The organism is Elusimicrobium simillimum (assembly GCF_049639735.1).
In the GTDB taxonomy this organism is placed as follows: Bacteria; Elusimicrobiota; Elusimicrobia; order Elusimicrobiales; family Elusimicrobiaceae; genus Elusimicrobium; species Elusimicrobium simillimum.
Genome location: NZ_JBEVVA010000003.1, coordinates 1,035,667 through 1,093,337, shown reverse-complemented (window position 1 = coordinate 1,093,337; position 57,671 = coordinate 1,035,667). Strand labels below are relative to the sequence as shown.

The following is a 57,671-nucleotide window of genomic DNA, read 5'->3' as shown; positions in this document are numbered from 1 at the left end:
TTTTTTAGGAAAGAAATTTCTTTCTTTCTGTAAATTAAGATTCCAACCCTTTACAAAATCCTCATTTTTAAAAAGCGAGGGTGTTTCCATAATATAAAAAACCTGCTCCAGCACCATATCACGCTGTTCTATATATTTGTCAGGCATGGGCAAGTGCTCTCTAACTTCAGCCATAAGCCTGTTGACAGCGTTGTATAGTGTGGGCGCCTTTGTGCGCATACCATGTCTGTCCAGGAGAAAATGATACATTTTTTCTACCAGGCCAAAGATAACAGTGTTTTCAGGCTGCGCGTATAAACCGGGTAGTTTGTATTTTTCTTCTACTTCAGGCAGCCAGTTGTCCAAAAGTTCCACAAACTTAGCTTTGGGCGGGTTAATCCAAAAGTTTTCCTCAGCCTGGGGCATAAGAGTTTTCTTTAACTCTGTAAACCACGGGAGGTTAACTTGCTGCTGTCCGTACGGTTTAATATCTTTAAGACGGTCAAAAACTTCTTTTTGGGTTTGGCGCGCGTCAAGCTCTTTGGGCATTTTTAAGTAAAAAATGTCTTTTTCTCTTTGCGGTGTTTTGCTATTAGTAAAATAATCCCACCATTCACCCTCTGTTTTCGTACCCCTGTAGTTATTGTAAAAGAATAAATTATAAGACTGCATACCAGGGTCGGCCTTAGGCAGCAGCTCGTGCTGCAGTATATGACCGTACTCATGGAAAGCCGCGGCAAAAATTTGCGCGGGTATGTTTTCCCCGGTAAAATTATTGGGGTTAATTAATATCATACGGCGGATAGGGTCCCCGGTGGCTCTGCCATTCATTTTAAAATCATACATGACGGTAACATTTTTGCCGGCGAACATATTAATAAAGGTTTGCATGTAAAGCGTTTGTTCCGGGTATGTAAAAGTGTTAAATTTAGCTATAAATTCTTGCGCGGAAATTGTAAGTTTTTTCGCGTCAAAACTAAAATTATTGGACATTAGCCCCATTTTTATAGGATTAGTTAAAACGTCATACCATTTATCTAAAAACGCTTCCTGTTTAAAATACTGCGGGTTATCAAGCAAATCAAGGTAGGGGGCTGTTTTAGCGTCTTTTAATTCATAATATTTATCGGGCAGAGGCAAGTAGCGCATAGTCTCTCTAAGAGACCTGTAAATACCGTTTAAAAGCAATTCGGAAGGATTGGGCGTTGTCAGCACTTTAAAGAGATACTGGCTGGTTTCCAAAGCCTTTTGAAAAAGATTTTGGTAATGGCGGTTCGTATATAAACTTTCCGCCAAAGAAGTTTCAAGTGACGGCATGCCGGACTCAAGTATTTTAAGTGACGGAAACGGTTTTAACCATACACTGCCACCCGGGGTGTATTGGCCTGTTACATATTTATTTATCTGCGCCAGGGTTATGTTTTCCATACCAAGTATATCAAAAGGATTTTTAAGTTCCGCCCATTGCGGTCTTGGCGTTGGTAACGGCGACTCATAGGGCTGCAGCGCTGAGGAGAGATTATCAAAAGTGCTTGTTTTGGCGCGAAATTTTTCTAAAAATTTATCAGCAAGTTCTTTTGAATATGCTTCAAAGGGATATTCCTCAAATACAACATCCAATTCATAATCTCTAAAATAAGTATCAAAAAACTGTCTTTGCAAAGAAAACGCGTAACCGTAAATAAACTCATGCAAAATTTCTTCAATCCCGGCATTGGGCGGGAATGGCATATTTATATGGCTAAAACCGTGCATGTTTTCAGTCATTTTGCTTTCATGGGGCAGCCTGATATCGTTTATTTGCGGTACCACAAGGGTAACACCCTTTTCCTCAAATTGTTCAAGGTAGGTGTTAGCGGTTTTGTTTATATGGTAAAGCAGAAAGCGTTGTTTGTCGTCTATGCTAAGCTTGGGAAATATTTCCATAAGCCTGCTTAATATTATAAAATCCTCCTCCGGCGCTTTATGGTTATAAGGGCGTGGTTTAATAGAGTGAATGTTATCGGGCAGGCCGTTTTTTCTGGGGTATTTTTTTATTACGGATTTATAAAATTGTTCTAAAAAATCATCCGCAAAAGCATGATACGCCCGCGGCAGCGGTAAAGAGTTAAACATTTCTTTTATTTCCGCTTTCTTGGCGGAAGCCTGTTCTGTTTTACCAGCTACCTCTAGCTGTTCCATATCAAAAAACTTATAGTAGAGCTCTGTAAAAAGCCGCTGCTGCGCCGCGTCCTCATAAAGCACGGGGGCGGGGCCGTAAAGCTTGACGGCGTCCTGCGGCGCAGAGTCGTCCGCCTGCACTGCAGGGGCCGCAGATGTTTGCTGTTCAGGCGTTACGTCAAAAGTGGTTGTTTCTATGGCGGATTTTAGCCATTCGCCGGCTTCTTTAACCATATTGCTGTAACTGGTTCTTCTTTGGATAACCTGGTCAATTTTTTCTGTAATTAAAATTTTAAACGCGATATCGTTAAGCGCTGTGCCGTCGGTAATTTGGGCGGCGCCGGCATCGCCGTAGAGTATAACGTATTCTCTTGCGGCTTCTCTTGAGGCGGCTTTTACCACTGAATTTAAACGCTCACCAAGCTTTTTATCTTCATTTAAAAACCCTTTAACATAATATACTCTTTTGTCGGGATATTGGCTTGCAAAAACTTTTCTGGCTTCCTCGGCCGCGTTTATGGCCTCTTGCGCGGCCGCGTCAAGTTTTTGATTTATAAGCGCATCATCGTATCTTTTTTTTGCCGCCATTTCTTCTGTTACAAACAACATGGGTTTTTGCGGCAAACTGCTTGTCTCCCGGCCGTTTTTAATCACCCTTACTACTTCTTTCATTGTGGTGGGGTCCACATATTCCTCTTCTATAGCTTCTTTTATTTTACCTGATGATTTTTCGGGCTTGAAAGAAAGATAATCAAGAAAACCGGGTATCATAGGTCTTTCTTCTTTGCCTGAGTAATATTCCCATAATCCTGTGGCAAGGTCATAGGCCAGGTTAAGATAAATGCTCATATTATCATTATTAGCGGTAAATCCTCTTACCGCAATTTTATTTTCCCGCGCGTTATAGCCGGCGGCGGCGCCCTTTTCAATAGCGGGCAGCGGTTGGCCTAATTTAAGCTCAGCGGCTTTTATATACCTGTTTAAATAATCGTTTATTTCAAAGCTTGTTTTGCCTTTGCCCCTGAAAGCGTTTATAAGCGGCGCCGCCTCTATACCCAAGCCTGGCTCCGCGCTAAAACCCGTTTTGGTATATTGTAAAACCGCTTCCAGCGCGGCAGCCTGGCCGTGAGCGGTTTGCACGTTGCGGGCTTCTTTAACAAAAGCGGAAAGATACTGGTATATATCGTTATCATATTTATTTCTCCAGTAAGAACGGGGGTTTATATAACGTATTTCCCCCACATTATAATAGCCCGGGGTTTGGGTATAGTAGTTATCAAGCGCTACGGCGTAATCATAAACGGTTTGGAAAATATAGTCGGTAATACCCTCATGGGAAAAATCTTGCAGAGCGGGCAGTAATATTGTGTTGGCCGCGGGGTCAAAACCGGTAGGGTTGCCTGTAAACACGGGGCGCGGAATATTAAGCCCTTTTAATCTTTCGGACGCTTTGTTTCTAAGGTCTGAAAGCAGTTTGTTGCTTCTTGGCAAATCAAGCTCCGCGGGGAATTTGCGCCAATCCGCCAATATAAAATAAAGCGGACTTACCTGGCCTGCCTCGCCATGTTCAAACAAGTCAGCCATTGTATCTAAAATCATATTTTTTTCTTTTAACTGCTTGTCTGATAACGGAGAATTTTTTGCCGCTTCATCTTTAAGCATAAGACGCACATTTTCAAATAATCCTATATAGGGTGAAAGCGAGAAATTGGGCTTTGCCTCGGCTTGTTTAAGTGTTTGTTGCGCTATATTATGATGCGCTAATTTAGATTTAATTTCCTTAAGAACAGAATCAAAAAGGTCATATACAATACTTTTTTTAATAACGGGGTTACTGCGGCCTTTAAACTCAGTAACATGTTTTAAAAGAATATGCAGAAATTGCGGTTTATTAAAAAGGTCCGCTTCGTTTTCTATTATAGGTTCAACCGTTTGTTTATATTCATTTAAAGCGGCGTCGTAGGCGTTTTGCAGCATTTTTTTAGCAGCCGTAAGCTGCACGAAAGTAAGCTTTTTCATGATTTTTGAGGCAAAATCCACAAGCATACCTACCCCTAAAGGGTCTGCGAAAAGCTTGGGGCTGTCTTCTTTTGGCAAATGTTTTTCTATTTCCGCCGCCACGATATCATTAAAAGTTTTTTTATCTAAAGAGTGTTGCACAGGCGGCGTTTGTGCTGAATTTATATCTGAAAGCAACATATTTACCGCAGAAGTTATATTTTGCCCGTCGCCTTTCTTACTCTGCATTACATTTTCAATTTGAACAGTAAAGTGTTTTTGGAAAGAGGGGTCATATAAAGCGGTGCCGTCGGCCACTGCGCGTACAGCAGGCGCGCCGTTATCATAAACATATTCCTGCGCGGCCAGCGGCAAAGCCGTGTAGGCGGCGTCTTTTACTTTGGCGGTTAATACTCCGTTGTCATCGGCAGTTTTGGCAAAGACCTCTAACAATGGCGAAAACGCGCTGTTCTTGAGTGCCTGCGGCGTTTTGTTGGTATTGGCATACCGCAAGACACTGTGTTCAATAAAATCACCTAAAAGCTCTTTAAGCTTTTTATCTTCAAATCTTACGGTTGGCAATATAATTCGCGCTGGCTGGGCATTTAGCGCGGGCATTATATTTTTAACTTCCGGTTGGGCAGCGGCCGCTTTTAAAATAGTGTAGTTAGCCGCTTTAAAATCAGATAAAGCTTTAAGCAAATCTTCCGCAAGGTTGGCGAATAAATCACGGTTAGAGGCTGACAAATCAGGCTCTCTTATTAATAATTTATTTGTTTTGCCGCTATAGCCCGCTTCGGGGTTAAAAGAAACCAAGGGCGCGTTATATCCTGTTTTTAAAGAAGCGGCTTGCACATATCTGTTAAAATATTCCTGCAAATCAATTTTTTGGGTTGTGGGAACACGCAGCAGATAAAGCCACGGCCTGGCGCCGCCGGTAATAGGTTTAAATTCTTTTATAATAAAACCTGTTTTTAATAGTTCTGTAAGCGCTGCCAGAAACTGCCGCTGTTCGTGCGGGGCCTGGGCAAAAATTGTGTTCATTATTTGGTAGACATCAGCGTCAGTACGGTTTTGCCAATAATGCGCGGGTGTTATTTGCGGGTAGTCCGCCACATTATAAATACCGCTTTTTTTAAGGTAAAAATTATCCAGCGCCGCGCTATAGTCTAAGGCCGTTTGGAATATATAATCCGTAATATATTCATGGTGAGTGTAGGCGGGCTTAGCTAATGTAACGGTGTTTGTTTTGGGATCATAACCCGTGGTTGCGTCCGCCAGTACAATGGCGGGCGTTTTAACAAAAGTTACTCTGGCAAGTTCTTTGTTTAAATCCGCCAGTTTTATGTTGGCGCGTTTTATGGTGGTTTTTTCCAGCAAAATACCGGACATTTGCGGTATGTTTTTACCCGCGCCATTTTGCATAAGAGTTATAAAGGTGTCTATAATCCTATCTTTTTCCTGTACATCTCTTTTAGACGGAAGCGCGGCATGCTGGCCGTACTCCTCTAACATTTGGCGCAGATATGAGTAAAGCTCTATATACGGCTGCGTAGTACGCGCGGGTTCAACCGCAGGCGGCGTTAGGCGTGTTTTTATAGGTGTTTGTATTTCAGGCAACGCGCCAAAAGGCGGCTTGCGCAGCACCTGGTCAACCACGTTTTCAACAATTTCAGGTTTTAAAACTACATTTTTTTCTTTTTTAAGCTGTTTCAAAAATCCCGCTAATACAGTAATAAACTTTTTATCATTAAAACGGTTTTCATTTTTAAGTTTTTGGGCGGATTTATAGTATCTTTTTTGGTAAACCGCTTCCGCGTTTTGGTAAGCCTGCGCCAGCATTTTTTTTACAGCAACCGTTTCGGCGGCGCTCATGCTTCTGGTAAGGGGTAGAACTATGTTTAAAAGCTGTTCAAAAGGGTCTTTAGGCTGTTTAGCGTTAAGTCCCCACAAATCATATTCCTCTTTAACATCGTTAGCAGCGGCGGCAGCCGGCATATAAACGTTGATATGGTGTTCGTTTATGTATGAGAGATTATCTTCCGGCACTTTAACCATAACACCGCTTATAACAGCTTCTACTTTTTCTTTAGCTTTGTTAAATTCATTAATAGCTTTGCTGTTTTTGGGTAAGTAATACTCTAAATTAACCGCTTGTATAGAAAGATTGGATTTGTTTTCTATAAGTTCCTTTAAGCTTTTAAGACGTGTTTCTCTGGGCATATTTTCAATGGCGTTTTTGTCCGCTATGAGGTTGTTCATATTGGCGGTTAGATTGGCAAGCTCACTCTGTATAATAGCGGCTTCGCGCTGTGCCGGCGGTATTATAAAAAGTTCTTTAGAGATATTTTTTGTGTTCAATGGGGTTTGCCAGGATTTAAATACTATACCCGCTATAATATTGGCGTCCTTTTCTATAGGCGTATTATGATAGAATAATTCCTTTTCTCTTTGCGGCCGCACGGAAGATTGATAGTATTCTCCCCACCCTTGCTTGCCCGCGCGGTGATAGCTGAAAAAAATGTTATACGCTCTACTAGACGGATCAAGTTTTAGCAGGAAAGAATCCTGCATATAATGTGTAAACTCATGCAGAAATGTTTGCGCGGGGTGTGTGCCGGCTTCTTGAATTCTTTGTTTATTAACTTTTAAAATATTTACGCCGTATTCCCCCTTGCTGTTAAGTTTGGGCTCATAGCGTAGTTTAAAGGGGTGGTCTTTTTTAGAATAAACAGTGTTCAACAGTGTCTCAAAATATAACAGCTGTTCTTTATCGCTGTAAAAATCAAACATTCGTGTAAAATATTCAGGCGCAACATTAAGTTTTTGCGGGTTTATATCACGGTAAAAATTATCTTTAAGCGCTTTTTTAAGCGCGGCGTCCCACCTGGCTTTAAATTCAGGCGAATAAAAATGTCTGGGTTCTTTGGCCAGAAACATAAGTTCCCGTATTACGGGCGAGATGGCAGCATAGTATGTGTCTGGCAACGGCATGCCTTCAATAGTTTCAGCCAGCATGCGGTTTAAAATTTCCCAATGATTTCCAAATTTATTAAACCCAAATACATACAACTTATCAATAAGGTCTTTTATTTGCTCCGCTCTATAAAATTTTGCCCGGTTAACTTCATCCGAATAGAATACTTTAGCCTTGCTGAATTTTACCGGCGCCAACAACGCTTCTAAACGTTGTTGGTAGTTGGATTTAGGCAGCCAGAGAGAGTTGTTTTCTATTTCCGCCGCAGAATTCCATTGCAGGGCGGCGTCAGACTTATTTTCCAAATTAAGACTGCCGTCTCTAAGTTTTTCTAAAAACAGTTCTAATATCTGCTTAGGCTTTTTGCCAAGTAAAAGTATATTCAAGCTTGCAGACACCTTTATATTATGTTCAAGAAAGTTAAGATAATTAGGGTCTTGTAAAGCATTGCCTGAGGTCTGCAGGTTTTCAAACGCTTCCATGCCAAAATAGTCTTGATAATCTATATCAGCGGTTTGTACGGCTGTATTAAGGAATGTTACAACTATACTGGCCTCTCTATCATTTACAAGCCCCTGTCTTTTTATCATATCCATAAAGAGGCCGATACCGGGGAAAAGCTCACTAAGCATTACCCCCCTTTCAGCGTTTATAGCGGCGTTAATCTCAGTAATAACGCTTGCCACCAGCTCCTCTATTTGCGCCTGGCTTATGGCGGGCTGCACAGGATTAATTTGGTGTAGGTCTGTTTTGGGGCGTTTGGCGGTTTCTGTTAATATTTTATCTAACTCTTTTTGCTGCTCTTGCGTTAAACTAAAAAAATTGTTCATTAAGTATTGGCTGATATAACCGTTCTTCGCGTTGTTTAACTCGCGCTCTAATCTGCCGTGGTCCACACGTTCTGTCTCAGGCATTTTTGGTGTTTCTTCGCCGGGGTTTTGCATTATGGCTGATGGATGCGCTGCGCTGTCCGTTGTGTTTGTTATGATTCGTTCAAGCATGTTTACTTGTGCGGGCTGAGGTATTGCCTCCGTTTTCACGGTTTTGGTTTGCGGCTGCGTTATTACTTCTGTTTTATTGTTAAATAGGGTTCCCGCTAAGGTTGTTATATAACTAAAACCTTTTGTTATGTTTGGCGTTTGCGCGGGGAGCTGCGCCGGGGTGCCTGTGATATCGCTTATTACATTGGCGCCTTTGCCTTTGTTTAAAGTTGATAAGGCTTCTTCCGCTTTGACGTAATTTTGCGTCAGTGTTTCTAATATGTTTGTGATGGGCTGAACCTGCGGCTGGGTTATTACCTCAACCTCCGATACCTGCGGTCTGGGTTTATATAAAGTTTTTACCTCGTTGGTAAGCGTGTTTAATATCGGCCCGCTTGTTTGCGGCTGCGGTCTGGGTTTGGTTAATACGTCAACATTACCGCCGCCCACTTGCGGCCTTGCGCCGCCCGGTCTGCCACTGTTAAATACAGGTACTTTAGTGTTTGGCGGCGTATAAATATTTGTGCCCGGTGTTGTGCCCGGGTTCCTGGGCGTTTTGAGCCCAAACGCTTCATTGTACTCTTTTATTAAATCTAATCCTATTTGTTTGTTTACTTCTACTTGCGGTTTTAAATTAGAGCCTATAGCTTCGCTGGGGGCGGCTTTGCCGGCCTGCGCGCCGCGGCTTGCGCTAAAGTAGCGCCCTATCCTGCTGCCTCTGGCCCACTGCGGGATGCTTGCCACGAACTCCATAAAACTTGGTAAACTTACCACCAAGGCTACCATATATACCCCGCCCATTATTTGGTCAAATCCTCTCGCTCCGGACATCGCTTTGCGGTACTCCGTTACCATGCCTATGTGGTTCTCATTGATTGCGCTGCCTCTGCCTAATTCAAGTTCTATTCTGCGTCTGGTGCCTTCAGGCATGTCTGCGTACGCGCTGCCGGCTTTGTACGCGTAATACAGTTTTTGGTTGTAGTCCGAATAAATAGCAGCGCCGATAGTGAACGGTTTGTGTAAATTGGGTTCTTCCGATACCAACTCACTTACTAACTTTTTACCCCTCGCTCCGCCAAATAATATTAACTCTGAACCTATGTCCTCCCATACGTTCCTCGTCGGCATCATCACACAATCACGCGTGCTTGAGAACGGCGTACACTTGCCTGCCGTGCTTGGAAGACCAAACTTTTTTATGTGTTTTACGTCAGGGTATTCAAAGCGTATTGTGACCTCGTTATTGTATACTCCTTTAAAATATTTGTAACCTCTTTCTACATAACTAGTCACCCAGATTAAATCGAAAAACGCGTTTAACGCTATCTTAAAAACGTTGGTGGGGGTCGCTTTTTTTACGCTGTTTTTTATTACTTTTTTTAGCGCTTCGTACGACGCCTCGCTGTCCATTAACATCAGCGCGTTCGCCCCGCCTTTTAACACCGCGTGCGCGTTACGCCCCATGTAATTGTGGTTTAAAAATTCGTATACGTTTTGTTCGCCCTGGCCCAAATATCCCAACGCCAACATGCTTGTCACGGCGTTAGGACACAGACGGTCTTTTTTGTTGCGCGCTATCGCCCAATCTTCGCGGATCTCCATACCGCTTACTTCATCGCAAACCCATTTTAACTCTAAACCTTTTTTAAAATACGCGGCTAAAACGTGGTTCGTGTCATAGTCCACACCGTCCGTCTTTAACATTATTTTGTAAACCTGCTCACTGTAATGCAAGGCTGTCTCGCGGTCCGTTACCTTCTCAAATGACTTCGCGAAAGCTTTTAAAAAACCTTTGTTCAACGCGTTAAATGTTACCGCCATTTTTACACTGCCGTCGGCGTTTTTTACCGTTATGTACATGTCTTTGTGCCCGCGCCCCGGCGCCGTCCATACTTCACGGCCAGTCGCGTCCGCCTTCAAATACTCGTAATCGCGTAATATGTGGTAATATTCGCTGATGATTTTACCGTGCGCGGCAGAGCTGCTTCGCTTAGATTTACCGACGGAAGTAAAGTAACGGTAAGCTTCGGATATTTCGGACGCCTCAAGTTTGCCCGGTGTCACATTGATATTTTTTAAATTGGACATGCGCGTAACTGCGTCTTTGAACTCCAGGTTCTTTATGGCTAGCGCACGCTCAGATGGCACATGACGCGTCGTCTCGGATACGGATATTGTGGAGTTTTTGTATTGACGGTCTAATTCTTCTTTACTGGGAAATTGGTACTGCGGAAAAGGTTTTTTAGAAGAGGGATTGGCACGCTGCCCCATGACATTTATAGGGAGCGCGCTTGTAAGAAGACATACTATTAACAGCAACGAAATAATTTTTCTCATACCAATACCCTTATATAAATAATAGATTTACTTCGGGATATACACCAGGGTCTTAAGGCCTACTAAGACGTAGGTCTTTTGGGTACATTTTCTCTAATATAAATTTGCTAATAACTTCTTATGTTCTGGCTGGCGGCTGTTTTCAACGGCATACAAAAACCCCCGCCCAAATGAGCGGGGGTTTTAAATAAGAAGAACTATTATTTGTTTACGATATCAAGTTCAACTCTGCGGTTTTTAGCGCGGCCTTCTTTGGTTTTGTTGTCCGCGATGGGGTTGGCGGCGCCGTAACCTTTAGCAGAAAGGTTAGCTTCGCTAACGCCTTCAGACTGAAGCTTAGCAACTACGGCTTTGGCTCTTCTTTCTGAAAGGTCAACGTTGTAGGCGGGATCGCCGATAGAATCTGTATAACCTTCAACCGTTGTGTGGGCGTTAGGATATTTCTTAAGAACGCCGGCAAGCTTTTTGATAGGTTCGTTGGATTCCGCTTTTAACTTGTCGCTGTTTGTTTCGAACAAGATAGGTGTGTTGAACACGATTCTCTGTGTGGCGGCGCCTGTTGATCTGACTGAGGCTACTGTACCGAGGTCTTCAGACGCAATCTGTCTGGGAGCCTGTCTTACAGGAGCGGGAGGAACAGGTCTGGCGACCGGTTTTACCACTTTGCGTTCACAGGGAACGTTTTTGAACGGATGACATTTAGGTTTGCAATCCTGGCCTTTTTTTACGTCGCATTTGGCGGATTTGCAAGGTTTTTTGTCACAGGCTTTCTTTGTGCTGACAGCCGCTGTAGAGCAGGCAGCCAAGAAAACTACTACTGATAAAAGAACTAATGTTTTCTTCATTATGATTCTCCTTATTTGTTTTTTAATACGATACTTTATATTAACAATTTTTTACAAAATTTAGCAACTGTATTTTTCTTTAGATTCTCTTTAAGTTTAGAAGCGCGTGTGCCTGAATTGGGAAATATTACCCCCCCGTCCAGCTCGCAAAGCGGTTCTAACACAAACAATCTTTCCTGCGCGCGCGGGTGCGGCACGGTAAGATTTTCACTCTCTAAAACAATATCATCAAATAAAATTATGTCTAAATCTATCTCTCTGGGGCCGTTGCGAAATGTGGGTGTGCGGCCCAGGCGGGTTTCTATTTCTTTTAGCCGCGCCAAAAGCTGTAGCGGCGTAAGAGAAGTTTGCAGTATTAACACAGCGTTTAAAAAGTCCGGTTGTTCCGCATACCCCTCCGGTTTAGTAGTGTAAACTGAAGAAACCGCTTCTACAACGCCAAGTGTTTTAACCTCGCGCACGGCTGCCTGCAGGCGGGTAAAAGCGTCGTCTTTATTACCGCCAAGCGCTATAAAAGCTTTACTCATCTTCCCCTTCATATATTACGCAGTTGTCAGGTGTTTCGTACACTGCAACAGAATGCAGCTTATCAAGAAAAATAACCTTTAATTTATTGTAAATTAACGCGGCCAGATTTTCTGTAGTAGGTTCTTCTTGCATTACGGAATTGAGCGATTTGTAGTTAAAATTTTTATTAATTAAATCATTTAAAGCTTTTTCAACATCTCTAAAATCAACTAAAAACCCCTCGTTATTAGTAACGCCCTTAAGTTTGACTTCATAACGGAACTCATGCGTGTGTTCCACTTCGTCAAGCATACCTTTGTGGTGGTGCGATGCCATAAAAAAGCTTTTTTTGATAATGTAGACTTTATGCGCCATATAAAAACCCTCTAAATATAAATATGTTCTATTTAAGCAAATTTAGAGGGTAATATAAATGGCGCTTAAAAAGCCGCGTTTATACCAATGGTAAAAGGCTGCCGGTTGTATTGTAAAAATTTTAATATTATTATTAACTTGCTATAATTATAGTAATGGAGAGGTGCGTGAGTGGTTGAAACGACAGGTCTCGAAAACCTGCATACCGCAAGGTATCGAGGGTTCAAATCCCTCCCTCTCCGTGTTTTCTTCGGTATTTGGCGGCTTTTTTATCTTTAACTCCGTTCGGATATTCGCCCCACTCCGGGGGCTCTCGATATACCTCACTCCATTAAAAATAAAAAAGCCACTCAAATCCCTGTGAAAACTATTTTTAAAAGTATTAATCTCAAAAGCAAGACCAACCCATCAATGCACTATACCTACATCCTAAAATGTGCCGACGGTACCTTATATACCGGGTGGACAAATAACCTTGACAAACGCCTGGCCGCGCATAACAGCGGCAAAGGCGGCAAATACACCCGCGCACGCTGCCCCGTTGAGCTTGTTTACAATGAAACCTTTTCAACCAAACAAGACGCCCAACGCCGCGAATACGCCATAAAAAGAATGACAAGGCAAGACAAGCTGGCTTTAATTAATAAAGCAAAGTCACTCTAAGCGCGTTTCATACCAGCAAAGGCAAGCCGAGGATCTGAATTATAAACCCTGTAGGGGTGGATCTTGTATCCGCCCGTTGTTCACACCTTCGGGCATGATTGATTTTCTTAAAGCGCTATATCCCCCCTACCAAAAAAACAACCCGCAACAAATTCATACAAAATTTGTAGAATAGTATCATGTGAAGTTTGGGCGCTACCCGTTAGCCTTCGCACAAATATCAAATCTTGGAGAACTGAAATGGAACTTAGCAAACTTGCCGCAGTTGTCGGAGATTCACCTACGTTAAAAATTAACGCCCGCGCAAACGCGCTTAAAAAACAAGGGCTTCCTATAGTGCACTTAGGCGGCGGAGAACCGGAGTTCCCGGCCCCGCAGTCAGCTGTGGACGCTATTATTGCTAAGGCCAACAGCCGCAAAATCAAATATTCCCCCACAACCGGCACCGTGGACCTTAAAAACGCGGTTATCAAATACACCAAAGACCATTACGGCAAAACTTTTGAACAAAGTAACATTATTATAAGCAGCGGCGCAAAACAAGCTATATACAACTTTTTACTCTGCGTGGTTAACTCCGGTGATGAAGTCGTTTTCCCCGCGCCCTATTGGGTCAGCTATCCTGAAATGGTAACCATGGCCGGCGGCATACCAGTGGCGGTAAAGCCGGAACACGGTTTGCAAATAACCCTGCCTGAATTTGAAGAGGCTATTACGGATAAAACCAAGGCCGTAATGCTCAACTCACCAAACAACCCCTCCGGTCTCATATTCGGCACGGAATTTGTAAAAGGCGTGGTAGAAATATGTGAGAAAAAGGGTATTTACCTTTTAATGGACGATATTTACCACCAATTAGTTTTTGACGGCAAAACAACCCCTAACGCCTTAGAATACTCTAAAGACGGCCGCAATTTGGTAATAATTAACGGCGTAAGCAAGCTTTACGGGCTTACGGGTATAAGAATAGGCTGGGCGGTAAGTGAAAATAAAGAACTTATAGCCGCCATGGGCCGTATGCAGGCGCAAACAACGTCTTGCAACTCAGATTTGTCGGAAGCCGCCGCCGCGGCAGCCCTTAACGGCGACCAGAGCGGTGTTAAAGAAATGACAATGCAGCTGGAGGAAAACAGAAACGCCCTCATAGCTGAGCTTAAAAATATTAAAGGCGTAAATGTAACCGTATCAAACGGCACATTTTACACTTTAGCGGATTTCAGTTCCTATAATATGACGTCAATGGAACTGGCGGAGTTTTTGTTGGACAAGGCGCTGGTAGCAGTGGTGCCGGGCGATGCGTTTGGCATGGAAGGTTACGCCCGTATCAGCTTTTGCAGTGCGCGTGAAAACGTGATTGAAGGGGCCAGGCGCATACGCTGGGCACTGGATAAAACCTCACCTGCTGAAATAATGATAGGTGATAATTTAGTAAAAAGGACATGGTAATAATATGAGAAAACCTGACGCATTCAAACCGTCTTTCGGCCTGGACTACCTTGGTTTAAAGACAAACAAGACTGTTTTTTGGAACTTATCAACACCGGCTCTTTACGAAGAAGCTATTTGGAGAAAAGAGGGTAATATCGTTGCCGGCGGCCCCTTATGTGTTGCCACGGGTAAACATACAGGCAGATCTCCTGAAGACAGATTTTTTGTGGAAACAGAAGATGTTAAAGAAACCATTTGGTGGAGCAAAGGTAATAAAGGCATAAGCGAAGCCAGCTTTGACAGCCTTTTTGCCAAAGCGCAAAAATATGTTGAAGACAAAGATATTTTTGTAAGAGACGCTTACGTGGGCGCTAACAAAGAATCCAGAATGAAAGTCCGCTTAATCAGCACAATGGCGTGGCAGAACCTGTTTACCAAAAACATGTTTATTGAACCCGCTTTAGAAGAGCTTGCCTCTTTTACACCGGAATTTACGGTTTTCTGCGTTCCTTTAATGAAGGCGGACCCCGCTACCGATGGCACCCGCTCAGAAACAGCCGTTTTAGTTAACTTTAAAAAGAAAATTGTTCTTATAGCCGGCACAGAATACGGCGGCGAAAACAAAAAATGCGTTTTCACGGCTATGAACTACTTCTTACCGCTTAAAGGCATTTTAACAATGCATTGCAGCGCTAACGTAGGTAAAGACGGCGATTCCGCCCTTTTCTTCGGTCTTTCCGGCACGGGTAAAACCACCCTTTCAGCCGATATCACACGCGGCCTTATCGGCGACGATGAACACGGCTGGGACGATAAAGGTATTTTTAACTTTGAAGGCGGCTGCTACGCTAAAGTTATTAAACTTTCACAGGAAGCTGAACCGCAGATTTTCTCTACAACAGAACGCTTTGGCACAGTGCTTGAAAACGTTGTTTTTGACGCTGAAACAGGCAAACTTGACCTCGATTCAGACGCTCTTACAGAAAACACCCGCGCCTGCTACCCGCTTAACTTTATTGACAACGCGGTAGAAACCAAAAGCGGCCCGCACCCAAAGAATATTATCTTCTTAACGGCAGACGCTTTCGGCGTTATGCCCCCCATCTCCAAGCTTACCCCTGAGCAAGCGGTTTACCACTTTATCTCAGGCTATACAGCCAGAGTAGCGGGCACGGAAAAAGGCGTAAAAGAACCGCAGAGCACATTCTCAACCTGCTTTGGCGGCCCGTTCATGCCTTTACACCCGTCTAAATACGCTGATCTTTTAAGAGAAAAAATTAAAAAGCATAACGTGGACTGCTGGCTGGTTAACACCGGCTGGACAGGCGGCCCTTACGGCGTAGGTTCACGCATCAGCATCAAATATACCCGCGCACTGCTTAACTCTGCTTTAGAAGGTAAGCTTGCTAAGGTTAAATTTAACAAAGACGAAGTTTTTGGTTTTGAGGTTCCTACTGAGTGCGACGGTGTACCCGCGGAAATCCTTACCCCCAGAAACCTTTGGGCAGATAAAGAAGCTTACGACAAGTCTTACAGCGCTTTAGCGGCCTCTTTTGTAGAGAACTTTAAGAAATACGAAAGCGGCGTAGACGCGGAAATACTTGCGGCGGCCCCCAAAGTTAAATAGAATATATATAAGGTTAAAGTGCAGCGGTTTAGTTGCCCCGCTGCACTTAACTTTTAAAGAGTAAAATAAACAAATTTAAAAAGATAAAATAAGGAGACTTACAAATATGGCAAAAGCAAATGATAAATTTATGGCACCTTTAAAACCCAGCGCTGACTTAGCTGCGGTAGTAGGTTCAAACCCCCTTCCCAGAACGGAAGTTGTTAAAAAAATGTGGGATTATATCAAAAAGCACAACCTGCAGGACGCTAAAAACAAACGCATGATCAACGCCGACGACAAACTTAAAGTTATTTTTGGCGGCAAAACACAAATCAGCATGTTTGAAATGAGCAAATACATCAGCAACCATCTTTCAAAATAAGATCATAAAACAAATTACCCCCGGATTGCCGGGGGTTTTTATTTGTAATCTATACTCCCTATTCCCCCCACCCAAAGGACCTATACTCTGCCTAGGTCTTTAGACCCTGGTATACGGCATACATACTTCTTAAAATATATATATGCGCAATATATATACTAAGGGTTTAACTATTTTAATGTGTGTCTCGCTGTTAAGCGGGGCCGTTCCCACATCTATCTTTGCGCAGGATCTTAAAAAGTATACCCTTACTCCCTCTAAAAACCAATATGACGTAAGTTTAGTATCCGAGACGACGCGTCATGTGCCATCTGAGCGTGCGCTAGCCATAAAGAACCTGGAGTTCAAAGACGCAGTTACGCGCATGTCCAATTTAAAAAATATCAATGTGACACCGGGCAAACTTGAGGCGTCCGAAACATCCGAAGCTTACCGTTACTTTACTTCCGTCGGCAAATCTAAGCGAAGCAGCTCTGCCGCGCACGGTAAAATCATCAGCGAATATTACCACATATTACGCGATTACGAGTATTTGAAGGCGGACGCGACGGGCCGTGAAGTATGGACGGCGCCGGGGCGCGGGCACAAAGACATGTACATTACGGTAAAAAACGCCGACGGCAGTGTAAAAATGGCGGTAACATTTAACGCGTTGAACAAAGGTTTTTTAAAAGCTTTCGCGAAGTCATTTGAGAAGGTAACGGACCGCGAGACAGCCTTGCATTACAGTGAGCAGGTTTACAAAATAATGTTAAAGACGGACGGTGTGGACTATGACACGAACCACGTTTTAGCCGCGTATTTTAAAAAAGGTTTAGAGTTAAAATGGGTGTGCGATGAAATAAGCGGTATGGAGATCCGCGAAGATTGGGCGATAGCGCGCAACAAAAAAGACCGTCTGTGTCCTAACGCCGTGACAAGCATGTTGGCGTTGGGATATTTGGGCCAGGGCGAACAAAACGTATACGAATTTTTAAACCACAATTACATGGGGCGTAACGCGCACGCGGTGTTAAAAGGCGGGGCGAACGCGCTGATGTTAATGGACAGCGAGGCGTCGTACGAAGCGCTAAAAAAAGTAATAAAAAACAGCGTAAAAAAAGCGACCCCCACCAACGTTTTTAAGATAGCGTTAAACGCGTTTTTCGATTTAATCTGGGTGACTAGTTATGTAGAAAGAGGTTACAAATATTTTAAAGGAGTATACAATAACGAGGTCACAATACGCTTTGAATACCCTGACGTAAAACACATAAAAAAGTTTGGTCTTCCAAGCACGGCAGGCAAGTGTACGCCGTTCTCAAGCACGCGTGATTGTGTGATGATGCCGACGAGGAACGTATGGGAGGACATAGGTTCAGAGTTAATATTATTTGGCGGAGCGAGGGGTAAAAAGTTAGTAAGTGAGTTGGTATCGGAAGAACCCAATTTACACAAACCGTTCACTATCGGCGCTGCTATTTATTCGGACTACAATCAAAAACTGTATTACGCGTACAAAGCCGGCAGCGCGTACGCAGACATGCCTGAAGGCACCAGACGCAGAATAGAACTTGAATTAGGCAGAGGCAGCGCAATCAATGAGAACCACATAGGCATGGTAACAGAGTACCGCAAAGCGATGTCCGGAGCGAGAGGATTTGACCAAATAATGGGCGGGGTATATATGGTAGCCTTGGTGGTGAGTTTACCTAGTTTTATGGAGTTCGTGGCAAGCATCCCGCAGTGGGCCAGAGGCTCAAGATTAGGCAAATATTTTAAAAAACCAACAGCTGTTACCCATACCGACCCCGGCCTGCACGGAATAGGCGGCAACTTTAGCGCCAATGTAAATAAACATATAGGGCGCAATTTAATAAAAGACGCCAACGCGCAATACACGCACACAACACCAAATAAAATGTCCGGCAATAACACGCCGATATTAAATAACGGCAACAACAAGTTAATACCTCAAACACCTAAAACCACCCCCATATCAAACAGCGCCAGGCCGCAGGTAGGCGCAGCGGGCGAGGTAGAAGTCTTAACACAAAGCAAACCTAAAACGCAACCAAAACCGACAGAAGCGCAAGTTCAGGCCAACGCGAACTTATTCGAAAGTCTTATGCAAGGCTATACTAAAACCGAGGAATTATTACAAGTTGCTAACAAGGGTAAAGGGTCAAGCATAATAGGTAATTTAACGGGTACAGGCAGCACAGCTATTCCGACGCAATTACCTGCCCAAACGCCAAACCTGACAAAAGGTTTTGCTTATGTAACAACCTTAGCCGGTACAATATTTAACAATAAACAAGAACGCTACCAAGACGATTACGCCAGGCTTGAAATAGAGCTTAATAACGCCCGTAACGGTCTTGTAAGTGAATTTCTGCTTGCCAATTTCTACAGGTTAAGCCAAGAACAGCAAAAAGAGCTTAATAAAATATTAGACGAGGTTTCCAAACGCCCTTCACTTTCTGAGTCTATACAAGAAGGTCCCGCGTCGCTTAACGATTTATATAAGAATGCTATTAAAGACTTTAAGTTAAAAATCGAACAGGCAAACAATCTTACAGACACTACTGTCAGAGCTGATATATATGAAGAAATATTAGCTGAGTTCATGCAATTTAGAGCGCTGGTACAAAATGAAGACTACGCGAACGTAGCCGAGCTTACAAGCATACTTTTTGACATATTCTCCAAGAGACAGGAAACTTCTGCGATTATTGAGGAAGAGAACGCTGAAATTGTTTTAACGTCTGCCCCACAGGTTAAAGCGCAGCCTGCCGCGGCCCCGGCACTAACGCCCGCAGGCCCTGCCTCAGGCCATCCAAGCGACGCATACGTTGAAGAAATAAACCAATTAAACAACCAGCTTTTAAAACTGGAAAACATGTCAGATACGCCTGAAAAACTGGGCATATACAACACGCTTTACAGAAAAATGTTAGCCTTGGACAACCGCGCGACATTCGGCCCGCACGCTAACCAAATAGGCACAACTTTCACCAGCAGAATAACCTTGTTTAGAACATGGCTGCATAACAGACAGCAAAGGCTGCAACTGGCGTTAAGCGGTAACTTAACCGAAGATTTTGAACTGGCGCAGATAAGGGAATTCAGCCCCATTCATACCCCTTCTACCGCGCAGTCGCAAACCGCCGCCTCTAACACGCAAACAATTTTAACCCCCGGTGAAAGACCGCAACGCCCCGCTTTCAGCGCGGAAGCGTTAGACAAAAAATATAGAGCCGCCAATAACCGTATTGAACAGGTGGAAAAATACCTTGATGAAAACGGCAAATGGCCTTTTTGGAAAGAAGCATTATATATAGGTGTAAATAAGGTACTAAATGGAAATGTTATAAGCCACCCGGAACATATAGCATGGTTAAACACACTTAAAAATTATTATGACACAAAACAACTGCAATCTGTTTTAGCTGAATATACTCAAAGAGTAGACCAGTATGAAGCCTATGCACGTGAAAACGGGGTATTAGCCGATAGTAGAAGTGAAATTTCTCAAAGTATTCTAACTGTTAAAAAAAGCCCCTTTGTAACACCTGAAATGCTGGGAAGAATAGCTGATATTGAAGAAGAGTTTAACGTAAAATACAAACCCGCCGCGCTTACTGTAAAAGAAGTAGAGCAGCATATAGGGCAGCATGGCGCATGGATGCCTAAAGAGAATCCTCTTTACCAGCGCGCTGCCAAAATTTTAAGAGGTGAAAATATTTCCTCTAAAACGCAACTGGAAAGACTTAAATATCTTAAAGAAACATATCCTTCTCTTATAGAAACTACAGAGGGGTTAATAGCAAGAAAGACGCCGGCGCAGGCCTTATCTGAAATTGAGGCTTATGCCGCGCAAAATTATGACGCGCTTCCCCCGTTTGACAGCTATTTATACAGACAATATTCAAACATGTTATTTGGCGATAAAAAAACAACTCCGCAAGAATTTGCGCGTCTTAAGAATATTCAGGAAAACGCCAAATATGCGCCGTCCTCTAAAAGCATCGCGGAAATTACCGAATATATAAAAGTAAACCGCATGAGGCCGCAAGCGGGCTCGCCAATTTACCAGATTGCGATGAGAATTTTAAATGAAAAAATGTATGTAAAGCCGGAACTGCTGACGGATTTTAGACAACTGTGGGCCAGCACGCCCAACTATAGAAAAGCAGTAGCGGGTACTAATACCGACGCCGCGGCTGAGCATATTAAAAAATTAATTGAATTTGAAGCGCTTAATAAGGATATTCCATCTATTTATATTGAAGCGCAGCGCACGCTTTATTATGGCATGCATAATATATTAACGGATGTAATTAACTCAACCCCGGAGCAAAAAAATATAGTTAAAACGCTTAGGGAAAAATATGGTTTAAAAAACCGCAGAGAAGATATTAAAGACGCGGACAAATTAAGCACATACCAAAGCATTTATGAAAACGCTTTAAAAAGTGAAAGTAAAACAAAAATTCTTAATTCGCTTTTGGAAGACGTGTCGGTATTTATTGAGGAAAACGGCACCGTCGTTACCACTAAAGAACTAAACCGCGCCAAAACCTTGCTTAAGAATATAATATCAGAGCTTAACGGCGGCGCAAAACCCGTAAAATACAGCAGCCAGCCATTATTAAGAAAAGACGCCGGCAGCGATGTTATCAGTATAAGGCTGGACGATTTTAATAAAGTAAAAGAAACCGTTACAAGTAAAATTAAAAACATGCTTGGCATTAAAACAAACGGCAGCGCAAATGGTGCAGCGCAGGCATCAAACGCCGCGCCTAAAGCCGCTCCAACTTCTATACTTAAAGAAGAAAAAACTTTCGCGCCTTTAAACACAACCGTACCCCAAGAAGCGCAGCCCGCTTCCAAAAAGTTATCAAAGCTTGAGGCGGAAGAAAAAAATTCTGTTTATTATCCGCTCTACCAAAAAGCGCTTGAAAACAAAACTTTTACCCCATGGTGGGGCGCGCTGGACACCCCTGTTTTTAGAGAATATTTAGTGGAAACGCTTGATTTGGAAGAAGGTTTTCACTCTTTTATGAGTTTTGGCCGTTACGCTAAAAACGTAATGATGAGAAGGTTAGAGGCAGGCTACCTGGACGGCTTTAATAAAGCTATAAAAGATTTAAAAACACAAAAAGTACAATTGTTACGCCCTGTGGACGGCTCTTTTGAAAACAATTCTATAAACAAACTTAAACAGCAACAGCTTAAACATGTGGAAAAAGTAGACGCTAAAATGTTTTTTATAGAGAAGCCTAACGTAAAATTTGTATTTGCCCCCAGAGTTACCAGTTATGACGCGCTGCCCGGCAGAAAAAATGATTGGGTGCCTACGCTTACTTATAAAGTAGACCAAGGTAATATGAGTTTTAAACGTTTTAATATTTTCGCGGGCAGTTATTTGAGATCGTACCTTCACAAACCAAACGCTAAAGTTATTTATATTGAAACGGAAAATGAACTCGCCGTGGAATATGCTGAAAACAACGAAATACGCCGCGTATCGTTCCTTATGGGCAAGCATGAGCTGGAAAGTAAAAACCTGCATTTTCATATGATTGAGCGCGTATACAACCGTAACGCCAGGTCCGCCATAGCGGGTGATTTTAAATACAACTTAGCTAACAATAAAAACCCCGGCGAGCCCTTCTATATCACAGTGGGCGAAGAGAAAATATTTTACTACGAAATGGACCAGACGGCGGCGGAAAGAATACTTGAAGAAATGTACAGAGATTTACAATACCATTTAAAACAAAAACAAGCCCCCAAAAAAGCTATTAAAAAAAATAACGCCTCCGGTAAGTAACGGAGGCGTTATTTTTAATTAATTGCTAGAATATAACAATGAAGACAATTTTTTTAGGCACGCCTGAAGTGGCGGTCCCCTTTTTAGAAACTTTACATAAATATACAGAAGTCGCCCTTGTTATAACCCAGCCCGACAGGCCAAGAGGCCGCGGCATGGTTATAACGCCTTGCCCAGTAAAACTAAAAGCGCAGGAGCTGGGCCTTAAAGTACTCTCCCCTGAAAAAATTACAGAAATAGAAGCAGAAATTAAAGCCGCCAACGCCGATTACGGCATAGCGGTAGCCTACGGCCAAATTTTAAAACAGCATATTATAGATATCCCCCGCCTGGGCATAATCAACCTGCATTTCTCCATACTGCCCAATTTTAGAGGCGCGGCGCCTGTGCAGCACAGCCTTTTCGCGGGTGTTGAAGAAACAGGAGTAACAGCCTTTTGGATAGACCAAGGCATGGACACAGGCCCCATATTTTTAAACAAAACACTAGAAGTCAGCAAAGATGACAACTGCAAAACGCTTTTTGCCAAGCTTATACCTTTAGGTGATTTAATTTTGCGTGACGTAATAGAAAACATACGTATGGATAACATCATAAAACGCGCGCAAACCTATAAAACACCTGTTAAACCGGCACCCGGCGCCATTACAATCGCTGAACCTGAAATGGAAGAACTGCCAATACCATCTTACGCCCCAATGATTAAAAAAGAAGACACAATACTTGACTTTAACAATATGGCGGCAGAAGTGCTTCACAACCGTGTCCGCGGCCTGGCTTGCGGGCCCAACGCTAAGGCGCTTATAACGGTGGGCGGCGTTAAAGATGTTGTACAAATTTTAGAAACCCTGCTTTCCCCCCTGCCGGACGAGGCCACAACCGCGCCCGGCACGGTTGTTTCTATTGAAAGCGACGGTAAAATATTGGTAAAATGTTATCAAGGTTTTGTATATATAAAAACACTGCGTCCCGCAGGTAAAAAAGATATGCCGGCCGCGGCTTTTGCCAACGGCCACAAAATTAAAGCCGGGGATGTAATTTTTTATTAAATTAAAAGTAAAGAGAGCGTATGTCAAACGAATTTTTTGAAGATGAAAATAGTAAAAGTTCTAAAAAATCTAAAACTAAAAGACCTAACAAAACAGTAGCCTTTGTCCTAGTGACAATAGCTTTATTTGCGGGTCTTATTTATTTTTCTATAGACTGGGCGCTGGACGCGCTTATCCACACCAGGCAAGAAGTGCCTACGCCGGATTTACACTTTAAAACCACCTCAGAAGCGCTTGACATACTTGCCTTAAGCAATTTAGCTATGAAAAAGGCCGGGGAAGAGCATGTTGAAAACGCCCCCGCGGGCGCCGTTACCCGTCAATTACCCGCCGCCGGCACCATTGTGCGCGAAGGCCGCGTTATAAGAGTATGGGTTAGCAAGAGCGAGGACGAAATTTCCACCCCCAACATGGTAGGCATGACACTGCGAAACGCGCAGCTTTTAGTACGCCAAAGCGGCCTTATGACAGGCACTGTAGAAAACGCTTTTTCTAATGATTATGAAAAAGGCGCGGTAATGGAACAAAAACCTAAAGCGGAGGAACCTATTTTCAAAGGCTCCGTGGTATCTTTAGTAGTATCCAACGGCCCGCCGCCCGTTGACGTTATTTTAATGCCTGAATTCAGATTAAAAAGACTTACAGACCTTAGCCGCTGGGCCAGCGCTAACGATATTGAAGTTGAAACAACTGAAGACGTTAACTCTGACTACCCTAACGGTACTATTACAGAACAAAAACCCGCCGCCAACGCTGAGGTTAAAAAGGGCAGCTTTGTTGAAGTAACCGTCAGCCGCCGTAAGGTGGAAGGTGATGAAAAAATATATCACCTGCACTATGAAATGGCACAGGGTAAAAACAGCAGCCGTGTAAGAGTAACATTAATAGATGATAACGGCGAAAAAGACGTTCTTAACGAAACCAAAGCCCCCGGCTCAAAAATAGATTTAGAAATACCTTATGGCGGCGAGGGTAAGATAAGAATTTACATTAATGGTATTTTAGTGCGTGAAAGAGAGGTAAAATAATGTCCAAAATGCCTAAACCTAACGGTAATGTGGCTATAGCCCCCTCACTGCTCTCCACAGACCAGTGGAACATAGGGCACGACGTAGAACTTGCCCAAAAAGGCGGCGCGGACTGGCTGCATTTAGACATTATGGACGGGCACTTTGTGCCTAACTTAAGCTTTGGCCCCGCGACATGCAAAGCGTTAAGTAAAAAAACATCTCTTCCCTTGGACGTCCATTTAATGGTACAATATCCAGGTATGTTTATAGCGCCGTTTCATAAAGCGGGCGCTGATAATATTACTGTGCATATTGAAAGTAAAGAAGACACCTCGGCCTTACTGCGTGAGATTAAAGCGTTAGGCATTAGCGCGGGTATTTCCATTAAGCCGGATACCGACGCCGAGGAAATAAAACCTTACTTAGATTTGATAGATTTAATTTTAGTTATGACGGTGCGCCCCGGCTTTGGCGGACAAAGCTATATGGACGAGGGCGAGCGTAATATAACAAAAGTGCGTGAGATTATAGGCGGCAGACCTATATGGGTAGAAGTAGACGGCGGTATAAATATGGAAACCGCTTCACGCGCGGTTAAAGCAGGGGCAGACGCCCTTGTGGCGGGCAACGCGGTATTTTGCGCCCCGGATATTGCCCAAGCTGTGCGTGATATACGCGCGGCGGCAACAAAATAAATTTAAGCTGTGTTAACACGGCAAAATATATAAATAAACAAAGCTTGCTCCTCTCAGCAAGTGAACTTAGGAGAAATCAAATGGCAGTAGTTCTTAGATTACAAAGAGTTGGTAAAAAACAGCAGCCCCAGTACAGAATCGTCGCTATCGAAAGAAAAAGCGCAGTAGGTTCAGAGGCTAAAGAAGTAGTAGGCACCTATAACCCCTGCAACGCAAAAGAAACCGAACAAGTTAGACTTAACCAGGAAAGGTACGACTATTGGGTAAAAGTAGGCGCAAAACCCTCACCCACTGTTTCCGCTCTTGCAAAAAAAGCTTCCGCTAAATAAACCGGGAGGTTTTTATGAAGGAAATGGCAAAATTTCTGCTTACTTCTCTGGCCCAATCACCGGCTGACATAAATATAGAAGAAAGAGAAGAACAGGAAAAAATTTACTTAAGCACAAAAATTGATCCTGCCGACAAAGGCAAGATTATTGGCAAAGACGGTTGTATTATCAGAGCGGTACGCACTGTACTAAGCGCGGCGGCTTCTAAGCAAAATAAAAAAGTTTTTTTGAAAATTGAGGACTAATGCAAGTTGACGTTATAACAGCATTTGAACAAATGGTGGACGGCCCGCTGAGTCACAGCATAGTAGGCCGCGCCAGAACAAACAAAATACTTAAACTGGGGTTTTGTAACCCCCGTGATTTTGCTACTGATAAACACAAATCTATTGACGACAGGCCTTACGGCGGCGGGGCAGGCATGATAATGCAGGCCGAACCTATTTACCAAGCTGTTAAAAAGCTGAAGAAAAGAGGAAGCTGTGTAATATACACAAGTCCGCGCGGTAAAGTTTTTAATCAAGACTTAGCTAAAAAACTTGCTAAAAAGAAGCACTTAATTTTTGTATGCGGTCATTATGAGGGTGTAGACGCAAGGGTTTACCCTGAATTTGACTTAGAAATTTCTTTAGGGGACTTTATCTTAACAGGCGGCGAGTCTGCCGCGGTAGTTATGATAGACGCCATAACAAGGCTGCTGCCCGGGGTTTTTAAAAAAACGGGAGTAACCGAGAACGAGAGCTTTGAGAATAATCTTCTTGAAGCACCTCAATACACCAGGCCTGAGGTCTGGCGTAAAAAAAGCGTTCCGGCGGTACTTTTAAGCGGCAACCATAAAGAAATAGAAATTTGGAAAAAAGAACAAGCTGTAAAAATAACTAAAAAATTTAGACCTGATTTGCACACCTCTCTTAAGGCAAAAAAGGCAAAGTAAAGTTTCTTGGAGGAAACAAGCTGTATGAACATAAATGATATTAAGCACAACCTTAAAACAAACATTCCGCAGTTTAAAGCTGGGGACACCGTTAAAGTAATGGTAAAAGTTGTTGAAGGCGATAATGAAAGACTGCAGGCTTTTGACGGCGTAGTAATAGCCAGAAAAGGCAGCGGCATTGGCGAAACTTTTACAGTACGCAAAATTTCTTTTGGCGTAGGCGTGGAAAGAATTTTCCCCTTACATTCCCCCAGAGTAGAACGCATTGAAGTAAGCAAAGTGGGCAAAGTAAGAAGAGCTAAACTTAACTTCCTTAAAAATCTTTCCGGTAAAGCCGCAAGACTTAAAGAAGTTACAGTTACCAAATCAACAGCGGCTACAGATAAAGCCGGCGCACAGGCCCAGGCCGCAGCAGCCCCCGCAGCCGTTGAAGAAACAGCTGAAGCTAAATAAGTATTATTACAATATAAAATCCCCGCTCAATACGAGCGGGGATTTTTTTATCTAATTAATACGGCTGTCCAGTTGGGCAGCCTTTTTCCCGCTCAATACGAGCGAGGATTTTTTATCTAATTAATACGGCTGTCCAGTTTGGCAGCCTTTTTCCCGCTCAATACGAGCGAGGATTTTTTATCTAATTAATACGGCTGTCCAGTTTGGCAGCCTTTTTCCCGCTCAATACGAGCGAGGATTTTTTTATCTAATTTTGGTTTTATATTTAATCCTCGTTAGAGAAACCGCGTGTTTTTCTGGGTGTGGCGCCAATAACATCATCCATATTTCTAGGTTTAATTTCTTTAATAGCGCCAGCTTCCACAAGTTCTTTGGTAGATACTGTAAAAGTTTTATTATACCTTGTTGTTATAAGAAATTTAACATTCCCGTCATCTTCATAGGTATATTTAAACTCAAGAACATCTTTGGCAATATACGCCACTTCTATTCCATTAACCGTCATTTTTATTTTGGAAGAATATACATTAGCGCCCTTAAGGTTTTGGGATACATCTTTATCCTCTTCCTTTGCGTCTCTTTCAAAGTGAAATGTAGCAAAGTTAAGTGTAATAAGCTTGTTATCATCATCGTCTAAAAATGCCACGCCGCTAAAAACCTTTGCTGTTTTTATAATATCGCCTTGCCCTATTTCTTTATACTCCTGCGCCGCAGCAAATGAGGCCGCCAACAAAACCGGCACCAGCATTAAAAATATTTTTTTCATATACACTCCTGTTGGGATTGCTTATGATTTAATATTAGTATAACAGTACTACTTTGCCAAGGGCCCAAAGACCTATTTTGATATAGGTCCATAAAAAAGTCCCCACCGTAAGGCAAGGGACTTTTATTTTTAAATTGTTATCTTACCTTGTATAGCACTTAGTCGCACCTTCAATGCTTATACTGCCAACACATTTACTGGCGGAAGTTGATTCCTCTTTATTAAACCCCGCGCCTTTACAATATCCTATTTGTGTAGTATTGCCAACTGTAACCGGGAAACAATATGGCCCGTCGGTAGCTAAAGTATTGGCATTAATATCGGAAGCTATACAATAGCCTTTAGTGTCATGACAACACGCGCCAAAGTGTACAGTCGTTGCCCCCTCTATAGCTTCAGCAAACCAACAAGTATAGTATTTTGAAGAGGGAAGTGTAATATCCAACTCGTCCTCATCAGGCACATGGTCCGCGTCTTCCCCTGCACCGGGGCCCATTCTCCACAAATTATATGCATTGGTGTAACTTCTAACCCATGTAATGGCCTCGGCAGCACGGGATTTTTCTACCGCTTTTGTGTATTGTGGCAGCGCTATAGCCGCCAAAATGCCTATTATTAAAACTACTACTAAAAGTTCTATCAGTGTAAAACCTCTTTTCATGAGTTCTCCTTTGAAATTATATTTACATAATTATAGCAAAAAAGCCCCGTCGAAAACGGGGCTTTTAAATACAGTTGTCTTACTTTTTAAGTATGGCCTTAAGGTCCTCTTCCGGTGTGGTGATAAGTTTTATATTAAACTTTTCTACCAACACGCCCAGTACCGTTGGCGACAAGAACGCCGGCAGTGTGGGGCCTAAGTGTATGTTTTTTATACCCAATGAAAGTAATGTAAGCAGTATGCAGACGGCCTTTTGCTCGTACCAGGACAAAACTAATGTTAAAGGCAGCTCGTTGACACCCACATTGAATGCCTTGGATAACGCTACGGCAACCTCAATTGCGCTGTAAGCGTCGTTACACTGGCCCATGTCCATAATACGGGGTAACGGGCCTATAGAACCAAGGTCCAGGTCATTAAAGCGGTATTTGCCGCAGGCAAGCGTAAGCACGGCGGTGTCTTTAGGCGTATTTTTTACAAACTCCGTATAATAATTTCTACCCGGTTTTGCGCCGTCACATCCCCCACCAGGAAAATATGTTTTAAGGCGCCTGTTTTTACGGCGTCAATTACTTTATCCGCCACGCTCATTACCGTGCCGTGGCCAAAGCCTACCGTCAGCACGTCGCCGCCGTTAATGCCTGTCATTTTGCGCAGTTCTTTATAGCCGCCAAGTTCCAGCGCTTTGTTTATAAGCGGCGTAAAGTCTTTACTGCCGTCTGCTTTAGCCTCAATATGTATCATTTTAGGAAACTGCACTACAGCTGTGGTAAAAATCCTGTCGGCGTAATTATCGCGTACCAGCATTATGCAGTTGGTTGTAAAAAGCACCGGGGCGGGAAGATCAATAAATTCCTTCTGCTGGTTTTGCCAGGCTGTACCAAAATTTCCTTTTAAATGTTTATACGCTTTAAGTTTTGGGTAGGCATGCGCGGGCAGCATTTCGCCGTGGGTATAAATATTAATGCCTTTACCTTCGGTTTGTTTAAGCAGCATTTCAAGGTCATGCAGGTCATGGCCTGTTACTACTATAAAAGGCCCGGCCTCAATATTTGTGCTTACTTTAGTAGGCGCCGGGGTGCCATAGGCGGAGGTATTAGCCTCGTCAAGTAACGCCATACATTTAAGGTTAATTTGGCCAAATTCCATAATTAAGCCAAGCCATTCTTCTACGCTGTGTTCCTTGCTTAAAGCGGAAAGACCTTTATAAAACCACGCCGTAACTTCCGGGTTATTTTTACCTAGAATACGCGCGTGATGGGCGTAAGCGGCCATACCTCTCATGCCAAAGAGCAGCGTTGAACGCAGTGAGCGCATGTCTTCATTACCATGAAACAGCATTTCGCCTTTATAATCTTCTTTCCCGCCCATAGCGGCGTTAAGCGTTTTAGCTTTTTTGGTTAACGCTTCTACCGTAACAGGGTCAAAATTAACGTTGGTTACGGTGGTAAAAAGGCTGTCTACTACCAGCTCATCCGTTTCTTTTGTGGCGCTCTTGGCTAACACTGTATTAGACAAGTTTATTATCGCCGCAGTCAGGTCATCCTGCGCTATTGCCGTAACCTCATTTTTACCGCAAACACCCTGTATTGTACAACCTTTGCCCTGTGCGGTTTGTTCGCACTGAAAACAAAACATTCCCATAATATACTCCTCCTCTATATACTCTTACCGTCTATACCGATGGTAATTATATTTAATCTTATATCTTTACCGCAGTCTTGTAACGCCTTTTGTACCGCGTATGTAAGCCCCCCGCAACAAGGAACTTCCATTCTTATAACAGTAACGCTTTTAATATCGTTACCTTTTAAAATCTCCGTCAGTTTTTCACTATACTCGCCCTCATCCAGTTTGGGGCAGCCTATAAGCGTAACTTTATTTTGTGTAAGCTTATGTATATTACCGCAGGCAAACGCCGTACAGTCTGCCGCTATCACCAAATCCGCCCCGTCAAAAAAACTCGCGTTTATGGGCGCCAGCTTTATTTGCAAAGGCCAGTTGATAAGCGAAAAATCATTGTAACTATTTTCAATTATACTTTCTTTTTTGGCAAAATGTTTACTTTGCATACCGGGGCAGCCGCAAGGCACGTTTTGCCCGCTTGGGCTTTCCTGTTTGGCCGCTTGCGCCGCCTTTACAGCTGCCTCGTCAAAAGCAGGAGCGTCCTTTTCTATAAAAGTTATCGCGCCTGTGGGACATACAGGCAGGCAATCACCTAAACCGTCGCAGTAATCCTCTCTCATAAGTTTAGCTTTACCGTCCACCATGCCTATGGCCCCCTCGTGGCACGCGCTTACGCACAGGCCGCAGCCGTTGCATTTATCTTGGGCGATATTTATAATTTTGCGTTTCATAAATCCTCCGTTCTTTACTCTTAAAGTTTAGTAGAATTTAGCGTATAGATATGTTGCATTTGCAACCAAATTGAGGAATTATGAAAGACTATATTAATGTTTTGTTGGAAAACCCTTTATTTAAAGGTTTGTCCGCCGCAGAGTGCGAATACCTGCTTATGGAGTTAAAGGCCCGCAAAAAGCGTTTTAAGGCTAGAGAGACAGTGTTTTTAGCGGGTGAGCCCGCGCGGGAAATAGGAATAGTGCTTATGGGCGGCGTTACCATAAGCCGCGGGGACGCTTTTGGCAAAAAGAACATAATCGCCATAGTACAGCGCGGCAGTTTATTTGCCGAGGCCTTTGCCTGCGCCGGTGTTAAAGAACTGCCGGTAACCGTAGAGGCGGCCGAAAACAGTATCATACTTCTGCTAAATTTCCGCGAACTGCTGGAAGATTTAAAGGTAAAAGAAAATATACGCCAACGTGTAATTGCCAATATGCTGCGTATAATATCCCGCAAAAACATTGTGCTTAATAATAAACTTGATTTGCTTGCGCGCGGCAGCACACGCGCCAAAATATGGGCGTATCTTACAACGCAAATGCAAGAGAGTAAAAGCAGAAAATTTAATATTAATATGGACAGAAATGATTTGGCGGACTACCTATTGGTTAACCGCAGCGCGCTATCACGAGAGTTAAGCAAAATGCAGACGGAAGGCCTAATAAAATATCATAAAAACACTTTCGAAATTTTAAAAGAAGTTTAACATGCACATATCAGGGGCCCCGAAGATTTGAGATTAGTTTTGATTTTTACCTTAGTGGCATACTGTGTACGAGCGAGCAAAGCGAGTGAGTGTATGTCACTAAGGTAAAAATCAAAAATAACTCAAAGATTTGGGGAATTTAAAAAGCATGTGCGCTATGCACATGCTTTTTAAATTATGGGCGGAAAGGGACTTGAACCCTTAAGACCGTTAGGTCATACGCTTCTGAGACGTACGCGTCTGCCAGTTCCGCCACCCGCCCGTGTAAAATTTGCAGAACTAATTTGTTTATTACAATATCTATTTTACCATATTACGAGTTAAAAATTTTTTAATTTCATTGTCTTTATCTTTCAAAAGAGTTTGGTAAGTTTCCCATGGCGCAAGTTTATCCATAGGCGGCAGGTTAACTTCGTGCTGCCTGTCCAGGTAGTTTCTTACAATTTCTAACATAGCGCCCGAAACTAAAAATAAAGATGTTATAACTTCTTTCAGCCTTTCTCTGTTGGCGGGGTCTTTAACTTCTTCTAAAGAGTCGCCTATTTCTATGGCGTGCTCACGCAAGGTTTTTATATATAAATCTGACGCTATTTTAGATACCAGCAGGTGGTTATCCTGCCCTTCACGCCTTAAAATAGAGTCAAGCTTTAACAGCGCCTCGGTATCATACTCTTTTAAATTTCTTATTTCATACATATGCGGCAACTTTACAAGCTCAACCTCAGATGTGTCGTGCGTTATTAAAGAGTACATATAAACAAAAATTTCAAACGCTGTGGCGTACTGCTTTTGCAAAGAATCTAAAAATCTTTCTTTTTCCTCGGCAAGTCTGCGCCATAAACTTAAACTCCACACCAAAAACGCCGGTATACCCGCGCCAATAAATGTGGACATACCAAACAAAATAAAGTCATTTCTAAGCGCGGGACGCACAAAATCCCAGTGCCCGATAAGCACGCCCAAAAAGAAAATTACCAAAATAAAAATTACTTTATACGCTACACTTATAAAGTTAGCCATAAACTAGTCCTTGTTGGTAAAGGCCAGCCCGTAAAAGCCCGCGATACTTTTTAAAAATGTAGCAAGTATTTGAATAAATATTGAATATGAGAATACAATAAAACTGCGGCCGTCCATAACCACTTGTCTCATAAAATCTTTAGCGGCAACATTAATCAGGCCAATAATAAGAGACGCTATCATAAAGAAAATTAAAAACATTACCACAGCCATTTTGTCGCCGCGCACAGCATGCGCCGCGGCTTCTTTATATGAAACATCCTTTTTAGCGGACACCAAAAATACGGCGATAGCCAGACATTCAACAAACGTAAGTAAAATAGTAACACCATTAAGTAAAGAACCCGGAATAAAAAACAAAACCGCCGCCAGCACCATAACAACCGCTAAAACACCAAGAAAAACTAAATGTTTTTTAAACGCGGCGCGGAAGTCAGCAAAATTATATTTCCCCTCATACACATTTACCACTAAAAGCCAAAAACAATAGGAAAACAAAATCCTCCAAAAGGTATTTACAATAGTTAAAAGCGTGTTCATAACCGCTAAATTTTCTATTTTAATAAGCAGTACATTTGGCGAATGCGCCAGCATAGCCAGCAGCACATAAATTATAGACACCGCAAAAAGCGCGCCAAAGCGCAGCTTAAAATTTTTGCCAAAATCAGTAAAACCTTTTTTAATTAATTCCATTTTCCCCTCCGTTTTTAATAAAAGCCAGTACAAAAATGTATAGTAACGTTGTTAAGAATATTACCACAAATGACATTACATGCATAGCCGCAATATAATAGTTAATAAACTGGTGTATAGGCACGCCGGAATAGCCCAAATACGTCGGCACCAGCCCCATAACCACGCCCGGCAAAGCAAGCGCCGCCGATAAAATAAAAAACGCTATAAACAAAATAATATTATAGCTGTTAACTTTAAGGCTGTTATTTTTATAAAAAAGAAAGAATATAAAAGTTACTAAAGTTTTTAAAATAAACCCAAGCCCCGCGGAAACAGCCATAGCAAAAAAAACAGCAGGCAAGTAAGAGTCCCCTTTCACATATTGCAATATTAAGCGGACACCCACATCAACTATATAAACCAAAACGAATAGCCCCAGCACCCAAATATATTTGAGCGCCCCTTCTTTAAAGTGAACTAATTTACCGTCGTAAACTAATGTAACCGCCATTAAAAACAAATAGCCTAAAATAACCCCGTTAATAAGTTTAGGCAAAGCGGTTGCCCATACTGAGGCATGCAACGCGATATTAAAGCTATTAAACGCGTAAATAATGCCTGTGCTTATAAAAAATGAAAGCAAATATAACGCCACTGAAATACACAGCAGCATTAATATATTATCTTTGACGGAATTTTTAAATACTTGAAATGGTGTAATATTTGAGGTCATTGTTAGAACCTTAAGGTAAAGCTGGCCTCGGCCCCGGGGCCGTAATAAGCCCAGTTACCGGCCAAGCTGAGGTCCAGGTAAAAAGGCAGTTTGAAGTTAAGCCCGGCGGTATAACGCGGTGTTGTAACACGCTCGTTAGTGCCGTTTAGGTCAGCGGGCAAGGTAGAATCCTGTATTTTAACGTTGGTATGGTCAACACCGGCGGAAATATACGGGGTAAAATGTTTCATAGTCATAGAAAGCACCAAGCTGGCGTGATAGTGCGACATAGAAAAAGAGTCCGCCACGCCCGCGTCCGCGCCCAGCACAATCATGGTTTGGAAGGACCATTCATTTTGCACAGGCCTAAATATCCCCCACCTAAAACCGCCGCCCGCCACAGTAAGGCCGTCGTAGCTGGAAGCTCTTATAAAACCGTCTATGCGCCACGGAAAACCAATGTCCGCCTGTATCCACGGCATAACTTTAACGCCAACATCCTCAGGGTCGCCAAGCGCTGTATTTTTTTCGTTGGGCTCAAACCAGGCGCTGGCCCTTGGCCCTACCTGGAATCCGCCCCAGCCAAGCACACGGCCCGTGGTAAACGTATTAGCGCCCATAAGACCGCCCATATCCTTAGCAAAATGCTTAAGATTGTCTTTGGTTACGTAGTCTGAAAAATCCTTATAACTGCCTTTAGCGGCAAATGCCGCTGAGGATAAACAAACTAAAGTTAAAATTAATAAAATTCTCTTCATACTTCTTTTTTGGCTCCCGTGCTCTTGTTTACCTTACGCTTTGAAGTAAACTTTGTGCGGCACTATTTTTAAATTATATAAATTAGTTGAACAAAATTACATCCCCGTTTTTAACATTATGTTTAACGGTGCCCGCGGGCAGTTCCAGCACATTTTTTGCGCCCCAGTACATTTTGCTTACACGCCAGGGCTTAAAATCACGCAGTATTGCCAGTACTTTACCCTCATAGTCCAAAAACACGGCGTCTATGGCAAAACGCATAAAAAACATATGTATGCCATTGCAATTAGTAATAAGCATGCCGTACCCCTCGGGCAGATTTGCGCGGCCAAGCAGGCCTTTCATTCTGCTCCAAAATGTTTTGGCCGTTTCAACGTGCGCGGCAAGCACAAAATCATTAGCTTGGTTTATTGCTTTCATACTCTTTTACTTTTGCCCTTACGGCGTTTTTAAGTTTTGTTTCAAAATCTTTGTCTTTAAATATAAAGTCAGACGGACGGCGCACGATTATATTGCCCTTATAATTTTTGCTTACTATAAAAGTTACCGCCAACTCTCCGTCAAAAGCCGCCGTAGCTAAATATATTTTGCCTACCGGAGCTACTTCCATAACGTTAAACTTAATATTTTTATTGCTGTTCTTTTTTAAAGAGCAGGAATCAAAACACTCGGTTAATTTATCCGCTAAACTTCTTGTTAAAACTGTTATATTTTTATAATCATCCCGCTCCAGCGGCATTAACAGGCGGCCGTCTTCATATTCAACATTTGTTATCTCAAAGGCGCCAAAGTTAAAACGCAAAGTTCCGTCTTCAGGCGTAATACTTTCAACTGTTAAAGCGTGCAACGCGGAAGTTACCGTTACCAGCACAACCCACGCCGCACGCTTTAGGCAAAACATTTTACGCTCTTTCTACGTATGTGCCGTAACGGGTGTCTATAATTACTTTGTCGCCCTCGTTAATAAATAACGGCACTTTTATAATTTTACCCGTTTCAAGTTCCGCTTCTTTAGTTAAGTTAGACACTGTGTCCCCTTTTACGCCGGGCACGGTTGACTTAATGGAAAGCGTTACTTTTATGGGCAGTACAATATTAAAAAGCTGGTCGTTAATATAAAGGCCTATAACTTCCATATTGTCTATTAAAAAATCTTTTTGGTCGGCAAGTTTTTCAAGCGGTACGGCAACCTGTTCAAAAGAATCGTTATTCATAAAATGCGCCATGCCCCCCTCTGTGTAGAGGTAGGCAAACGGGCGTTTTTCCACAGAAACTTCTTTAAACTTATCTTCCGGTCTGTAAGAGGTTTCAATGTATGTGCCGCTGTCTAATTTTCTCACTTTTACTCTTATTACCGCTCTGGCCTGGCTTTTGCGGTGGTGTTGGTAGTCTATAATTTCTACAATTTCACCGTTTTCGTTTTCAAAAATCAAGCCTTCTTTAAAATCACCTGTCGTTATCATTGTTACTCCTTTACGTTCCTAAGAACCTTTATTTTTTTGTTAAAACAGCAACACCCTTACCAGTTAAAGATACAGTGTCTTCAAGTCTTACGCCAAATTTGCCCGGTATATAAATGCCAGGCTCCACGCTAAACACGTGGCCCGCTTTAAGCACTTCATCCTCATTGGCGGGTGAAAGGGCCGGGGCCTCATGTATATCCATACCCACGCCGTGGCCCGTGCTGTGTATAAACGGCCCGTAACCCGCGGCCTCCACTATATCACGGCAAATTTTGTCGGCTTTTCTGGCAAGCATACCTGTTTTAATACCTTTAAGGCCGGCCTTTTTAGCTTTATCTACTATGTTCCAGATTTTCTTATATTCCGCCGGGGCGTTTTTACCATGCCACCATGAGCGGGTAATATCTGAACAATAGCCTTTGTATATACAGCCAAAATCCATTAAAACAGCGTCTTCAGCTTTAAGCTTTGTATCGTCGGCGGCGTGGTGGGCGTTGGCTGAGTTAGCGCCAAAGCAGACTATGTTTCTAAAGGCGTTTTCTCTCGCGCCGGCGCGTTTCATGTAAGATTCTAACATAGAAACTACTTCCAGCTCCGTCATGCCTGTTTTAATAAGCGGTTTAACGTGCTCAAAAGCTTTGTAAGCTATTTGGCAGGATTTACGCATAATTTTAATTTCAGCTTCCGACTTAATTTTTCTTACCTCAGCGGTCACGCCGCTTGCCGCCACAACGCGTACAATAGCAAGCGCACTGCCAAAGGCGTAGGTTTCTTTATTTTTATCAAAAACTAAATGTTTAAGCTTTGCTTTTTTTAAGTAATACACGCAGGATTCTAACGGCGTGGTTTCAGACAAAATTACATTAGCCTGGGGTACAGACTCTTTAATAGCGTGGTAACCCATGGCGCGGGCAAAAATGACAATACCGTCTTTACTTACCAGCATTACATTCCTCTCCGTGGGCTGGCAGGGGTAACCTGTAAAATACTCAATATCAGCCACGTCCGTGGTGACATAGCCCGTATAAGGGGCAATTGATTTGATGAAACTGCTAATCTTATTTTTCATACTATTTATCCGTTAAAATAATGCCGCCGGTTTTGTTTATAACAACACTGTCTTCCAACCTGACGCCGAATTTACCCGGCAAATATACGCCGGGCTCTACTGATATTACATTGTTTTGCACAAATTTACCCGTATTGGTGGATTCAACATTAGGCAGTTCATGCACTTCTATACCGATGCCGTGGCCCGTGCGGTGTATAAAATACTCACCGTAGCCTGCTTTTGTAATTACGCCTCTGGGCACCAGGTCCAAATCTTTACCGGTTATACCGGGGCGCGCGTTTTTTACGCCCGCGGCGCGGGCTTTGTCTACTATATGCCACACTTTTTTATATTCTTCTGTAGGTTTGCTGCCGTACCACCAGCTGCGCGTGATATCAGAGCAATAGTCTTTGTATAAAGCGCCCATGTCTATAAGCACCGGCATTTCTTTTTTAAGTTTAGTATCCCCGGGAAGGTGGTGCGTGTTGTTAGAGTTTACGCCAAAAGCAACTATTGTGCGAAAGCTTACCCTTGTAGCGCCTATTGTTTTTACATATCTTTCCACTTCGGCCGCTACCTGTGACTCGGTTAAGCCGGGTTTAAGATATTTTTTGATGTGTTCGTAGGTTTTATAAATTATGCGGCCGGCCTCGCGCATGTTGGCAAGTTCTGTTTTTGTTTTAACTTCACGCATTTTACCTACGGTAAAGGCGTTGGGTTTAAATTTGGCTTTTTCAAATATTTTGCCGTCCAAATAAAATGTTTTTGCGGCGTTAAAAGCCACTTTTTTTATTTTAAGTTTTTTGGCCTGCGCTGCGGCGGCTTTAGGGAAGTTTAAATCTTTTGGTGAAGAGGTGTGCATGAAAGGGGCGTAATTGCTAAGTTCCAGCACGTAAAGGTCGCGCGTAAAGCAGTAAATTTCTTTTTGTGTGATTAAAAGGGCGGCTTCTTCCGGGGAAAAGTGGAAACCTGTTAAGTAAAGCTGTTCTACATAGTCAGTTATAACGTAACCGTCAAGACCGTTCTTTTTAAGCTGCTTTTGGAATAAATGCAAATTCTCTGTATTCATATACACCTCGCGTAATATATATACAGTTTACTAATTTTGAGACAATTTTACTTGAGGTTTTTACAGGTTTTACAGCCTGTTTGGATAAGGTATAAAAAACAGCGTTTATCAGGGCTTAATTTCTATGGGGGTGCCTACTGCGGTGCGGGCGTAAATCTCGTCAATTTCCTCGTTAGTTACGGCTATGCAGCCAAGCGTCCAGTCAACTTCCGCGTGCGCTTTGCCAATGTAACCGTAGGTTTTGCCTATACCGTGTATTTTAATGTCGCCGCCGGGGCTTTTACCAAGTTTTTTGGCGGCCGCGCGGTCTTTATCATTTGGGTAAGAAACGCCAAGGTTCTTATGGTATAAACTGCCCGGGTTTTTACCGTCAACTTTATACTTACCCTCCGGCGTTTTACCGTCGCCTTTAACTTGCTTGTGCCCCACGGGGTTGGGGCCGAGGGCCACCTTGTAGGTTTTAAGCAGTTTACCGTCAGAATACACATTCATTTTGCGTTCGTTTTTTAATATTTCTATTTTATCAATAACAACATCTTTACCAAGTATAACCTCAGGTTCCGCCGCCGTCTGCGCGAATAAAAAAGACGCGGCCGCCAAAGATATTGAAGCAAATAAAATAAAAGCAAACTTTTTCATGTTATTTATTCCACCGTATGCAGCATTACATTGTCTTCGCCGTCATTTTCTGTTAAATGCACGTGGACAACCTGGTTTTTTGCGGTAGGCAAAATATCGCCTGCGTAATCAGCCGCTACAGGTATTTCGTGGTGCCCGCGGTCAATAACAACTGCAAGCTCTATAGCTCCGGGTTTACCTGTTTTAAGCAGAGCGTTTAAAGCGGTAAGCAAAGTGCGGCCCGTATAAAGAACATCGTCCACCAGTACTATTGTTTTGCCTTCCATATCAAAGTTAATATCGCAGCCGTTAAGCACGGGGTTGTCGGCAACCTGGCTGAGGTCGTCACAGTAAAGCTTTATGTCAAGCTCGCCGTAAAGCGCTTTTTTGCCAAGTATTTTATGTATTTTTTCGTTAAGGCGTTTAGCTATAAAAATGCCGCGGCGTTTAATGCCCACAAGCGCCAGATGCTCATTATGGGCGTGGCGTTCCACAATATGCGCGGCCATTTTATCAAGCATTAGGTCTAAATTTTGCGCGTCCGCTATTAACTGTTCCATAAAATCCCCTGTTTATTGAAATTTGATACTGCTAAATATTCTTCTGGCCACAATGGCGTTTAACTGGCTGTGGTCCGCGTAGGTTTTAATTTGCATTAATTCATCATCCTTCTGGCAGGTGAGAAAGCGCATTACCGTTTCTGTCTTATTATTAAACTCATACTTGCACGGCACACCGTCCACCTCAACCTCTTTGCCTTGTATTTTAGCTAGCGCGCCGGCCTTTTTAGAATACTCATAAACAAGCTTAAAGTTGTTGGCCTGTTCTATATAAACATAGTCCACTACTGTTTTGGATTTTTCGCCGTAGGGCTTAGTAACGGCAAAAGGCGTTTCACAGCTTATTCCCCCCGCGAAAGCCTGCCTGGCCCACTCCGGTTTTACAAGAGAAGTTGTTTTGGTAAAAGTCTCTTTTTTTGTTTCTTTATTAGCGCAGGCGGTTAACAGCAGTACGCCCGCGACGGCAAGTATAAATAATCCCTCCGCCTTTGCTGTGCTACGGCGTGATTTAAAATTTTTCATAAGCACCTCTATTTTTACTTTATACCTAAAACCCTGCTTTTATATATCCAGATTATTATATAAAAATATGAAAAATAAAAAATTATCTAATTTCAAACACTACAACAAGGCGTTTTTGCCGTTAATTTTTGTAAAAAAATGCCGACGCGGATGAGGAAGGTTTAAATTGTGCATAGCAACCTCTTTTTTATCCCATATATCAACGTTCTCATTTTAAGAAAGATACACTATCTTTTATACTACGAAATAATTTCATTAATTTTACCACATTACGCCAAAATATATTATATTGTAAAAACACCTCTAAAAAATTTAGTTGATAATTATAGTGTGATTTACTTGACAATGTTGATGTTTTTTGTATAGACTAATGAATAATCATAGGAGAATATATGAAAAAATTAACCTTGCTCTTTATCGCTTTTTTAACTGTTTCCAGTTTACATGCGGAGATACTTATTGACAGTGGATATATATATTCTGAAAACACATCAAATAGAACTATATATGCACATAGCAGGAATTTTAACTCTTTAGCAGAAAAACTTGGCAGTGAAGCTCATATTGATCCCACCAATATACCCTTAGATGCTCCTACTTACCAAGATACAATGCATTTGATTATTGAGCCATCTCTAGGAATTGATACATGTTATATTCCTATTGAATGGACGATAAAAGCTTTAAAACTGCCCGCAGGTACAGAAACCAGACTAATTCCCGCTTCCATTTCAGCTGGTAGAAGCGCCGCCACCAAAAAAACTAAAAAAACTGCAAAAATTATCCAATGCCCGCATGAGGTGAGTGTGAGTATAAATGCATCTTCAGAATATTCAGTACAAAAACATCTTAATAATTCTCCTAGAATAGACTCGTCTATCAAACTGGCATTTAGATTTTACATACCCGGAAAAGGTGACAAAACCCTAAACTGCGACATTATATTAAATTCCTTTAGCAGTGATGATGCATACTATAAATCTAGCTGCACAAATGGCATTAGCACAATTCCGGAATAAGGTTCTAAAAATTACATAATAATTAAATACATTAATAAACCTGAAGAACGCGCGGTATTATATTCCGCGCGTTTTTTGTATGCCTCTGCCCTCCGCTAGGGGAGTGGTTTTATAAAGGTTATCCCGGTAAATAAAAACAGATTATTTTAAAATAGTGTAATAAAAGATCCTGAGAAAGGTTAGGAGTGCAAAGAGCGTTTATCCAAGCACACTGCATGCGCGGTAATGTTAATTCCCCAGGCGTAGCCGGGGGATTTTTACGCAATAAAAACAGGGGCGGATTTTCATCCGCCCCCTGAGGTTAAAAACTAATAGCTTATCTAAGTATAACTTAAAACGGCCTTAGTTTTTAAGAGTGTTTTAATTTATCTTGCCCGCCCAACGTTGCGCGTAGAACCTTCTGCTCCCGGCCCAACAACGTTTACAAGGCAAATTGCCTTTGAGCAAGCGCTAAGAAACAGCTTTTTCTTTTAAGAAGTCAAATACTTTTCTTTCCGTTAATGTCGCTAACACGTGGTCTTTGCGGTCGGTAAAGAAAGATTTTATTCTTTTTTCTTCTTTTTTATCGTTTTCAGCTAAAGATTTATCAAGCTCGGCCTGCCAATCAGCGTCGGTAGCTTCAAGCGCTTCTTTTTTAGCGATAGCATGCACAATGTAGCCTATTCTGAGGTCTTTTTCAACATTGGGTCTCATTCTTTCGGCTAAATCCTTTTTCTGTTCAGGTGTAATGCCTGAGGCCGCGCCGCCATAGCGCTGTAAGAAAGATTCCACGCTGTTGCCAAGCTGTTCTTCTACCAAACCTTTGGGCAGGTCGATATTATTCTTTTCAACCAGCTGGTTTTCAATCTGGGTAACAACGTCTCTCTCCGCGCCGGCTTTGGCGTCGTGGCTCATGGTTTCTTTTACTTTAGCTTTTAAAGCGTCTATTGTGTCAAAACCCATGTCTTTGGCAAAAGCTTCGTCTAACGCGGGTGCGATTTTCTTTTTTACTTCCTGCACGGTTACTTTAAAGGTAACTTCGTCATCGCCTACTTTATTTTTAAATTCTTTTACATCGCCTTTTTTAGCGCCTTTAATAGCGTCCGCCAAGCCTTCAACCGTCTGCGGAGTGGACATGTCTATAAGTTCGCTGTCGGCGGAAAGTTTAAAATCTTTTTCGCCGTTTTTAATAGCGTCGTAACCTACTACGGCAAAGCTGTCTGCTTTAACCGTGGCGTCAGCGTCATCTTCAAGGCGGGAATTGTGTTCAAGTATTTCCGCTATTCTGGCGTCCACTTCGGCATCTGTTACGGTTTCGGCCTTTTTGGTTATTTTCATGCCGGTGTAGTCTTTAGGTTCAAATTCAGGGGCGATTTCAACTAAGCATTCAAAGGAAAACGGTTTGTTTTCTTCAAGCGTATTAAAATCAGCTTTAGTAAGAGTAGGCACGGTAACCGGGTTCAAGTTTTCAGATTCAAGAGCCTGGGCAACGCTGGCGCGGATAACAAAATCTATAGCTCTTTCCTTAATATGCGAGGGGAAGTTTTGTTTAACAAGAGCCAGCGGCACTTTACCGGCGCGGAAGCCCTGCATCTGGGCGCGGCTTTGCACCTGTACGGTGGCGTCTTCAAAACATTTGTTTACAAGCTTGGCGTCCGCTTCTATGGATAATTTAATCTCGCAGCCTTCTTTGCTTACAATTTTGGCTTTTACTTCTTTAGCGTCAGCCTTTGTGAAAATAGACATTTTTTTGTCTCCTATTAAGGTAAATGGACGGAGAGGGACTTGAACCCTCAAGGATTGCTCCATACGGTCCTAAGCCGTACGCGTATACCAATTCCGCCATCCGTCCTACTCTTTTGTTTTAGATTAATAATCCTACCCGGTTAAAGAAGGTAGGATTTTTTAAATTTAGATATGGGCTATACAGGGTTCGAACCTGTGACCTTACGCTTAAGAGGCGTCTGCTCTACCAGCTGAGCTAATAGCCCGTTTCAGATAATTTATTATAGCAAATCAACACTGCTTTTGTAAAACTTACTAAAATTTGCCATAATCTAAGTATGAAAATATTACCTTTGGGGATTATTATGAAAAAACTATATATTATTATGGCGTTAATGTTATGCGCCGTTTGCGTTCCCGCCCAGACTTTGGATAAAGAAATTAACAGTCTTATGGGCAAGTACGCGTTGTTTGAAGTTACAAATTCTTATTTTACCATGCTGGATTCTCTTTACCCTGAGCAAGCCACAAGAGCGGGGTTGGAAACATCGGGGCTGCAGCTTAATGACCGCACCACCAAAACAGATGAAAAAAGACGCGAGGCCCTTGCCGATATAAAAAATATGATAGGTAAGGTAAAATATAAAAAACTTACCCCGGCCGAAAAAATAGATTATGAAATTATCAGACGTTCCGTTGATTACGAAAACTACCTTTTAAACAAAAACCTTAATTCCACCAGCCCCATGTACTACTTAGAAGCGCAGGACGCCGTGTATGACCTGCTGCTTAAAAAAATTAACTCGCTGCGCCAATTTAAAGACGTGCAGCCCCGCCTTGCCATGCTTCCCGATACCTTTATAGACGGGGTTACCAATATTAAAACGGTTGATAAGCAAGAAGCCGCGCTTGCGGTTAACAAAGCTTACGCCGCTTTTATGTCAATGTCAGACTACCAGAACTTCCTTAGAAAAAACGCGGATGACGCCATAGACCGCGCCCGCTTGGACAGAATAATGGCGGAAGAATCCGCCGCGCTGCGCCAATTTTTTAACTATATTAAAGCGCTTGAAAAAACGGCCAAGCCGACAAAAAAGAACGATGCGGAGTATAGAATATTGCTTAAAAATAAACTTCATATTGACAAGCCGCTCTCGGACCTTAATAAAATGACAGAAGCCGCTTTAGCAAAATCTAAAAATAATTTTGCCATTATGATAAAAGCTTTCACAGGTAAAGACGCCGTTAAAATAAGTGATTTTTATACACTTGCCGCCAAAAACAACACAGCGCCAAAATACGAACGCCTGCTTACCACGATAGGCGATGAAATTGAAAACGCCAACAAAGCCCTTAACGCCGTTTTGCCGGGGTCTGAAATGAAGGTATTTGTTAACCACATGCCTAAATACCCGTCATTTTTAAACCCGTCGTTTTTGTTCCTCCCCCCTTACGGCGTGGAGCATAACCTTATAGGCACACTCTTTATATATACGCCTAATAACGCCAAAGAAAGAAACGCGCATATTAAAAGAAATTTTAATATGTCGCGCATTAAACTGCTGGTAACAGAATCTGTTGTACCGGGCAGACAAATGTTCTACTCTTATTCTTATGAAACCAAACCTATACGCCGCGTGCTTTCATCAGACGCTATGGTGGACGGCTGGGCCGCCTACGCTAAACATTTGGCGTATGAAACAGGTTATCTTAATACAAAAGACGACGCCCTTTTACTTGCTTATGATGATTATGTCAGGGCGGTGGTAGCGCTGGCGGATATCAAGTTTAATACAAATGAACTTGATTATGATGAAACGGTGCTTTTCTTAAACTCACAAGGTTTGGATAAAGAAGACGCCGAACGCTACACAAAACACATTGCTTTTAAACCCGGCCAAAAAGTGGCGGAACTGGTTGCGTTTGAGGAAATTAAAGCCCAGCGTAAAAAGTTTGAGAACCTGTTTGGCGAAACATTCAGCCTGCCACGCTTCCACGACAAATTGTTTGCAATAGGCAAAGTGCCCGTGCACATGCTGGGGGCGGAGCTGGAGCAGGACTATAAGAAGGACAGAGCCGCCGGGTTGTATATGCCCAAAGCTGATTTGTAGTGATAAAAACTCCCTTGTAAAAAGGGAGTTTTTGTTTATACTTGGTATAAGTATATAAATGTATACATAGGGGATGCTTATGAAAAAAGGTTTTACTCTTATCGAGCTTCTCGTTGTGGTCTTAATTATCGGGATACTGGCGGCCATTGCGCTGCCTCAGTATACTAAAGCTGTGGAAAAGTCCCGCCTGGTGGAAGCGGCTATAATATTAAAAAATCTTAAAGATTCTTTTGACAGGCAGGTTTTGGCCGAGGGCTCATTCCCCGCTACAGCCCCTGTTATAACGGACTTGGACATAGACGTTCCGGGCACTTATTCCTCCACAGACAACAGCATTAGCGGTAAAAATTTTATGTATGGTATAACTTGCTCAGGCACCGTGTGTATGGTAGCCGCTACAAAAAGCACTACTGATGTTAGTAAAAGATATTTGATAGGGTTTGATATATCTTCAGACGGAAGTTTTACTAGATTTTGCGGCCAATGTCCTGAAAATACCTCTACAACTTGCAAGATAGCTAAAGATGTGGGGTTTGACACCGTCAAAAATATAACAGCTTGCAGAGCAGGCCGGCCATAAAGTTATAAGGTTTAAAGGAGAGTTTATGAAAATTTTTCAACGCCGCAGCATAATAAACGCGGCGGGTTTTACTCTTATCGAACTTCTTGTTGTAGTATTAATTATAGGTATACTGGCGGCCATCGCGCTGCCGCAGTATACCAAAGCGGTGGAAAAGTCCCGCATGGCGGAAGCCGCCATAGTTATTAAAAATCTTGGTGACTCTCTTGAGAGATATATACTGGCAGAAGGCGCTTTTCCCACTAAAAGTCCTCTTATAACAGATCTTGATATAGATATACCGGGCACATTCACTGAAGAAATAACATTAAACACTATTAAAGGTAAAAATTTTTATTATTCAGTATCATGCACCTCCGCCTGGTGTTATGTAAGCGCAAGTAAGCGCGATAAAGACGCTAAATTACAATACACTTTAAGCATGCAAATATTTTCAGACGGTTCCGCACCCTCAAAAGCATGCGGATATTGCGGGAAAAATCTTTGCCCTATAGCAAAAGATGTCGGATTTACAGACACAAGAAAAATTATCTGCATATAAAATACTGACTTTAGCAGGCAATATAATCTTTTTTTAACTGTTACCCTAAACGGGGTGGCTAAAACCTGCTCTAAATACCCGGAAAATAAAGTTGACGTTTGTAAAATGGCCCGCGGCATAGGGTTTGATAACGAAGTAAAAGTCACATGTTCAAGCGGCGGCAGAGGCTGAACCGCTAGCGTAATATATAAAACTAAAAATAAAAAAATCCCCTTTCTAAGGGGATTTTTTATACAATAAATTAATCTAAAAATATTTTTTTATCACAGGAGAATAATATGAGAAAGGGTTTTACATTAATAGAACTTTTGGTAGTTGTTTTAATTATAGGCATATTGGCGGCCATAGCATTACCGCAGTATACCAAAGCGGTGGAAAAGTCAAGAATGAGCGAGGCTAACATTCTGCTTAAAAATATGAAAGACGCCATGGAAAGATACAATTTAACCCACGGCAAGCCGTCTACTGCGCCCACATTTGACGATTTGGACATAGACCTTCCCGGCACGTCCTCAAACAACAATAAAACAAAGGAAACCAAAAACTTTAAATATTCCTTATATTGCGAGTCCGCCTACTGCGCCGTAATGGCAGACAGAAATACATATAATGGCAACTCAACAAAAGGGTACTCTCTTGGTATAGAAATGCGAGACAACCAGGAAGACCTTAAATATTGCGTCCAGTGCTCACAAAATAATATTAAGTCCTGCACAACGGCAAAAGATTTTGGCTATGGAAAAAACACAGAAGTAGCTTTAATGTGTGAATAATATTAATAATATACAAAAGCCCCCGCGTTGCGGGGGCTTTTGTTGTATACAGATATATTTACTTAAATCTGTTTTTTGCGGCGTCTGCCGCTTTTTTTACCAGTTTATCAAGCGCGTTACCTTTAGCCAAAGTATCCAACGCGGCCTGCGTGCTGCCGCCGGGTGTGGCTATGCTCTTATTTAACTGCCCTGGCGTTAAGCCTGACTCTTTTAACAAAGCCGCCGCCCCGCGTAAAACCTGGCCGGCGATATGTGCCGAAAGCTTAGAATCAAAACCATAGCTTACAGCCGCCTTTTCTAACGCTATTGTAAAAGCGTAAACATAAGCGGTGCTGGAACCCGCCACAGCTATAATCTTGTTAATACCCGCCTCTGTTTTAAGCCACAGCGTAAGGCCAGAGTGTTTAAACAGCTCATTACACAGCTTTTTTTGCGCCGCTGTAACGTTTTTAGCGGCGTAAAGCCCCGTTACCCCCTCTCCCACGGATATGGGCAAATTGGGCATAGCGCGTACAACAGCGGTAGTTTTACCAAACGTCTTATGAAAATCCGCAATGGTTTTACCCGCAGCTATAGACAACGCCAAACCGCCTTTTTTAAGCAAATGTTTGGTTTCTTTAGCAACGTCATCAACTATCACAGGTTTAACTGCGTATATAATTAAATCCGGTTGATAATTTTTGGGTAAGGCGGCAATATTATTAAAAACTTTAACCCCTTTAACTTTGGTTTTAAGCGGGCTTGGTTTTACTATTGTAATACTGCCTGCTTTTATATTTTTGTTTAAAAGCATAGACTGCAAAAGCGCAAAGCCCATCTCACCACAGCCCATCATTAAAATGTTCATATTTTCTCCTAAACTCTTGTTTTTCCGTCGGAACGTACTTTATATTTAAACGTGCACAATTGTTCCAACCCTACGGGGCCGCGCGCGTGCAGGCGGCCTGTGGCTATGCCTATTTCCGCGCCCATGCCAAACTCCCCCCGTCGCAAAACTGTGTGGAGGTGTTGTGCATTACCACCGCGCTGTCAACGGTGTTTAAAAAGAGTTCCGCCGCCGCCGCGTCTTCCGCAATAATAGCTTCTGTATGGGACGAGCTGTGCGCCGCTATATGCCTTATAGCATCCTCTACACCTAAAACTATTTTGGCTGATATAATAGAATCCAAATATTCTGTGTCCCAGTCTTCCTTTACGGCAGGTTTTAGGCCGGGCATTAAAGCTAAAATATTTTCATCCGCTCTTATTTCGCACCCGGCGTCTTTTAACTTTGTAAGCAGGTTAATGGTATTTTCTTTACCATAACCCGTATCTATCAAAAGCGTTTCCGTAGCGCCGCATATTGAGGTGCGCCTCATTTTGGCGTTTATCACAACATTCTCAGCCATATCAGGCTTTGCCGAAGCGTGCACGTAAGTATGGCAAATACCGTTAAGATGTTTAAATGTGGGAATAGCGCTTTGCGATACCTTTTCCACTAAACTTTTGCCGCCGCGCGGGATAATAACGTCGATATACTTAGTTTGCCTTAACAGTTCGTCCACCGCCTCTCTTTCTTTAAGCGGTATAAGCTGCACACAGTCTTTACTAAGCCCCGCCTGTTCCAGGCCGTATTGCAGGCATTTTACTATCTCTTGGCAGGAATTCAAACTATCCGCCCCGCCGCGTAAAATAACGGGATTGCCTGATTTTAGGCATAGCGCCCCGGCGTCCGCCGCCACATTGGGGCGGGACTCAAAAATTACGCCTATAACGCCAAGCGGCACCGCTACACGCTCAATCTTAAGACCGTTCGCGCTCACATCCCATTGGGCCAATGTTCTGCCCACAGGGTCCGGCAAAGCGGCAATATCTTTTAACGCTTTTGCTATTGCCAGCACTCGGTCTTCATTAAGAGTAAGCCTCTCTTTAAAAGACACGGGACTATCGGCAGGCAAAGCGGCCAAGTCCGCCTGGTTAGCGGTTAAAATTTGTTTTATTTTTGATTTTATTGCGTCAGCAGCGGCAATAAGAGCCTGGTTCTTTTGGGCGGAAGACGCAGCCGCAAGGGCCGGCGCGCATGCGCGCGCGGCTACCGCAATACCTGTAACAGTCTGCGCTATTTTATCTGACATCCTTTCCTCCCGCTTTAGTAAACCATGTACACTTTTCCCCATTTTTTAACCTGCGTAAGGGGTAAGGTTGCGCACCGCACGCTATTACCATATCGCATTCAAAGGCCAGGCATAGTTTGGCGGCGTCAAGTTTGCTTTTCATGCCGCCTGTGCCAAGGGCTGATTTACTAGTACCCGCCATAAGTTCAATTTCAGGCGTAACTTCTTTTACCAAAGGTATAAATTTTGCTTTTTTGTTCTCTTTAGGGTCAGCCGTATACAGGCCGTCTATGTCGGAAAGTAAAACTAAAATATCCGCGCATGTCATTTGCGCTACTATGGCGGCAAGGTAGTCATTATCGCCAAATTTTATTTCTTCAGTTGATACGGTGTCGTTCTCATTGATTATTGCCACAACACCCATTTGAAGTAAGCTTCTTAAGGTGCTTTCTGCGTTTTTATAAGTTACGGGGTTTATTGCGTTATCACGGGTGAGCAGCACCTGGCCCGTTTTTATTTTTTTAATTTTTAAAATTTGCCTGTAAAGTTCGCATAATTTTATTTGGCCCACAGCGGCGGCGGCCTGCTTTTGCGCCAGCGTAAGCTTTTGCGTGCCAAGGCCGAGTATCGTCCTGCCAAGCGCTATTGAACCAGAGGATACTATAACAGCCCTTTTGCCCTCTTCATACAAATCACGTATATCCTGGGCGAGGGAGTCCATCCAATCCGTCCTTATTTCCCCGTCCGCCCCTACAATTAGTGACGAACCGACCTTAAAAACAACAATATCGGCGTTTTTTATTAATTTTTTTGATAAATTTTTCATAGCCCTTAATCCTGAAGTGATAGTATATTTTAGCAATATAAGAGAGTTTTTAAGCGTAAAAAAAGTACCTACACGCAAATTTTTTACTTGTGCCAATATGATATAATATTAGTGTTTTGAGCAAAAAATTTTGAGTAAAAATACCAATTTTTGTTGTTCCACAACTGAAGTGTTCAAATACTTAGGAGAAATAGTTAAATGATAATATTGTTTTTAAACTGCGGCAGTTCATCTGTACGCTACAGCGTTTATGACTGGGCAAAAAAAGAAAGCTTGGCGGCAGGCCTTGTAGAAAGGGTAACTATGGAAGGCGGCGTTATTACGCACGAGCGCCCGGGCAAAGATAAAGTTGAAATCAAACAAGAATGCAAAACCCACAAAGAAGCCGTTAAACTTGTGGTAGACACTCTTACCAGCGCAGAGTACGGCGTAATTAAAGACGTTTCAGTAATAAGCGCGGTAGGCCACCGCATAGTGCACGGCGGCAAGTTTGCCAAGTCTGTAGTAGTGGACGACGCAGTAATGAAAGAACTTAGAGAAATTTCTGATTTAGCCCCCTGCACAACCCCGCACACATTATGGGTATTGAGGCCGCGCAGGAAATTATACCGGGCGTAAAAAACATCTGCGTTATGGACACAGCTTTCCACCAGACAATGCCTGAGCATGTTTACAGGTACGCTTTGCCCTATGAATGGAGCGAAGACCTTAAGGTAAGAAGATACGGCTTTCACGGCACATCAGTTTTATATTGCGCCAAACGCGCGGCTGTACTGCTTGGCAAAAAGCCCAGCGAAGTTAACGTTATAGTCTGTCACATAGGCAACGGCGCCAGCGTAACGGCCGTTAAAGACGGTAAATGTTTTGACACCAGCATGGGCCTTACCCCGCTTGAAGGTTTAATTATGGGCACACGCTGCGGCGATATTGACCCGTCAATCTGCTTTTACGTAATGGAAAAAACAGGCATGCAGCCCGCCGAAATGTACAATACGCTTAACAAAAAGTCAGGCGTGCTGGCCGTATCAGGCATAAGCGCAGACAGACGCGATATTGAAATAGCGGCTGAAAAGGGCGACGCCAGAGCGCAGCTTGCCATAGACATGGAATCTTACCACATTAAAAAATACATAGGCGCGTACGCCGCCGCTTTAGGCAGAGTGGACGCCGTTATATGGACAGCGGGCGTAGGCGAACGCGGCCCTATTATAAGAGAGATAGCCCTTAAAGATATGCAGTACATGGGCCTGGAATATGACCATGACAGAAACTTCAGCGCGGTTACCAAAAACGCAGAGTCATGCATAACAACGGACTCTTCTAAGGTAAAATCTTTTGTTATTCCTACGGACGAAGAATTAGTTGGTGTGGAAGACATTGTGGCCATACTTGAAAACCGCTACGACGTTTATACAAAATACACCTATATCTTTGAAGATAAAAACTACCGCAACAAACTTAGAGACGAGTCTTTTGCCAAAGAAGTAGTTAAAAAACCCTTCCTTTTAAAAGCCGCCGTTAATGTACCGCAGAGCATAAAAGAATTGGTTAAATAAGTTTATTTACAAAAACCTCCAAGGGCAAATCCTTGGAGGTTTTTTATTTGACCCAAAAGACCCAGACGCGTATAGGCCTTTGGGCCCTTGCCGCTCTTTATAAAGAAAGTTAAAATTTATATATAAATAGGAGAAGAAAATGAAAAGATTTTTTGTAATAGCCGTACTCATAACCCCGTTTCTTGCCCAGGCGCAGCTGCCCCAAGTACCCGCGCTTAAAGCAAAATACGCCCAAATGGCCGCCACAGAGGAACAATTAAACCAAAAGCTGCAACAGGCCGTTATAAATAAAGACGCAGAGGAAGCTGAGCGGCTGATATCACTTTTCCCCGGTTTAGACGTAAACGCGAAGCTGGACACTTTTGGTGAATTAAAATTTATGGGCAAACAAACCGCCATGCATGCCGTGCCCTTAATGCACGTTGCCATTTATAATAATGACCCTTTAACCTTAAAGGCTCTCACAAAAAGCAGACATTTTAATGCCAGGCAAAGTGCCACTATACCCTTTATAAAATTTAACCCTATTTCCCCCCTTTACCTGGCGGGGGAACGCTGTTATAAATGCTTAGACATAATTTTAGACAGGCAGGATTTGCCGCCCTCTTCTTTTTTAACGCCAAACAACACCCCTGTCACGCTTTCTTTTATACATAACCCCGACGGCGTGTTGGAACGCATGCTAAAGCACCGGTCATTTAGCGGCAAGCTTTTAAACCGCTCCGGCGCTATGGGCAATACGCTGCTTATACAGGTAATACGCTACAGGCTTTTTGACACATTGGAAATATTGCTAAAAGATAAAAGATTAGATTTTGCCCAGGCCAACACATTAACAGACGCGGAGCCCATATTATACGTACTAAACTATACATTGGCCGGGGACACGTATAAAGCATTGGAAATTATTTTAAATTCTAAAGTAAAGTTAGATTTAAACAAAAAATACGGCGGTAAAACTATAAAAGAAATTTTACAGCAAAAAGACTACCAGGCCCGCTATGACCTGGCCGCCACCACCCAAGGCCCCGCCGCCGAGGAATTTTTAGCCGGGCAGGCGGACACCTACTTCAAATGTGTTCAATTGTTAGAAAAACACTTAATTTCTTCCAAATAAAAAACTCCCCGCGTAAACTGCGGGGAGTTTTTTTGTTATATTTTTATTATAATTTAAATTAAGAAACAATTTAGGAGTGTAATATGAAAAATTTTAAATTATGCTGTAGCATAGCGAAGGCAGAAGGTTTTACTCTGGTGGAAATGCTGGTTGTGGTTTTAATTATAGCCATTTTATCAGGCATAGCGGTGCCTAATTACCTCAAATCAGTTGATAAAGCAAGAGCGGCGGAAATATTTATAACCGTGCGCGCGCTTGAAGAAGCTAACTACAGATATTACTTAGAAAATAAAAAACGCACGGACGATATAAACAAGCTTGATATAGAACTGCCTGACTCGGAAAGAAACGGCTGCTCCACCAGCGGTGTTAAAACGTCCACTTATAAAGTGGGCAACTACTGCTATTATATCAGCACCCATAGTGACGCGTTCTTTAAAAACCGCGTACTGGGCTTTGACATTAAAGGCGAAACAAACGTGCTTATGATAAGAGACGGTAAAAAATACTGCGTAGACTGGCAGACTGCGGGCGGCAGAGATTTCTGTATAAATACCCTCGGCGGAAAGGAAGTTAAAAAAATAAACACCAACTATATTTACGAAGTTAACTAAAAATATAATACAAAAAGCCCCGGCTAACGCCGGGGCTTTTTAGTTTATAAAAATAATAGCTAAGGCACTATAACTTCAGCCTCTCTAAGTTTATTTTCAAGGTAAAGCATGGCCACACAGTCGTCCTCGTTATACATAAGCACCTTATCTATAAGTTCCTGGTTGCCTGTTTTAACCCAGTTAACATAATGCACCATGCTGTCCATAGCGCCGCAGTCGCCCTGCCTCCAGCTAAAACCAAACGCCGGGGCCGCCGCTTTTAAAGATAAACTGGGCGAGGGCAGGTAAAAAGCCTTGGCTATAAGCACTTTAAGGTCCAGGCACATATCGGCCAAAGCGTTAAGCTTAGCGGCAATAGCGGGGTATTTAGAGGCCAAAGAACGCATTTTCTTTACCTCATACTCAGTCCAGTGGTAAAGGATAGTATCTTCAGGTTCTTTGATATAATCAAAAAAGTCGGCAAAAATCTTTTCCTCTTCATCTTTATTTTTGGCAACAAAGCTTACAAATTTATCTTCTTCCTCATCCCACAGGCCTATAAGGTAGATAAAACTTTCATTATCTTTAGTAAATGTTTCGGTAGCTTCAAAGTCAAAGTAAAGATTGTGCTTTTTCTTGATAGGCGGAAAAATACCGGCCTCTTTAAGCACTGGTTTATTATGCAGGTAAGCCACAGAAGTATAGTATGTCTCGGTAGCCCAAGGGTCTTCTAAAATTGTGCGCAGCGTGGCCAGGTCAGACTTGGCTACGTCATCGGTATTTTTAAAACCCGCTTCTTTAAGATAATCGCGCATATTTGGGCTTAGGTGCGGCAGCATTAGCAAGCTTTTGCTTTCAGACACAACTTTGTTTGCGTACACGCGCCACGGCGAACCGGCGGCTTTAGGCGGCTTATGCGCCTCCGGCACAAAAGAACCGTCTTTTATTGTGCGCCATATTGCAAGTTCCCCCTCCAAACGTTCTGAGAGGAAAATGCAGTTAATATCCGCTTCTTTACCGTTTAAAACAACTTTGGCGTACGGCGGAAAAACGCCCTGTATACGCCATAAAATTTTGTTAACAAGCGTTACCTGCAGCGAGTAATGTTCTTTAATATCATGCGCTCTTTTAAGCTGTACTATTTTGTAGTGGTAAGCGCCAAACTCGCTTTGCCCGCCGTTAACTTTAACCAGCAGGTTAGCGCTGCCGTATACGTTATCAGGCAAATCCCACAATACCGCGCCCGCAATCGCATCCGCGCCGTCAGCCATAGCTTGTAAGGTAAGTTTAAAGCGTTCCGCTTCATCGCGTGAGCGTATTACAACAGTGTTGGGGTAGTGCTGGGATATCCAACTGTCTTTATTGGTACGGTCTGTGCGTACTTTAAGGTTTTCGTAGCGGTTAATTTCGTGCACGGCCTCGGCCGCCGGGGCGTGGTAATCACACCACATGCCAAAGGGATCTTCTAATAAAGAATACATTTTGGAAGCGTTAAAATCTTGTTTTTCGTCAGGCGTACGTCCGGCGGAAAATGTGTTAAAAAGTGTTTCTGCTAATGTCATTAATTATATTTTATAATATTTGGCATATAAAAACCCGCGTATTAATACGCGGGTTAAATTTAGCGGGCGCCGTTTTCTTTTAAATAGTTTATAATCTCGGGGTAATTATGCTTTTGCGCAAACTCAAGCGCTGTTGTGTCATTGTGCCCGTGCTTGGCGTTAACATCCGCGCCGTGCTCAACTAAATATTTAACAGCCTCCAAGTTGCCGTCTGTAACGGCAAAAGCCAACGGTTTATAAACGCCAAAGTTAATATCCGCCCCGTTTTCAACAAGATATTTAAGCAAAGGCATATTCCTGTGAAGCACCACAAAAACTAATGGCGAAAAATCTGTACCGTCATCTTCTTCCTTATATGTAAAAGTAACGGTGAAATCCCCGTAAGAGGCTTTAATTTCCTTTTCCGCTTCAGCCTTTTGTTGCGCTATAAGACCGTAAAGGTATTTGGCTATAGCGGCATTATTATCCGCGGCGGCTAAATAAAGCGGCGTAAAATGCGGGTATAAAAACTGAAATACATCGGCCATAACACCCCTTTCTACAAAATCAGTGGTTACGTTAAAATTGTATTTTTTTATAGCCAGCCAAATATATTTGCTGTCATTAGCGTTACCGCCGCGGCTGTCTATAATAAAATCTTTATTAAGCGTATGCAAAAGCTCAAATTTTTGCATAGATTCTTCCGGGTCAACAGCCGCTTCATATATGCCCTCATCGGCTACAAAATATGAATAAATCTCTTCCTCGTACTCCGGGTTTACGGGGGTTAAGATAAGGTCGTTAGCGCTTTCAAGCGTATACTTAACATCCGCGCCTTTTTCTACCAGATATTTAACATTGGTAAGATTACCGTTTTTAACTTCTTCTAAAAGAAGCAGGTTAATATCTTTATCTTTTATATCTACAGTAGGCTTGTTTTTACAGGCAAAGCCAAACAGTACAACACTAATTAAAAATACAACTATTATTATTCTCATGGGAACTCCTTAATTTAGTATTTTTTATATTATTTAGCGCCCTTTGATTTTAGGTACGCGGCAATTTGTTTGTAGTTATAGCGCTGTGCAAGTTCAAGCGGGGTAGGCTCGTCCTCTTCTACTTTAGGGTTAAGGTTTGCGCCGTGCTCAGTTAAATATTTTACGGCTTCCAAGTCGTTGTTAAGTATAGCAAAAGGCAGCGGCTTACCCTCGCCCAGGTTTACATCGGCACCGTGCTCTACAAGATATTTTATAAGCTCCATATTTTTATTTGTTACGGCCGCGGCAAGCGGAGTAAAACCGGTTTCTACGGCGTTTACATTTGCCCCGCGGTCAATTAAATATTTGGCTATTTCAGTGTTGTTAGAGCCAGAAGCCCAGTAAAGCGGCGTAAACGGATACTGTGCCATAGGGTAAATATCCACAGGCACGCCTTTATCAATAAAATATTTTACCGCGTCCAGGTTATCGCCCCTTATAGCGGCCCAAACATACAGCCCGTTAAGCTTTTTATCTTTAAGGTTATGGATTATTGGTTTGCGGTCAAACATCATCAGCATTTCAATAGCGCTGGTCTTTAGCCCGTTTGTTAAGGTAACCTCAGCAAACTGGTCCCCCCCTTTTTTTACAAGGTAATTGTAAATATCGGGGTGAGTATTGGGTGTGGTTGCCGCTGTTATAAGCGGCGTGGTGCCGCCGGGGTTATGGTTAACGTCCGCACCTTTTTTAAGTATAAACTTAACATAATTAAAGTTGCCCTCATACACCTGTTCCAACAGCAGTTCATTTATATCTCTGCCTTGCATTTCTTCAGGCAGCTTATCATTACAGGCGGCGGCAAATAAAACTAAAACAAATAAAATTAAAATTTTTTTCATATTAAATATGATAACAAATATAAAAAGTTATAAATAAAAAACCGCGGGAATTCCCGCGGTTTTTATTGTTTTGCAATTTTAAGAGCTAAATCCCATACCGGCTGTTTTCATAATCTTCACATCTGCGCTTTGTTTACAATCCGGGGTATATATGGTTCTGCCGTCTATAGATATAAACTCAACCCCGCAGTTAAGACTTTTAGTTTCGCCGTCTTTTATAAACTTTAATAAAAAATCAACTTTTGAGGTTACTTTCATTCCGTCACTAAATTTGCGCACATCGGCAGAAACAACCGTGTCGGAAAATATTTTATGTTCGCATTTTTTTATTTTTGCCGCTCTGGAATCGGGCGCTATCCGCTCTACAAAAACAGTCAACGGCAACTCTCGTATTTCTGTATCATTATGGGTAATACTCATAGTTCTTATATTCCAAAGCATAGGCAAATAGCATTGGGTTGCGCCGTCTGTAACCAACACATGTATTTCACTAAAATAAGAATTAGATTTTTCTAATTCATGCATAGCAACATTAGCCTTAGTACCGCTAATTTGCGATGCTGTTTTTTGAAACGCATTCCACTGCATTTTGTTTTCCGCACCTTCCGTAATACGACTGTTAAAAAGTTCCGTAGGTTCCGCATTACACAGCGCTGCGAATATAAATACAAAAGCTAAAAATATTAGTTTTTTCATATTTTCTCCTTTACCGCCTAATAGTCTAATATAATAATATTATTATATAGAAGTATCAAGATATAAAGATTAATTATATTGACTTTTTGGCTTTTTGGTATGCGAACGATACGCCTATAAGCAGCACCGCCATGCCGACCAACGCTATTACCCTGTACAAGGTCTCCAGGTACCAAATATCGCTTAAAAACAGCTTGCCGCTGGCCACGCTTATAAGAGCAATGCCTATATAACGCGCGTATTTACTGTTAAGCATAAACCCGGCCGCTACCAGCAATGTGCCAAATATACCCCACGCTAAAGTATACGAGACCGTAACGGCAAAACGGCCAAAAATCTCAAAGTTCATATACCTGCCGGTGGAGTACCAGTCCGCAATTTGCAGGTTAACAAGTACAAACAGCGCGGCCACGCCAAACAAATTGGTAATGCGTTTAAGCTTCTCGTTAGTATAAAGCATATCCGCCCCAAACATGGCTAACGCGCTTACGCCGTACGCACCAAGCATCCAGTTAAATATTTTTATGCCCGTTGGGTGATAGCCCAATACAAACGGGTTGCAGCACAGGCGTATAAACACGGCGGCAAACGCGGCGAACGCCACTTTCTCAAGTGTTTTATAATCAATAAATTTAGCCAGCCCCGCAAGCGCCAGGCCTTCCAAGGCCAAAGATATCGTCAGCCAGTTCTTGCTAAACTCAAGCGGCAGGAAGCAGTTAATAAAAAACAATGCCGCCCCGCCTATAAAACCAAGACGCATTTTTTTAGTTTTATCCGCTTTATAAAGAATAACCGCCGCCGGCGCGAAGAACGCCGTAAATAATACCGGAAGCAGACTTAAGTGGAACTGCGGCACCAGGCGTTTTATGCTAATATACAGCAGTATAAACGCCGCAGCCGGGAACAAGGCCGCCGTTGCCCACAGGTATTTGTTTTCGTCTTTCTTCATCCAAATAAACGGCAGTAATGCATAAATGAAAACCGCTATAGACACCCATATAAAAAAGCTCGCGCCTATATAAGAAGTGTGCGTATCAATATAATACGCCGCCTGCACTACAAACATGCCAACCGCCCCAACAGCAACGGCCTCATAATTACGCACTTTAAGCGCAAATCCGGCCGCCACCAAAGC

46 protein-coding genes, 4 tRNA genes and 4 pseudogenes (2 of these 54 only partly in view) are annotated in these 57,671 nt (G+C 42.6%); 22 read left to right on the top strand and 32 right to left on the bottom strand.

Annotated elements, in window-relative coordinates; genetic code table 11:
• The 4 genes from AAIR98_RS05950 to AAIR98_RS05935 all read right to left on the bottom strand — a co-directional run.
• Window positions 1–10,431, bottom strand: partial view of a hypothetical protein gene (locus AAIR98_RS05950; RefSeq protein ID WP_423971280.1) — the 5' portion only. It extends 639 nt beyond the left edge of the window; only the first 10,431 of its 11,070 coding nucleotides appear in the window; its start codon is at window positions 10,429–10,431; its stop codon lies off the left edge, out of view.
• A 200-nt stretch (window positions 10,432–10,631) separates the two neighbouring features.
• Complete coding sequence (locus AAIR98_RS05945; RefSeq protein ID WP_423971279.1) at window positions 10,632–11,276, bottom strand: OmpA family protein; 645 nt, start codon at window positions 11,274–11,276, stop codon at window positions 10,632–10,634.
• 35 nt (window positions 11,277–11,311) lie between these two features.
• Entirely contained in the window at window positions 11,312–11,803 is a 492-nt protein-coding gene (gene folK / locus AAIR98_RS05940; protein ID WP_423971278.1) for a 2-amino-4-hydroxy-6-hydroxymethyldihydropteridine diphosphokinase, read from the bottom strand.
• Window positions 11,796–12,158, bottom strand: a complete 363-nt coding sequence (locus tag AAIR98_RS05935; protein ID WP_423971277.1) for a 6-carboxytetrahydropterin synthase — start codon at window positions 12,156–12,158, stop codon at window positions 11,796–11,798. Before AAIR98_RS05935 ends, folK begins: the two co-directional genes overlap by 8 nt.
• A 157-nt stretch (window positions 12,159–12,315) precedes the next feature.
• On the opposite strand from AAIR98_RS05935, the gene AAIR98_RS05930 reads away from it, so the two are divergent.
• The 13 genes and pseudogenes from AAIR98_RS05930 to rplS all read left to right on the top strand — a co-directional run.
• A tRNA-Ser gene (locus AAIR98_RS05930) sits at window positions 12,316–12,400 on the top strand.
• 169 nt (window positions 12,401–12,569) lie between these two features.
• Window positions 12,570–12,821, top strand: a complete 252-nt coding sequence (locus tag AAIR98_RS05925; protein ID WP_423972038.1) for a GIY-YIG nuclease family protein — start codon at window positions 12,570–12,572, stop codon at window positions 12,819–12,821.
• 240 nt (window positions 12,822–13,061) lie between these two features.
• The gene (locus AAIR98_RS05920) at window positions 13,062–14,267 is read left to right on the top strand and encodes a pyridoxal phosphate-dependent aminotransferase (RefSeq protein ID WP_423971276.1); all 1,206 of its coding nucleotides are present in this window, start codon (window positions 13,062–13,064) and stop codon (window positions 14,265–14,267) included.
• A gap of 4 nt (window positions 14,268–14,271) precedes the next feature.
• Window positions 14,272–15,876 carry a phosphoenolpyruvate carboxykinase gene (locus AAIR98_RS05915; RefSeq protein WP_423971275.1) on the top strand — a complete coding sequence of 535 codons (1,605 nt, stop codon included), beginning with the start codon at window positions 14,272–14,274 and terminating at the stop codon, window positions 15,874–15,876.
• Between the two features lie 106 nt (window positions 15,877–15,982).
• The gene (locus AAIR98_RS05910) at window positions 15,983–16,240 is read left to right on the top strand and encodes an SWIB/MDM2 domain-containing protein (RefSeq protein WP_423971274.1); all 258 of its coding nucleotides are present in this window, start codon (window positions 15,983–15,985) and stop codon (window positions 16,238–16,240) included.
• A 142-nt stretch (window positions 16,241–16,382) separates the two neighbouring features.
• Window positions 16,383–22,058, top strand: coding sequence for a hypothetical protein (locus tag AAIR98_RS05905; protein ID WP_423971273.1), 5,676 nt, complete (start codon window positions 16,383–16,385; stop codon window positions 22,056–22,058).
• Between the two features lie 38 nt (window positions 22,059–22,096).
• Complete coding sequence (locus tag AAIR98_RS05900; protein WP_423971272.1) at window positions 22,097–23,107, top strand: methionyl-tRNA formyltransferase; 1,011 nt, start codon at window positions 22,097–22,099, stop codon at window positions 23,105–23,107.
• 20 nt (window positions 23,108–23,127) lie between these two features.
• Window positions 23,128–24,135: a PASTA domain-containing protein gene (locus AAIR98_RS05895; RefSeq protein ID WP_423971271.1), complete on the top strand. Its 1,008-nt coding sequence runs from the start codon at window positions 23,128–23,130 to the stop codon at window positions 24,133–24,135.
• Complete coding sequence (gene rpe, locus AAIR98_RS05890) at window positions 24,135–24,812, top strand: ribulose-phosphate 3-epimerase (RefSeq protein WP_423971270.1); 678 nt, start codon at window positions 24,135–24,137, stop codon at window positions 24,810–24,812. The genes AAIR98_RS05895 and rpe overlap by 1 nt, the downstream gene beginning before the upstream one ends.
• Window positions 24,813–24,892: 80 nt before the next feature.
• Entirely contained in the window at window positions 24,893–25,141 is a 249-nt protein-coding gene (gene rpsP / locus AAIR98_RS05885; protein WP_423971269.1) for a 30S ribosomal protein S16, read from the top strand.
• Window positions 25,142–25,155: 14 nt separating this feature from the next.
• Window positions 25,156–25,386 carry a KH domain-containing protein gene (locus AAIR98_RS05880; RefSeq protein ID WP_423971268.1) on the top strand — a complete coding sequence of 77 codons (231 nt, stop codon included), beginning with the start codon at window positions 25,156–25,158 and terminating at the stop codon, window positions 25,384–25,386.
• Entirely contained in the window at window positions 25,386–26,075 is a 690-nt protein-coding gene (gene trmD, locus AAIR98_RS05875; RefSeq protein WP_423971267.1) for a tRNA (guanosine(37)-N1)-methyltransferase TrmD, read from the top strand. Before AAIR98_RS05880 ends, trmD begins: the two co-directional genes overlap by 1 nt.
• A gap of 24 nt (window positions 26,076–26,099) precedes the next feature.
• A pseudogene (rplS, locus tag AAIR98_RS05870) lies at window positions 26,100–26,429 on the top strand (50S ribosomal protein L19); the annotation flags it as partial.
• Between the two features lie 364 nt (window positions 26,430–26,793).
• On the opposite strand, the gene AAIR98_RS05865 reads toward rplS, so the two are convergent.
• The 4 genes and pseudogenes from AAIR98_RS05865 to AAIR98_RS05850 all read right to left on the bottom strand — a co-directional run bounded on the left by AAIR98_RS05865 (window position 26,794) and on the right by AAIR98_RS05850 (window position 30,312).
• A complete protein-coding gene (locus AAIR98_RS05865; protein WP_423971266.1) occupies window positions 26,794–27,294 on the bottom strand; it encodes a hypothetical protein in 501 nt (166 codons plus the stop codon).
• A 142-nt stretch (window positions 27,295–27,436) separates the two neighbouring features.
• Complete coding sequence (locus AAIR98_RS05860; protein ID WP_423971265.1) at window positions 27,437–27,955, bottom strand: type IV pilin protein; 519 nt, start codon at window positions 27,953–27,955, stop codon at window positions 27,437–27,439.
• 79 nt (window positions 27,956–28,034) lie between these two features.
• Window positions 28,035–29,602, bottom strand: a pseudogene (gene hcp / locus AAIR98_RS05855) (hydroxylamine reductase).
• Between the two features lie 11 nt (window positions 29,603–29,613).
• Window positions 29,614–30,312, bottom strand: coding sequence for an ATP-binding protein (locus AAIR98_RS05850; RefSeq protein ID WP_423971264.1), 699 nt, complete (start codon window positions 30,310–30,312; stop codon window positions 29,614–29,616).
• Between the two features lie 80 nt (window positions 30,313–30,392).
• Here AAIR98_RS05850 and AAIR98_RS05845 point away from each other — a divergent pair, with 80 nt between their 5' ends.
• Complete coding sequence (locus AAIR98_RS05845) at window positions 30,393–31,061, top strand: Crp/Fnr family transcriptional regulator (protein WP_423971263.1); 669 nt, start codon at window positions 30,393–30,395, stop codon at window positions 31,059–31,061.
• Between the two features lie 178 nt (window positions 31,062–31,239).
• Here AAIR98_RS05845 and AAIR98_RS05840 read toward each other — a convergent pair.
• From AAIR98_RS05840 to AAIR98_RS05780, 13 genes are all read right to left on the bottom strand, one after another.
• Window positions 31,240–31,323: transfer RNA gene (locus AAIR98_RS05840), tRNA-Leu, on the bottom strand.
• 38 nt (window positions 31,324–31,361) lie between these two features.
• Window positions 31,362–32,081 (bottom strand): hypothetical protein, encoded by a 720-nt coding sequence (locus AAIR98_RS05835; protein ID WP_423971262.1) that lies wholly within the window; start codon window positions 32,079–32,081, stop codon window positions 31,362–31,364.
• A 3-nt stretch (window positions 32,082–32,084) separates the two neighbouring features.
• Complete coding sequence (locus AAIR98_RS05830) at window positions 32,085–32,774, bottom strand: hypothetical protein (RefSeq protein WP_423971261.1); 690 nt, start codon at window positions 32,772–32,774, stop codon at window positions 32,085–32,087.
• Window positions 32,761–33,489 carry a hypothetical protein gene (locus AAIR98_RS05825; RefSeq protein ID WP_423971260.1) on the bottom strand — a complete coding sequence of 243 codons (729 nt, stop codon included), beginning with the start codon at window positions 33,487–33,489 and terminating at the stop codon, window positions 32,761–32,763. Before AAIR98_RS05825 ends, AAIR98_RS05830 begins: the two co-directional genes overlap by 14 nt.
• A 2-nt stretch (window positions 33,490–33,491) precedes the next feature.
• A complete protein-coding gene (locus AAIR98_RS05820) occupies window positions 33,492–34,226 on the bottom strand; it encodes a hypothetical protein (RefSeq protein WP_423971259.1) in 735 nt (244 codons plus the stop codon).
• Between the two features lie 82 nt (window positions 34,227–34,308).
• Window positions 34,309–34,647, bottom strand: a complete 339-nt coding sequence (locus AAIR98_RS05815) for a DUF192 domain-containing protein (RefSeq protein WP_423971258.1) — start codon at window positions 34,645–34,647, stop codon at window positions 34,309–34,311.
• A complete protein-coding gene (locus tag AAIR98_RS05810) occupies window positions 34,625–35,128 on the bottom strand; it encodes a hypothetical protein (RefSeq protein WP_423971257.1) in 504 nt (167 codons plus the stop codon). Before AAIR98_RS05810 ends, AAIR98_RS05815 begins: the two co-directional genes overlap by 23 nt.
• 1 nt (window position 35,129) lies before the next feature.
• Window positions 35,130–35,690, bottom strand: a complete 561-nt coding sequence (efp, locus tag AAIR98_RS05805) for an elongation factor P (protein ID WP_423971256.1) — start codon at window positions 35,688–35,690, stop codon at window positions 35,130–35,132.
• 28 nt (window positions 35,691–35,718) lie between these two features.
• Entirely contained in the window at window positions 35,719–36,759 is a 1,041-nt protein-coding gene (locus AAIR98_RS05800; protein WP_423971255.1) for a M24 family metallopeptidase, read from the bottom strand.
• A 1-nt stretch (window position 36,760) separates the two neighbouring features.
• Window positions 36,761–37,810: a M24 family metallopeptidase gene (locus AAIR98_RS05795; protein WP_423971254.1), complete on the bottom strand. Its 1,050-nt coding sequence runs from the start codon at window positions 37,808–37,810 to the stop codon at window positions 36,761–36,763.
• A gap of 108 nt (window positions 37,811–37,918) precedes the next feature.
• Window positions 37,919–38,449 carry a L,D-transpeptidase family protein gene (locus tag AAIR98_RS05790; protein ID WP_423971253.1) on the bottom strand — a complete coding sequence of 177 codons (531 nt, stop codon included), beginning with the start codon at window positions 38,447–38,449 and terminating at the stop codon, window positions 37,919–37,921.
• Window positions 38,450–38,454: 5 nt separating this feature from the next.
• A complete protein-coding gene (gene pyrR / locus AAIR98_RS05785; RefSeq protein ID WP_423971252.1) occupies window positions 38,455–38,988 on the bottom strand; it encodes a bifunctional pyr operon transcriptional regulator/uracil phosphoribosyltransferase PyrR in 534 nt (177 codons plus the stop codon).
• Between the two features lie 12 nt (window positions 38,989–39,000).
• Window positions 39,001–39,510, bottom strand: coding sequence for a hypothetical protein (locus AAIR98_RS05780; RefSeq protein ID WP_423971251.1), 510 nt, complete (start codon window positions 39,508–39,510; stop codon window positions 39,001–39,003).
• A 392-nt stretch (window positions 39,511–39,902) separates the two neighbouring features.
• Between AAIR98_RS05780 and AAIR98_RS05775 the strand changes: the two genes are divergently transcribed.
• A complete protein-coding gene (locus AAIR98_RS05775; RefSeq protein WP_423971250.1) occupies window positions 39,903–40,529 on the top strand; it encodes a hypothetical protein in 627 nt (208 codons plus the stop codon).
• A gap of 450 nt (window positions 40,530–40,979) precedes the next feature.
• Here AAIR98_RS05775 and tig read toward each other — a convergent pair whose 3' ends face one another.
• From tig to AAIR98_RS05760, 3 genes are all read right to left on the bottom strand, one after another.
• On the bottom strand, window positions 40,980–42,254 hold the full coding sequence (gene tig / locus AAIR98_RS05770; RefSeq protein WP_423971249.1) for a trigger factor: 1,275 nt from the start codon (window positions 42,252–42,254) through the stop codon (window positions 40,980–40,982).
• A gap of 24 nt (window positions 42,255–42,278) precedes the next feature.
• Window positions 42,279–42,360, bottom strand: a tRNA-Leu gene (locus tag AAIR98_RS05765).
• Between the two features lie 66 nt (window positions 42,361–42,426).
• Window positions 42,427–42,499 (bottom strand) — tRNA-Lys (locus AAIR98_RS05760).
• Window positions 42,500–42,598: 99 nt separating this feature from the next.
• Here AAIR98_RS05760 and AAIR98_RS05755 point away from each other — a divergent pair.
• From AAIR98_RS05755 to AAIR98_RS05740, 4 genes are all read left to right on the top strand, one after another.
• Window positions 42,599–44,344, top strand: a complete 1,746-nt coding sequence (locus tag AAIR98_RS05755; RefSeq protein WP_423971248.1) for a DUF885 family protein — start codon at window positions 42,599–42,601, stop codon at window positions 44,342–44,344.
• A 79-nt stretch (window positions 44,345–44,423) separates the two neighbouring features.
• Window positions 44,424–44,924 (top strand): type IV pilin protein, encoded by a 501-nt coding sequence (locus AAIR98_RS05750; protein WP_423971247.1) that lies wholly within the window; start codon window positions 44,424–44,426, stop codon window positions 44,922–44,924.
• 25 nt (window positions 44,925–44,949) lie between these two features.
• Complete coding sequence (locus AAIR98_RS05745) at window positions 44,950–45,465, top strand: type IV pilin protein (protein ID WP_423971246.1); 516 nt, start codon at window positions 44,950–44,952, stop codon at window positions 45,463–45,465.
• A 278-nt stretch (window positions 45,466–45,743) separates the two neighbouring features.
• The gene (locus AAIR98_RS05740; protein ID WP_423971245.1) at window positions 45,744–46,238 is read left to right on the top strand and encodes a type IV pilin protein; all 495 of its coding nucleotides are present in this window, start codon (window positions 45,744–45,746) and stop codon (window positions 46,236–46,238) included.
• Between the two features lie 58 nt (window positions 46,239–46,296).
• Here AAIR98_RS05740 and AAIR98_RS05735 read toward each other — a convergent pair whose 3' ends face one another.
• The 3 genes and pseudogenes from AAIR98_RS05735 to proB all read right to left on the bottom strand — a co-directional run bounded on the left by AAIR98_RS05735 (window position 46,297) and on the right by proB (window position 49,157).
• Entirely contained in the window at window positions 46,297–47,085 is a 789-nt protein-coding gene (locus AAIR98_RS05735) for a pyrroline-5-carboxylate reductase family protein (RefSeq protein WP_423971244.1), read from the bottom strand.
• An 8-nt stretch (window positions 47,086–47,093) separates the two neighbouring features.
• Window positions 47,094–48,352, bottom strand: a pseudogene (locus tag AAIR98_RS05730) (glutamate-5-semialdehyde dehydrogenase).
• Window positions 48,342–49,157 carry a glutamate 5-kinase gene (gene proB, locus AAIR98_RS05725; RefSeq protein ID WP_423971243.1) on the bottom strand — a complete coding sequence of 272 codons (816 nt, stop codon included), beginning with the start codon at window positions 49,155–49,157 and terminating at the stop codon, window positions 48,342–48,344. Before proB ends, AAIR98_RS05730 begins: the two are co-directional and overlap by 11 nt.
• A gap of 198 nt (window positions 49,158–49,355) precedes the next feature.
• Here proB and AAIR98_RS05720 point away from each other — a divergent pair.
• The 3 genes and pseudogenes from AAIR98_RS05720 to AAIR98_RS05710 all read left to right on the top strand — a co-directional run.
• Window positions 49,356–50,485 (top strand): annotated as a pseudogene (locus tag AAIR98_RS05720) (acetate kinase); the annotation flags it as partial.
• Between the two features lie 367 nt (window positions 50,486–50,852).
• Complete coding sequence (locus AAIR98_RS05715; protein ID WP_423971242.1) at window positions 50,853–51,830, top strand: hypothetical protein; 978 nt, start codon at window positions 50,853–50,855, stop codon at window positions 51,828–51,830.
• Window positions 51,831–51,913: 83 nt separating this feature from the next.
• Window positions 51,914–52,444: a type IV pilin protein gene (locus AAIR98_RS05710; RefSeq protein WP_423971241.1), complete on the top strand. Its 531-nt coding sequence runs from the start codon at window positions 51,914–51,916 to the stop codon at window positions 52,442–52,444.
• A 59-nt stretch (window positions 52,445–52,503) separates the two neighbouring features.
• Here the strand turns inward: AAIR98_RS05710 and AAIR98_RS05705 are convergent, their stop codons facing one another.
• The 5 genes from AAIR98_RS05705 to AAIR98_RS05685 all read right to left on the bottom strand — a co-directional run.
• Complete coding sequence (locus AAIR98_RS05705) at window positions 52,504–53,985, bottom strand: TM0106 family RecB-like putative nuclease (protein ID WP_423971240.1); 1,482 nt, start codon at window positions 53,983–53,985, stop codon at window positions 52,504–52,506.
• 59 nt (window positions 53,986–54,044) lie between these two features.
• The gene (locus AAIR98_RS05700) at window positions 54,045–54,962 is read right to left on the bottom strand and encodes an ankyrin repeat domain-containing protein (RefSeq protein WP_423971239.1); all 918 of its coding nucleotides are present in this window, start codon (window positions 54,960–54,962) and stop codon (window positions 54,045–54,047) included.
• Between the two features lie 29 nt (window positions 54,963–54,991).
• A complete protein-coding gene (locus AAIR98_RS05695) occupies window positions 54,992–55,840 on the bottom strand; it encodes an ankyrin repeat domain-containing protein (RefSeq protein WP_423971238.1) in 849 nt (282 codons plus the stop codon).
• 78 nt (window positions 55,841–55,918) lie between these two features.
• Window positions 55,919–56,536 (bottom strand): hypothetical protein, encoded by a 618-nt coding sequence (locus AAIR98_RS05690; RefSeq protein WP_423971237.1) that lies wholly within the window; start codon window positions 56,534–56,536, stop codon window positions 55,919–55,921.
• A gap of 73 nt (window positions 56,537–56,609) precedes the next feature.
• Window positions 56,610–57,671, bottom strand: the 3' portion of a protein-coding gene (locus tag AAIR98_RS05685; RefSeq protein ID WP_423971236.1) for a DUF2339 domain-containing protein. 1,749 nt of this gene lie beyond the right edge of the window; the window shows 1,062 of its 2,811 coding nt (coding positions 1,750–2,811); its start codon lies beyond the right edge, outside the window — the gene reads right to left on this strand; the stop codon is at window positions 56,610–56,612.

What these genes read in the sequence shown, in the direction of transcription:
- AAIR98_RS05750 (WP_423971247.1), top strand. Translation starts at nt 44,424, where the DNA reads ATGAAAAAAGGTTTTACTCTTATCGAGCTTCTCGTTGTGGTCTTAATT.
- AAIR98_RS05795 (WP_423971254.1), bottom strand. Translation starts at nt 37,810, where the DNA reads ATGAATACAGAGAATTTGCATTTATTCCAAAAGCAGCTTAAAAAGAAC.
- efp (WP_423971256.1), bottom strand. Translation starts at nt 35,690, where the DNA reads ATGATAACGACAGGTGATTTTAAAGAAGGCTTGATTTTTGAAAACGAA.
- AAIR98_RS05690 (WP_423971237.1), bottom strand. Translation starts at nt 56,536, where the DNA reads ATGAAAAAACTAATATTTTTAGCTTTTGTATTTATATTCGCAGCGCTG.
- AAIR98_RS05935 (WP_423971277.1), bottom strand. Translation starts at nt 12,158, where the DNA reads ATGGCGCATAAAGTCTACATTATCAAAAAAAGCTTTTTTATGGCATCG.
- AAIR98_RS05845 (WP_423971263.1), top strand. Translation starts at nt 30,393, where the DNA reads ATGAAAGACTATATTAATGTTTTGTTGGAAAACCCTTTATTTAAAGGT.
- AAIR98_RS05830 (WP_423971261.1), bottom strand. Translation starts at nt 32,774, where the DNA reads ATGGAATTAATTAAAAAAGGTTTTACTGATTTTGGCAAAAATTTTAAG.
- AAIR98_RS05815 (WP_423971258.1), bottom strand. Translation starts at nt 34,647, where the DNA reads ATGAAAGCAATAAACCAAGCTAATGATTTTGTGCTTGCCGCGCACGTT.
- AAIR98_RS05945 (WP_423971279.1), bottom strand. Translation starts at nt 11,276, where the DNA reads ATGAAGAAAACATTAGTTCTTTTATCAGTAGTAGTTTTCTTGGCTGCC.
- AAIR98_RS05860 (WP_423971265.1), bottom strand. Translation starts at nt 27,955, where the DNA reads ATGAAAAGAGGTTTTACACTGATAGAACTTTTAGTAGTAGTTTTAATA.
- AAIR98_RS05700 (WP_423971239.1), bottom strand. Translation starts at nt 54,962, where the DNA reads ATGAGAATAATAATAGTTGTATTTTTAATTAGTGTTGTACTGTTTGGC.
- tig (WP_423971249.1), bottom strand. Translation starts at nt 42,254, where the DNA reads ATGTCTATTTTCACAAAGGCTGACGCTAAAGAAGTAAAAGCCAAAATT.
- AAIR98_RS05735 (WP_423971244.1), bottom strand. Translation starts at nt 47,085, where the DNA reads ATGAACATTTTAATGATGGGCTGTGGTGAGATGGGCTTTGCGCTTTTG.
- AAIR98_RS05695 (WP_423971238.1), bottom strand. Translation starts at nt 55,840, where the DNA reads ATGAAAAAAATTTTAATTTTATTTGTTTTAGTTTTATTTGCCGCCGCC.
- AAIR98_RS05755 (WP_423971248.1), top strand. Translation starts at nt 42,599, where the DNA reads ATGAAAAAACTATATATTATTATGGCGTTAATGTTATGCGCCGTTTGC.
- AAIR98_RS05745 (WP_423971246.1), top strand. Translation starts at nt 44,950, where the DNA reads ATGAAAATTTTTCAACGCCGCAGCATAATAAACGCGGCGGGTTTTACT.
- AAIR98_RS05880 (WP_423971268.1), top strand. Translation starts at nt 25,156, where the DNA reads ATGAAGGAAATGGCAAAATTTCTGCTTACTTCTCTGGCCCAATCACCG.
- AAIR98_RS05865 (WP_423971266.1), bottom strand. Translation starts at nt 27,294, where the DNA reads ATGAAAAAAATATTTTTAATGCTGGTGCCGGTTTTGTTGGCGGCCTCA.
- AAIR98_RS05780 (WP_423971251.1), bottom strand. Translation starts at nt 39,510, where the DNA reads ATGAAAAATTTTAAATCACGCCGTAGCACAGCAAAGGCGGAGGGATTA.
- AAIR98_RS05900 (WP_423971272.1), top strand. Translation starts at nt 22,097, where the DNA reads ATGAAGACAATTTTTTTAGGCACGCCTGAAGTGGCGGTCCCCTTTTTA.
- AAIR98_RS05740 (WP_423971245.1), top strand. Translation starts at nt 45,744, where the DNA reads ATGAGAAAGGGTTTTACATTAATAGAACTTTTGGTAGTTGTTTTAATT.
- AAIR98_RS05800 (WP_423971255.1), bottom strand. Translation starts at nt 36,759, where the DNA reads ATGAAAAATAAGATTAGCAGTTTCATCAAATCAATTGCCCCTTATACG.
- rpsP (WP_423971269.1), top strand. Translation starts at nt 24,893, where the DNA reads ATGGCAGTAGTTCTTAGATTACAAAGAGTTGGTAAAAAACAGCAGCCC.
- AAIR98_RS05705 (WP_423971240.1), bottom strand. Translation starts at nt 53,985, where the DNA reads ATGACATTAGCAGAAACACTTTTTAACACATTTTCCGCCGGACGTACG.
- proB (WP_423971243.1), bottom strand. Translation starts at nt 49,157, where the DNA reads ATGAAAAATTTATCAAAAAAATTAATAAAAAACGCCGATATTGTTGTT.
- AAIR98_RS05915 (WP_423971275.1), top strand. Translation starts at nt 14,272, where the DNA reads ATGAGAAAACCTGACGCATTCAAACCGTCTTTCGGCCTGGACTACCTT.
- AAIR98_RS05710 (WP_423971241.1), top strand. Translation starts at nt 51,914, where the DNA reads ATGAAAAATTTTAAATTATGCTGTAGCATAGCGAAGGCAGAAGGTTTT.
- AAIR98_RS05905 (WP_423971273.1), top strand. Translation starts at nt 16,383, where the DNA reads ATGCGCAATATATATACTAAGGGTTTAACTATTTTAATGTGTGTCTCG.
- pyrR (WP_423971252.1), bottom strand. Translation starts at nt 38,988, where the DNA reads ATGGAACAGTTAATAGCGGACGCGCAAAATTTAGACCTAATGCTTGAT.
- AAIR98_RS05835 (WP_423971262.1), bottom strand. Translation starts at nt 32,081, where the DNA reads ATGGCTAACTTTATAAGTGTAGCGTATAAAGTAATTTTTATTTTGGTA.
- AAIR98_RS05810 (WP_423971257.1), bottom strand. Translation starts at nt 35,128, where the DNA reads ATGTTTTGCCTAAAGCGTGCGGCGTGGGTTGTGCTGGTAACGGTAACT.
- AAIR98_RS05895 (WP_423971271.1), top strand. Translation starts at nt 23,128, where the DNA reads ATGTCAAACGAATTTTTTGAAGATGAAAATAGTAAAAGTTCTAAAAAA.
- folK (WP_423971278.1), bottom strand. Translation starts at nt 11,803, where the DNA reads ATGAGTAAAGCTTTTATAGCGCTTGGCGGTAATAAAGACGACGCTTTT.
- AAIR98_RS05790 (WP_423971253.1), bottom strand. Translation starts at nt 38,449, where the DNA reads ATGAAAAAGTTTGCTTTTATTTTATTTGCTTCAATATCTTTGGCGGCC.
- AAIR98_RS05820 (WP_423971259.1), bottom strand. Translation starts at nt 34,226, where the DNA reads ATGAAGAGAATTTTATTAATTTTAACTTTAGTTTGTTTATCCTCAGCG.
- rpe (WP_423971270.1), top strand. Translation starts at nt 24,135, where the DNA reads ATGTCCAAAATGCCTAAACCTAACGGTAATGTGGCTATAGCCCCCTCA.
- AAIR98_RS05825 (WP_423971260.1), bottom strand. Translation starts at nt 33,489, where the DNA reads ATGACCTCAAATATTACACCATTTCAAGTATTTAAAAATTCCGTCAAA.
- AAIR98_RS05775 (WP_423971250.1), top strand. Translation starts at nt 39,903, where the DNA reads ATGAAAAAATTAACCTTGCTCTTTATCGCTTTTTTAACTGTTTCCAGT.
- AAIR98_RS05715 (WP_423971242.1), top strand. Translation starts at nt 50,853, where the DNA reads ATGAAAAGATTTTTTGTAATAGCCGTACTCATAACCCCGTTTCTTGCC.
- trmD (WP_423971267.1), top strand. Translation starts at nt 25,386, where the DNA reads ATGCAAGTTGACGTTATAACAGCATTTGAACAAATGGTGGACGGCCCG.
- AAIR98_RS05910 (WP_423971274.1), top strand. Translation starts at nt 15,983, where the DNA reads ATGGCAAAAGCAAATGATAAATTTATGGCACCTTTAAAACCCAGCGCT.
- AAIR98_RS05925 (WP_423972038.1), top strand. Translation starts at nt 12,570, where the DNA reads ATGCACTATACCTACATCCTAAAATGTGCCGACGGTACCTTATATACC.
- AAIR98_RS05920 (WP_423971276.1), top strand. Translation starts at nt 13,062, where the DNA reads ATGGAACTTAGCAAACTTGCCGCAGTTGTCGGAGATTCACCTACGTTA.
- AAIR98_RS05850 (WP_423971264.1), bottom strand. Translation starts at nt 30,312, where the DNA reads ATGAAACGCAAAATTATAAATATCGCCCAAGATAAATGCAACGGCTGC.